The organism is Stenotrophomonas sp. I18B00994, from assembly GCF_014145825.1.
In the GTDB taxonomy this organism is placed as follows: Bacteria; Pseudomonadota; Gammaproteobacteria; order Xanthomonadales; family Xanthomonadaceae; genus Stenotrophomonas; species Stenotrophomonas maltophilia.
Map to the genome: position 1 here is coordinate 1 of NZ_JACIUW010000028.1, position 44,506 is coordinate 44,506.

The 44,506-nt window shown below is 66.5% G+C and carries 35 protein-coding genes and 1 pseudogene; 19 read left to right on the forward strand and 17 right to left on the reverse strand.

The genetic code is table 11. The features are described 5' to 3' along the window. Window positions 1-312: 312 nt before the first annotated feature. Complete coding sequence (gene fabV, locus H4O10_RS20335; protein WP_012479931.1) at window positions 313-1,572, forward strand: enoyl-ACP reductase FabV; 1,260 nt, start codon at window positions 313-315, stop codon at window positions 1,570-1,572. A 106-nt stretch (window positions 1,573-1,678) separates the two neighbouring features. Here the strand turns inward: fabV and H4O10_RS20340 are convergent, their stop codons facing one another. From H4O10_RS20340 to H4O10_RS20350, 3 genes are all read right to left on the reverse strand, one after another. Beyond that, window positions 1,679-3,748 (reverse strand): EAL domain-containing protein, encoded by a 2,070-nt coding sequence (locus H4O10_RS20340; protein ID WP_005413024.1) that lies wholly within the window; start codon window positions 3,746-3,748, stop codon window positions 1,679-1,681. 91 nt (window positions 3,749-3,839) lie between these two features. Continuing rightward, window positions 3,840-5,024 carry an NAD(P)/FAD-dependent oxidoreductase gene (locus H4O10_RS20345; protein WP_005409262.1) on the reverse strand — a complete coding sequence of 395 codons (1,185 nt, stop codon included), beginning with the start codon at window positions 5,022-5,024 and terminating at the stop codon, window positions 3,840-3,842. Then, on the reverse strand, window positions 5,021-5,569 hold the full coding sequence (locus H4O10_RS20350; protein ID WP_005409263.1) for a YaeQ family protein: 549 nt from the start codon (window positions 5,567-5,569) through the stop codon (window positions 5,021-5,023). Before H4O10_RS20350 ends, H4O10_RS20345 begins: the two co-directional genes overlap by 4 nt. 125 nt (window positions 5,570-5,694) lie before the next feature. Here H4O10_RS20350 and H4O10_RS20355 point away from each other — a divergent pair, with 125 nt between their 5' ends. Further along, on the forward strand, window positions 5,695-6,573 hold the full coding sequence (locus H4O10_RS20355; protein ID WP_049395146.1) for a pseudouridine synthase: 879 nt from the start codon (window positions 5,695-5,697) through the stop codon (window positions 6,571-6,573). A 6-nt stretch (window positions 6,574-6,579) separates the two neighbouring features. Here the strand turns inward: H4O10_RS20355 and H4O10_RS20360 are convergent, their stop codons facing one another. Beyond that, complete coding sequence (locus H4O10_RS20360) at window positions 6,580-7,068, reverse strand: YaiI/YqxD family protein (RefSeq protein ID WP_049395145.1); 489 nt, start codon at window positions 7,066-7,068, stop codon at window positions 6,580-6,582. Window positions 7,069-7,369: 301 nt separating this feature from the next. Here H4O10_RS20360 and H4O10_RS20365 point away from each other — a divergent pair, with 301 nt between their 5' ends. The 4 genes from H4O10_RS20365 (at window position 7,370) to H4O10_RS20380 (ending at window position 11,259) form a co-directional block, all read left to right on the forward strand. Beyond that, a complete protein-coding gene (locus H4O10_RS20365; protein ID WP_004153307.1) occupies window positions 7,370-7,579 on the forward strand; it encodes a cold-shock protein in 210 nt (69 codons plus the stop codon). A 183-nt stretch (window positions 7,580-7,762) separates the two neighbouring features. Then, window positions 7,763-8,452 (forward strand): glutathione S-transferase, encoded by a 690-nt coding sequence (locus H4O10_RS20370; RefSeq protein WP_033834915.1) that lies wholly within the window; start codon window positions 7,763-7,765, stop codon window positions 8,450-8,452. 32 nt (window positions 8,453-8,484) lie between these two features. After that, window positions 8,485-10,050: a YdiU family protein gene (locus H4O10_RS20375; RefSeq protein WP_182681063.1), complete on the forward strand. Its 1,566-nt coding sequence runs from the start codon at window positions 8,485-8,487 to the stop codon at window positions 10,048-10,050. A 672-nt stretch (window positions 10,051-10,722) separates the two neighbouring features. Further along, window positions 10,723-11,259: an adenine phosphoribosyltransferase gene (locus tag H4O10_RS20380; protein ID WP_032964924.1), complete on the forward strand. Its 537-nt coding sequence runs from the start codon at window positions 10,723-10,725 to the stop codon at window positions 11,257-11,259. A 175-nt stretch (window positions 11,260-11,434) separates the two neighbouring features. On the opposite strand, the gene dbpA is transcribed toward H4O10_RS20380, so the two are convergent. Together dbpA and H4O10_RS20390 are read right to left on the reverse strand one after the other, a co-directional pair. Next, on the reverse strand, window positions 11,435-12,811 hold the full coding sequence (gene dbpA, locus H4O10_RS20385; protein ID WP_049397767.1) for an ATP-dependent RNA helicase DbpA: 1,377 nt from the start codon (window positions 12,809-12,811) through the stop codon (window positions 11,435-11,437). Between the two features lie 152 nt (window positions 12,812-12,963). Next, on the reverse strand, window positions 12,964-14,043 hold the full coding sequence (locus H4O10_RS20390) for a YeiH family protein (RefSeq protein WP_049397766.1): 1,080 nt from the start codon (window positions 14,041-14,043) through the stop codon (window positions 12,964-12,966). A 102-nt stretch (window positions 14,044-14,145) separates the two neighbouring features. Between H4O10_RS20390 and H4O10_RS20395 the strand changes: the two genes are divergently transcribed. Together H4O10_RS20395 and H4O10_RS20400 are read left to right on the forward strand one after the other, a co-directional pair. After that, the gene (locus tag H4O10_RS20395) at window positions 14,146-15,021 is read left to right on the forward strand and encodes a LysR family transcriptional regulator (protein ID WP_049397765.1); all 876 of its coding nucleotides are present in this window, start codon (window positions 14,146-14,148) and stop codon (window positions 15,019-15,021) included. A gap of 284 nt (window positions 15,022-15,305) precedes the next feature. After that, window positions 15,306-17,183: an ATP-binding cassette domain-containing protein gene (locus H4O10_RS20400; RefSeq protein ID WP_049397764.1), complete on the forward strand. Its 1,878-nt coding sequence runs from the start codon at window positions 15,306-15,308 to the stop codon at window positions 17,181-17,183. A gap of 181 nt (window positions 17,184-17,364) precedes the next feature. Here the strand turns inward: H4O10_RS20400 and H4O10_RS20405 are convergent, their stop codons facing one another. Both H4O10_RS20405 and H4O10_RS20410 read right to left on the reverse strand, forming a co-directional pair. Beyond that, the gene (locus H4O10_RS20405; protein WP_012479939.1) at window positions 17,365-17,826 is read right to left on the reverse strand and encodes a cytochrome c; all 462 of its coding nucleotides are present in this window, start codon (window positions 17,824-17,826) and stop codon (window positions 17,365-17,367) included. Window positions 17,827-17,835: 9 nt separating this feature from the next. Continuing rightward, complete coding sequence (locus H4O10_RS20410; RefSeq protein ID WP_005413034.1) at window positions 17,836-18,225, reverse strand: c-type cytochrome; 390 nt, start codon at window positions 18,223-18,225, stop codon at window positions 17,836-17,838. A 205-nt stretch (window positions 18,226-18,430) separates the two neighbouring features. Between H4O10_RS20410 and H4O10_RS20415 the strand changes: the two genes are divergently transcribed. The 3 genes and pseudogenes from H4O10_RS20415 to H4O10_RS20425 all read left to right on the forward strand — a co-directional run bounded on the left by H4O10_RS20415 (window position 18,431) and on the right by H4O10_RS20425 (window position 26,183). Next, entirely contained in the window at window positions 18,431-19,582 is a 1,152-nt protein-coding gene (locus tag H4O10_RS20415; protein WP_005413036.1) for a MexH family multidrug efflux RND transporter periplasmic adaptor subunit, read from the forward strand. A 62-nt stretch (window positions 19,583-19,644) separates the two neighbouring features. Next, window positions 19,645-23,100: pseudogene (locus H4O10_RS20420) on the forward strand (efflux RND transporter permease subunit); the annotation flags it as partial. Further along, window positions 23,097-26,183 (forward strand): efflux RND transporter permease subunit, encoded by a 3,087-nt coding sequence (locus tag H4O10_RS20425; protein WP_076739221.1) that lies wholly within the window; start codon window positions 23,097-23,099, stop codon window positions 26,181-26,183. The pseudogene H4O10_RS20420 and the gene H4O10_RS20425, both read left to right, overlap by 4 nt. A gap of 140 nt (window positions 26,184-26,323) precedes the next feature. Here H4O10_RS20425 and H4O10_RS20430 read toward each other — a convergent pair whose 3' ends face one another. The 6 genes from H4O10_RS20430 to ykgO form a co-directional block, all read right to left on the reverse strand. Then, on the reverse strand, window positions 26,324-27,556 hold the full coding sequence (locus tag H4O10_RS20430) for a TraB/GumN family protein (RefSeq protein WP_010484557.1): 1,233 nt from the start codon (window positions 27,554-27,556) through the stop codon (window positions 26,324-26,326). Beyond that, entirely contained in the window at window positions 27,549-28,079 is a 531-nt protein-coding gene (locus H4O10_RS20435) for a GNAT family N-acetyltransferase (RefSeq protein ID WP_005409279.1), read from the reverse strand. Before H4O10_RS20435 ends, H4O10_RS20430 begins: the two co-directional genes overlap by 8 nt. A gap of 14 nt (window positions 28,080-28,093) precedes the next feature. Next, the gene (locus tag H4O10_RS20440; RefSeq protein ID WP_049397762.1) at window positions 28,094-28,981 is read right to left on the reverse strand and encodes a carbon-nitrogen hydrolase; all 888 of its coding nucleotides are present in this window, start codon (window positions 28,979-28,981) and stop codon (window positions 28,094-28,096) included. 161 nt (window positions 28,982-29,142) lie between these two features. Next, window positions 29,143-30,180, reverse strand: a complete 1,038-nt coding sequence (locus tag H4O10_RS20445) for an agmatine deiminase family protein (protein WP_049397761.1) — start codon at window positions 30,178-30,180, stop codon at window positions 29,143-29,145. 39 nt (window positions 30,181-30,219) lie between these two features. Beyond that, window positions 30,220-30,549, reverse strand: coding sequence for a hypothetical protein (locus H4O10_RS20450; RefSeq protein WP_005416228.1), 330 nt, complete (start codon window positions 30,547-30,549; stop codon window positions 30,220-30,222). 146 nt (window positions 30,550-30,695) lie between these two features. Beyond that, on the reverse strand, window positions 30,696-30,821 hold the full coding sequence (gene ykgO, locus H4O10_RS20455; protein WP_005409283.1) for a type B 50S ribosomal protein L36: 126 nt from the start codon (window positions 30,819-30,821) through the stop codon (window positions 30,696-30,698). Between the two features lie 197 nt (window positions 30,822-31,018). Between ykgO and cmk the strand changes: the two genes are divergently transcribed. From cmk to galU, 8 genes are all read left to right on the forward strand, one after another. Then, a complete protein-coding gene (gene cmk / locus H4O10_RS20460) occupies window positions 31,019-31,696 on the forward strand; it encodes a (d)CMP kinase (RefSeq protein ID WP_005409284.1) in 678 nt (225 codons plus the stop codon). 198 nt (window positions 31,697-31,894) lie between these two features. After that, window positions 31,895-33,580 carry a 30S ribosomal protein S1 gene (gene rpsA, locus H4O10_RS20465; RefSeq protein WP_005409285.1) on the forward strand — a complete coding sequence of 562 codons (1,686 nt, stop codon included), beginning with the start codon at window positions 31,895-31,897 and terminating at the stop codon, window positions 33,578-33,580. An 88-nt stretch (window positions 33,581-33,668) separates the two neighbouring features. Next, window positions 33,669-33,974, forward strand: coding sequence for an integration host factor subunit beta (locus H4O10_RS20470; protein ID WP_005409286.1), 306 nt, complete (start codon window positions 33,669-33,671; stop codon window positions 33,972-33,974). Between the two features lie 76 nt (window positions 33,975-34,050). Beyond that, window positions 34,051-34,335 (forward strand): LapA family protein, encoded by a 285-nt coding sequence (locus H4O10_RS20475; RefSeq protein WP_076739220.1) that lies wholly within the window; start codon window positions 34,051-34,053, stop codon window positions 34,333-34,335. A 6-nt stretch (window positions 34,336-34,341) separates the two neighbouring features. Next, window positions 34,342-35,520, forward strand: coding sequence for a lipopolysaccharide assembly protein LapB (gene lapB / locus H4O10_RS20480; protein WP_049428020.1), 1,179 nt, complete (start codon window positions 34,342-34,344; stop codon window positions 35,518-35,520). Window positions 35,521-35,523: 3 nt separating this feature from the next. Continuing rightward, the gene (locus H4O10_RS20485; RefSeq protein WP_182681064.1) at window positions 35,524-36,513 is read left to right on the forward strand and encodes a glycosyltransferase family 4 protein; all 990 of its coding nucleotides are present in this window, start codon (window positions 35,524-35,526) and stop codon (window positions 36,511-36,513) included. Window positions 36,514-36,516: 3 nt separating this feature from the next. Continuing rightward, window positions 36,517-38,430 (forward strand): nucleoside-diphosphate sugar epimerase/dehydratase, encoded by a 1,914-nt coding sequence (locus tag H4O10_RS20490; protein ID WP_005413043.1) that lies wholly within the window; start codon window positions 36,517-36,519, stop codon window positions 38,428-38,430. Next, window positions 38,427-39,305, forward strand: coding sequence for a UTP--glucose-1-phosphate uridylyltransferase GalU (gene galU / locus H4O10_RS20495; protein ID WP_005409291.1), 879 nt, complete (start codon window positions 38,427-38,429; stop codon window positions 39,303-39,305). The genes H4O10_RS20490 and galU overlap by 4 nt, the downstream gene beginning before the upstream one ends. Window positions 39,306-39,942: 637 nt before the next feature. Here the strand turns inward: galU and H4O10_RS20500 are convergent. From H4O10_RS20500 to H4O10_RS20510, 3 genes are all read right to left on the reverse strand, one after another. Further along, a complete protein-coding gene (locus H4O10_RS20500) occupies window positions 39,943-41,151 on the reverse strand; it encodes an acetyl-CoA C-acyltransferase (protein ID WP_019661304.1) in 1,209 nt (402 codons plus the stop codon). A gap of 99 nt (window positions 41,152-41,250) precedes the next feature. Beyond that, window positions 41,251-43,623: a 3-hydroxyacyl-CoA dehydrogenase/enoyl-CoA hydratase family protein gene (locus H4O10_RS20505; RefSeq protein ID WP_182681065.1), complete on the reverse strand. Its 2,373-nt coding sequence runs from the start codon at window positions 43,621-43,623 to the stop codon at window positions 41,251-41,253. A gap of 39 nt (window positions 43,624-43,662) precedes the next feature. Continuing rightward, the gene (locus H4O10_RS20510) at window positions 43,663-44,316 is read right to left on the reverse strand and encodes a TetR family transcriptional regulator (protein ID WP_005409294.1); all 654 of its coding nucleotides are present in this window, start codon (window positions 44,314-44,316) and stop codon (window positions 43,663-43,665) included. Between the last annotated feature and the right edge of the window lie 190 nt (window positions 44,317-44,506).

The window sequence follows — 44,506 nt, forward strand, 5'->3', positions numbered from 1 at the left end:
ATCTGGTTGAGGGGGCGTGAGCCGCATGGATGCGGCGACCGAGCTTACATGGACGTACTTGCAGCGTCCCCCTCAACCGGACCCACCCCGCCCACCCCCAGGAACCCAGCTTTTGACGTTGCTCTGGCTCTGGCCGTTGCTCAGGCCTCTGCGGGTGCAGGGTGCAACCCTGCAAAAGAAACACCACCCTACGCCAGCGTCGGTTGTGCATTCGGCCCCCGCGCACTACGATCCTGCGGTTCGCGCGCGCAGGCGCGCACCCGTATTCCTGCTGAGCGCCCCGTGCGCCGCATCTGCCAACCCGAGGTATCCATGGTCATCAAACCGCGCGTCCGCGGCTTCATCTGCGTCACCACCCACCCGACCGGCTGCGAGGCCGCGGTCAAGCAGCAGATCGACTACATCCGCGCGCGTCCGCCGATCCAGAACGGCCCCAAGCGCGTGCTGGTGATCGGCGCCTCCACCGGCTACGGCCTGGCTGCGCGCATCACCGCTGCCTTCGGCAGCGGCGCCGCGACCCTGGGCATCTTCTTCGAGCGCCCGGGTACCGAATCCAAGCCGGGCACCGCGGGCTGGTACAACTCGGCTGCGTTCCACAAGTACGCCGACGAAGCCGGCCTGTACGCCAAGAGCATCAACGGCGATGCCTTCTCCGATGAAGTGAAGGCGAAGACCATCGAAATGATCAAGGCCGATCTCGGCCAGGTCGATCAGGTCGTCTACAGCCTGGCGGCGCCGCGTCGCAAGCACCCCAAGACCGGTGAAGTCATCAGCTCCACGCTGAAGCCGATCGGCGAGCCGATCACCCTGCGCGGCCTGGATACCGACAAGGAAGTAATCACGGAAACCACCCTGCAGCCGGCTACCCCGGAAGAGATCGCTGGCACCGTCGCGGTGATGGGTGGCGAAGACTGGCAGATGTGGATCGACGCGCTGGCCGACGCCGGCGTGCTGGCCAACGGCTGCACCACCACGGCCTTCACCTACGTGGGCGAAGAGATCACCCAGGCGATTTACTGGAACGGCTCGATCGGCGCCGCCAAGAAGGACCTGGACACCAAGGTGCTGGGCCTGCGCGAGAAGCTGGCGAAAATCGGCGGCGACGCTCGCGTGTCGGTGCTGAAGGCCGTGGTCACCCAGGCCAGCTCGGCCATTCCGACCATGCCGCTCTACCTGTCGCTGCTGTTCAAGGTGATGAAGGAAAAGGGCACCCACGAAGGCTGCATCGAGCAGCTGGACGTGCTGTACGACATCCTCTACGGCGGCAAGGCCGACGGCGTGGCGATCGATCGCCTGCGCCACGATCTGGTCGATGGCGATGGCCATACCGTCGCGCTGGTCGACGAGGAAGGCCGCCTGCGTGCCGACTACAAGGAAATGGCGGCAGACGTGCAGGGCAAGGTGGTCGCGCTGTGGCCGCAGGTCACCAATGAGAACCTGTACGAGATCAGCGACCTGGCCGGCTACAAGGCCGACTTCCTGCGCCTGTTCGGTTTTGGCGTGGAGGGTGTCGACTACGAGGCCGACGTCAATCCGGACGTGAAGATCGATAATCTGGTCGACATGACCTGACCAATGAAAAGGCCGGCGAAAGCCGGCCTTCTCTTTTGGTGGGGCCGGCCGCTGGCCGGCAACCCTGGGGACCAAGGACGCCGGCCAGCGGCCGGCACTACCGCGGTCACCCGAACTCGAACCCCATCTCCGGCAGCGCCGGGCCGACGAAGTCGCCCTGCACGTAATCCACGCCGGCACTGAACAGCAGGGTCATCGAATTGGCGTCGCTGACGAACTCGGCGATGGTGCGGATGCCGGCCTCCTGCGCGCGTGCGGTGATCTGGCTGATGCGGTCGATGTTCTCGCGGGTGGCCGCCAGATCGCTGGTGAAACCGCGGTCCAGCTTGAGGAACTGCGGCTGGAAGTGGGCGAGCAGCTGGAACGAGTCCAATCCCGAACCGAACTGCTCCAGCCCGATGCGGCAGCCCAGTGGCGCCACTTCGGCAAGGAACTGCTGCGCACTGCGCAGGTGGGTGAACACCTTCGCTTCCGGCGCATGCAGCCACAGCCGTTCGCCGGGCACGCCCTGCGCCTGCAGCTCGCGCCGCAGGGTGGCGATCATCTCTGGGTCGTCGAACGATTCCGGCGTCACCTTCACCAGTACCTGGGTGGCGTGGCCCTGGCGTGCGCGCTGACCCAGTACGGCGATGGCCTGCGAAACCACCCAGCGGTTGATCTCCGCCAGCAGGCCGTACTCCTCGGCGATGCCCAGGAACGCGGTCGGACTCAGCAGTTCGCCGTTGTGCTCCAGGCGCAGGTAGGCCTCGTACAGCTCCAGCGGCTCGCCCTGCAGGTTCAGCACCGGCTGGTAGTGCAGCTGGAAGCCGTCGCCGGCCAGTGCTTCACGGATACGGGTGACCCAGCGCAGCACGCGTTCTTCCTCGACGCGGTCGGCCGCAGCCGGGTCGAAGATGCGGCAGGTATTGCCCAGTTCGGCGGCGGCATGCGTGCACTCGCTGGCGCGTGCGAGCACCTGGCCGATGCTGGCGATCTTCTCGCCCACCTGCACGCCACCGATGCTGACCGTCACCGTAGCCGAGCGCGCGCCGATGCTGAACACATGCGCTGCATACGCTTCGCGGATGCGCTCGGCCAGTGCCACGGTCTGCGCGTAGGGCCCGGCCTGCAGCACGGCGAAATTGTGTTCGCCGAAGCGGGCCAGCTGCGCGTCCTCGCCAACGACCTCGGCCAGCAGGCCGGCAAGGGCGCCGATCAGCGCGTCGGCCGAGGCCAGGCCGATGTCCGGCAGCAGGCGCGCGTAGTGGTCCGGCTCGATCAGCAGCAGGCCGAACTGGCCTTCGCTGCGCCCGGCCTGTGCCACTGCGCTTTCCAGCTGCAGCATGAAGGTCGGGCGGTTGAGCAGGCCCGTGACCTGATCGCGCTGGCGCAGGTCCTCGACCTCGCGGGCCAGCTCCGGATCGAACTCCATGCGGCGGCGAAGCACCACCTGCAGGCAGGATTCGCCTTCGTAGGTGGCGGCGGTGAATTCCATGGTTGCCGCGAACGTACTGCCATCCTCGTGGCGGGCATCGAGCTGGTACTGCGGCGGCGGCGCCTCGCCACGGCTCAGGCCCTTCAGCAGCTGCTTGAAGCCTTCCACATGCTGCGCGGCGACCATGTCCAGCAGCGAGATGCCTTCGATGTCGTCGAACTGCTCGTAGCCGAACATTTCCAGGTAGGCATCGTTGGCACGGATGTGCATCCCTTCGTGCACGTAGGCGATGGGATCGCGCGAAGAGGCGATCAGCGCATCGCAGCGGCGCTCGGTCTCGCGCATCTGCGCTTCGATGCGGCGCAGGCCGCGACGGGCCTGCAGGTCCACCCATTGGTCGCGGACCACGGCCAACAGATGCTCGGAGCGCTGGCGCAGGGCGAGGGCACGGATGCCGTGGCTGCTGGCCTGCACCAGCTCGTCCTCGTCGATGCGATCGGCCAGCAGCACCAGCGGAATGTCCTTGCCGCTGGCGGCGATGTGCTGGGCCACCAACGGCAGCGGGATGCCCTGCGAGGGGGACGCCAGCACCAGGTCGATGGCCTGGCTGGACAGCACCTGGGACAGCTCGGCCGCATCCTGTGGACGCCAAGGGCGCACCGCGATGCCGCTGTTGCGCAGCGTGCTGACAATGGCTTCGGCATTCTCGCCGCTGTCATCGACGATCAGCAGGCGGATGGTGATGTCGTTCGCGTTCTGCATGCACTGCTCCCCAATCTGCGAATCTAGATACACGATGCGCGGCGAACCGTCCATGCGCGCGCCCCTTGCACGCATCGAACGGCGATCTGGTTCACACCACGCCACCGGCCGCGTGGCCGCTGGCCCAAGCCCACTGGAAGTTGTAGCCGCCCAGCCAGCCGGTCACATCCAGCACCTCGCCGACGAAATGCAGGCCGGGTACGCGCTTGGATTCCATCGTCGAGGACGACACCTCAGCTGTATCCACGCCGCCCAGGGTGACTTCGGCGGTGCGATAGCCCTCGGTGCCGCTGGCCACCAGCGGGAACGCGCCCAGCAGCTGCGCGGCCTGGCGCAGCACCGGCTCGTCCAGCTGGCGCACGGGCCGGTCGGGCAGCCAGTGCTCGCACAGGCGCTGCGCCAGCCGCTTCGGCAGTACCTCGGCCAGCACCGTGCGCAGCTCGGCGGCCGGGCGCTCGCGCTTCATCTGGCGCAGCCACTCGCCGGCATCCTGGCCGGGCAGCAGGTCCAGCTCCAGCGCATCGCCGGGTTGCCAGAACGAGGAGATCTGCAGGATCGCCGGGCCGCTCACGCCGCGATGGGTCAGCAGCATGAAGTTCTGGAAGCTCTTGCCGTTGCAGCGCGCCTCGATCGGCAGGGCGACACCACTCAGGTCGGCCAGCCGTTCCTGGTGCTTGCCGCTGAGTGTCAGCGGCACCAGCCCGGCGCGGGTCGGCAGCACCTGATGGCCGAACTGGCGGGCAATCTCGTAGCCAAAGCCGGTGGCGCCCATGCTCGGAATCGACAGGCCGCCGGTGGCAACCACCAGCGAGGCGCAGTGGAAGAGGCCCTGCGTGGTGTGCACGCGGAACCCGTCGCTGCCGTGCTCGATGCGCTGCACGCTGCATTCGGTGCGGATCTGGGCACCGGCCGCCTGGCATTCGTCCACCAGCATCTTCACGATCTGCTTGGACGAGATGTCGCAGAACAGCTGGCCCAGCTCCTTTTCGTGATAGGCGATGCCGTGCTTGCTGACCAGCTCGATGAAGTGCCAGGGCGTGTAGCGCGCCAGCGCCGATTTGCAGAAGTGCGGGTTGGCCGACAGGAAGTTGGCCGGGGTGGTGCCGGTGTTGGTGAAGTTGCAGCGGCCACCGCCGGACATCAGGATCTTCTTGCCGACCTTGTTGGCATGGTCGATCACCTGCACCTGGCGGCCGCGCTGGCCAGCCGTGATCGCGGTCATCAGCCCGGCCGCGCCGGCGCCGATGACCACCACGTCGCAACGGATCGTGCTCATGCCTTGGCGCGCTTGCGCCAGTTCGGGACCACGTCGAGCTGCATCTGATCGTTGAGCAGCTGCACTTCACCGTCCTGGATCAGCACGCTCCAGCGCATCGCGCGCTGGATCTGCTGGCCCCACAGTTCGACGAAGGCACCATCGAGGTCAACCACCGACAGGTTGTCGAAGCGCGCCAGGCCCTTGCCCTGCTTGCCCCACCAGATCTCCGAGGCGTTGCCGCCGTAATTCACCACCTGCACCTGCCGGCTGCGGTTGCTGGCCTTGCGGATGCGGGATTCGTCGGGATGGCCCAGGTCGATCCATTGCAGGATGTCGCCGGTGTAGTCGTGTTCCCACAGGTCCGGCTCATCGTCGGTACTCAGGCCGCGGCCGAATTCCAGGCGGTCGCCGGCGTTCAGCGCGAAGGCGAGCAGGCGCACCATCAATCGTTCGTCGGTCTCGGACGGGTGCTGGGCCAGGGTCAGGTTGTGGGTCGCGTAGTAGCCGCGATCCATGTCGCTGATCTGCAGTTCGGCCTTGCGGATGGTGGCGGTAAGAGCCATGGGGGATCCGTGGACTAAAGACGTCAATGATAGAGGTTTGCTCCAAGGGTGTCCGTTGCCGGGCTGTCTGCGCAGTGTCAACGGTGGCACTCTTGGCGCTCTTTCCCGTGGCCGGAATGGACGCCATGACCCTGCCCAGCCACCTGCAGCTGCCACCCGGCCACTGGCCCAGCCTGCTCGATGGCCTGTGCGCGCGTTTCCCGCGCATCGGTCGCGCGCAATGGCAGGACCGCTTCGCCCGAGGCCGTGTGCAGGATGCGCAGGGCAGGGCACTGGCGCCGGACATGCCCTGGCAGGTGGGGCTGGAAATCCAGTACTTCCGCGAGGTTGCCGACGAGCCGGAGATTCCCTTCGCCGAGACCATCCTGCATCTGGATGCGCACCTGCTGGTGGCCGACAAGCCGCACTTCCTGCCGGTAACGCCGGCCGGTGGGTATGTGCGCGAAACCCTGCTGTCGCGCCTGGTCGCACGCACCGGCAACACCGAACTGGCGCCGTTGCACCGCCTGGACCGGCTGACCGCCGGCCTGGTGCTGTTCTCGACCCAGGCAGCCACGCGCGATGCCTATCAGCGGCTGTTCCGCGAGCGGCGCATCGAGAAGACCTATGAGGCGTTGGCACCGGCGCTGCCCGGGCTGGCGTTTCCGTTGCTGCGGGACAGTCGTCTGGTGCCGGGGGAGCCGTTCTTCCGCATGGCCGAAGTGCCGGGCGAGCCCAATGCGCGCAGCCTGATCGAGCCGATCGAGGCCGAAGGGCCGGTCTGGCGCTACCGGCTGAAGCCGGAAACCGGTCGCAAGCATCAGCTGCGCGTGCATATGGCGATGTTGGGCGCCCCCATCGAGGGCGATGACCTGTATCCGCAGCTGAGGCCGCGCCGGGATGACACGTTCGAGTCGCCCCTGCAGCTGCTGGCGCAGGGGCTGGCCTTCGATGACCCATTGAGCGGGGAGCCACGGCGGTTCAGCAGCCAGCGCCGCCTGTGCCGAATGGAGCAGGGCGGCTAGCGCGGGTCAGCGGGCCGGGCGCCGCGCCAGCCAGCGGTCCAGCTCGGCGGCGAACAGCTGCCGGTCGCGCTGGCCCAGCGGCGGCGGGCCGCCGGTCTGGACCCCGGCGCCGCGCAGTTCTTCCATGAAATTGCGCATCGACAGCCGCTCGGACATGTTGTTCGGCGTGTACAGCTGGCCGCGCGGGTTCAGCGCCACGGCCTTCTTCTCCAGCACCAGCGCGGCCAGCGGGATGTCCTGGGTGACGACCAGGTCTCCGGCAGCGACCCGTTCGACGATGGCGCTGTCGGCCACGTCCAGGCCCTGGGGCACCTGGATCGAACGCAGCCAGCGTGAGGGCGGGGTGCGGATCCACTGGTTGGCAACCAGGGTCAGTTCGATGCCAACGCGTTCAGCGGCACGGAACAGGATGTCGCGAATGACGGTGGGGCAGGCGTCCGCGTCCACCCAGATGCGGGGGAGGGCGGGTTCAGCTTGGGTTTCAGCTTCAGTCATTTACCCAGTGTAGGGTAGGAAAATCCTGAATGGGGACTCGGGGTTAGCCTCGATCGGCTGCCAGCCCTTGTCACGTCTAGCGGGCGGGGCCAGCCGATGAACGTCCGGGCTATCGCTTTTTGCAGAAAACACGCGTATCGTTCGTCCCACTGTGTTTGCTAGGGTCACCGTGAATCGTGGCCTGGTGCAGTTGATCTCACGATCCGCTCATCGATCCGCTTTACCAACGCCTGCAACTCAGTCTCGGCCCCGATACCCGGTGGCTGCGATTTTTTCAACATGTGTTTCAGGAGTTAGTCAAATGTCTGATCGTCAGACCGGCACCGTCAAGTGGTTCAACGACGCCAAGGGCTTCGGCTTCATCACCCCGGAAAGCGGCCCGGACCTGTTTGTGCACTTCCGTGCCATCCAGGGCACCGGCTTCAAGACCCTGCAGGAAGGCCAGAAGGTTACCTTCATCGCCGTCCAGGGCCAGAAGGGTATGCAGGCTGACCAGGTGCAGGCGGTCTAATCCGTCTGCTACCGTTTGGTAGCCAGAACGCCGGAAGCGAGAGCTTCCGGCGTTTTTTATTGCCTGCTGCTTTGTAGAGTCGAGATTGCTCGACTGTCTCTGGAAAGCAGTCGAGCACGCTCGACTCTACAAGGGGCATGCAGCTGGCGCGGTACGATGCAGGCCTCCCCAAGGATCATCCCCATGCGCATCGTCCACCACCTGGAAAACTCCCGTTCCCTGCGTGTGCTGTGGATGCTGGAGGAGCTGGGGCTGGACTACGAACTGCGCCGTTATCCCCGCGATCCGAAGACGCTGCTGGCACCGCCCGAACTGCGTAACGTGCATCCGCTGGGCAAGTCGCCGGTGCTGCAGGATGGCGAGCTGGTACTGGCCGAGTCCGGCGCGATCCTCGACTACCTCGCAGACCGCTACGACACCCAACGCCAGCTGTCGCCGTCACCTATGCCGGCCGATGGCGCCGAGCGCATCGCCTACCGCTACTGGCTGCACTACGCCGAAGGTTCGGCGATGCCGCCGCTGCTGCTGACCCTGGTGATGGGCCGCATCCGCAACGCGCCGATGCCGTTCTTTGCCCGCCCGATCGCGCGCAGCATCGCCGACAAGGCCGAGCGTGGCTTCATCGGCCCGCAGCGACGACTGCACCTGGACTGGATGGAGCGCCGCCTGTCCGAAAGCCCGTGGTTCGCGGGTGAGCGGTTCAGCGCAGCCGACATCCAGATGAGCTTCCCGATCCAGGCTGCGGCCGCACGGGGTGGTGGCCTCGACGACAAGCCGGCGCTGCGTGGCTTTCTCAAGCGTATCAGCGAGCGGCCGGCCTATCAGCGCGCCGAAGCCCACGGCGGTCATCTGCAGGCGCTCAGCGGCAATTGAGGCGGGCGGCGGTCGCCCCCATCTCCAATCCCATGGATACCGACAGCCCCCGTTTCGACAACCGACTGCTGCATGCCCTGCCGGGCGACCCCGAATCCGGCCCGCGCCGCCGCGAAGTGCTGGGCGCGGCCTGGTCGCCGGTGATGCCGACTCCAGTGGCGGCGCCCACGCTGCTGGCCTGGGCGCCGGACGTCGCCGCGATGCTTGGCTTCGATACCGCTGAAGTCGAAAGCGAAGGCTTCGCGCAGGTGTTCGGCGGCAATGCGCTGTACGCCGGCATGCAGCCGTGGGCGGCCAATTACGGTGGCCATCAGTTCGGCCACTGGGCGGGCCAGCTCGGCGACGGCCGCGCGATCTCGCTGGGCGAACTGGTCGCACCGGATGGCCGTCATTGGGAACTGCAGCTGAAGGGTGCCGGTCCCACGCCGTATTCGCGGGGTGCTGATGGCCGCGCAGTGCTGCGCTCATCCATCCGTGAATTCCTGTGCAGCGAAGCGATGCATCACCTGAGCGTACCGACCACGCGCGCGCTGTCGCTGGTCGGCACCGGCGAAGACGTGGTACGCGACATGTTCTACGACGGCCACCCGCGTGCCGAGCCCGGCGCCATCGTGTGCCGGGTATCGCCCTCGTTCCTGCGCTTTGGTTCATTCGAACTGCCAGCGTCACGCGGCGAAACTGCCTTGTTGCGGCAGCTGGTCGACGCGTGCATCGCCCGCGACTTTCCGGAGCTCGAAGGGCAGGGTGAGGCGCTGTACGGCGACTGGTTCGCGCAGATCGCGGTGCGCACTGCCGAGATGATCGCGCACTGGATGCGCGTCGGTTTCGTGCATGGCGTGATGAACACCGACAACCTGTCCGTGCTCGGCCTCACGCTCGACTACGGTCCTTATGGCTGGGTCGAGGACTTCGACCCGGACTGGACACCGAACACCACCGATGCCCAGGGGCGTCGCTACCGCTTCGGTACACAGCCGCAGGTGGCGTACTGGAACCTGAGCCGATTGGCACAGGCGTTGTCACCGTTGTTCGCCGATGTCGAACCGTCGCAGGCAGGATTGGCCGCGTACCAGTCCACCTTCGTCGCCTGCACCCGTCGCGATGCCGCAGCGAAACTCGGCCTGGCTGCGGCGGATGATGAAGACCTGCAGTTCTACCTGCGCTGGCAGCAGTTGATGCAGGACGGCGCAATGGACATGACCCTGGCCTGGCGCGCGCTGATGCGCGTTGATCCAGCGTCGCCCGATGTGGGTGTGCTGGACGCGGTGTACTACGACGAGGCACGCCAGCAGTCGGTGCAGGCACCGTTGCAGCAGTGGCTGCAGGATTACGCGGCGCGGCTGCGCGTGGATCCGCTGTCGGCCAGCGAGCGCACGGCGAAGATGGCCGCGGCCAATCCGCTGTACGTGCTGCGCAACTGGCTGGCGCAGGAGGCCATCGATCGCGCCGAACAGGGCGACCTCGGCGGTGTTCATGCGTTACAGGATGTGCTGCGCGATCCGTATACCGAGCGCGCCGGCCTGGAGCACTATGCCGGCAAGCGGCCGGCGTGGGCCGACAACCGCGCCGGCTGCTCGATGTTGTCCTGCAGTTCCTGAGGGTGGGTTTCGGCAGGGCTGCGCCCTGCACCCGCAGAGGCCAGGTCAACAGCCAGAGCAAAAGCTGGATTCCGTGGTTTGGCGGGGCGGTGTCGGAGTGCGGGGACGCCGCAAGTACGTCCGTGTAGGCTTGGCAGCCGCTTGCTCGTGTGCGCTTTCCTGCGCACACGGCAAGACCGGGGTTGGGCGTCCTGCCCAACCCGCCCGAGGCATGCCTCGGGCCCATGCGGCTGACACCCCGCACTCCGACACCGCCCCGCCTCCGACAGATTCCCGTTGCTGTGGGTAGGTGTCGACCTTGGTCGACACGGTCGATCCACGCCATGCGTGGATGCTTTTTGTTCAATTCTCGAAATATTCGATTTCGATGAAGATTCATCCACGCATGGCGTGGATCTACGACAGGTCGCAGGAAACTGTCGAAGGCGGGGTGGGTCCGGTTGCGGGGGCGTGAGCCGCATGGATGCGGCGACCGAGCTTACATGGACGTACTTGCAGCGGCCCCCGCCACCGGACCCACCCCGCCATCCCACAGGAAACCCGCTTCTGCCGTTGCCGTTGCCGTTGCTTGAAGCCTCTGCAGGTGCCGGGCGCAGCCCGGCCGAACACCCCCAACAGGCAGCCGGCGCCCGGAACAGGTACCCTATGCCGCCATCAGATAGCCAATGTGACATGACCGACGCCCTCGTCGCTCCGCAGTGGGCCTCCCGACTGCGCGACATCGCCGACTTCCCCAAGCCCGGCATCCTCTTCAAGGACATCATGCCGCTGCTCGCCCATAGCGAGGACTTCCGCGGTGCCATCACCGCGATGGCCGACCGTTGGCGCGACCAGAAGCTGGACGCGGTGATCGGTATCGAATCGCGTGGCTTCATCCTCGGCGCCGCGATGGCGCTGGAACTGGGCGTGGGCTTCGTGCCGGTGCGCAAGCCGGGCAAGCTGCCGGGCCAGGTGCTGCGCGAGGAATACACGCTGGAATACCGCAGTGACTGCATCGAAGTGCACGCCGATGCGCTGCCGGCCGGGGCCCGCGTGGCGATCATCGACGACGTGCTGGCCACCGGCGGCACGCTGGTCGCTGCGCTGTCGCTGGTGCGCCGCCTGGGCGTGAACGTGGTCGGTGCCGGTGTACTGGTCGAACTGGACGGCCTGGGTGGTCGCGCCCGCTGGGAATCGGATCTGCCGCTGCACACCGAACTGGTGTTCTGATCGAAGGGCAGGTGCCAACCAAGGTTGGCATCTACCAGAGCGAATGGCCGGGAACCGGTAGTTGCCAACCGTGGTTGGCAGCGCCTTTCGCGACTGACGCCGCGGAATGGGCCAACCAAGGTTGGCCACTACCAGGTCAGATCGTTGCCAACCGTGGTTGGCAACGCTGCTTCAATCACATCATCCGCACGCGGAAACGACGGCCCTTGATCTTGCCGGCTTCCAGCTTGGCCACGGCCTTGGTGGCCTGCTCACGCGCGATCGCCACGTAGGAGCGGGTCGGGAAGATCGCGATCTTGCCGATGAACTTGCTCGACAGGCCGGCATCACCGGTCAGTGCACCGAGAATGTCGCCTGGGCGCAGCTTGTCGGTCTTGCCACCGTCGATCCGCAGCGTGCGCATCGCGGCCTGCGGCAGTTCGGCCGGGCGCGAGGTTGCCAGCGGCGTCTTCTGCCAGTCCAGCGGCTGCCCCATCTGCGCTTCGATGGCTTCGGCACGGGTCTTCTCGCGACCGGCCACCAGGCTGATCGCCAGGCCGCTGGCACCGGCACGGCCGGTGCGGCCCACGCGGTGCTGGTAGCTCTCCACGTCGGTCGGCAGCTCGTAGTTGATCACCGCCGCCAGCTCTTCCACGTCCAGGCCGCGTGCGGCCACGTCGCTGGCCACCAGCACGTTGCAGCTGCGGTTGGCCAGCAGCAACAACACTTCCTCGCGGTCGCGCTGTTCCATGTCGCCATGCAGAGCCAGTGCGGAGAAGCCGAACTGCTGCAGCGAGTTGGCAACTTCGTCCACGTCCTTGCGGGTGTTGCAGAACACCACCGCCGATTCCGGGGTGTACTTCAGCAGCAGGCCGGCCAGCGCCTTCTGGCGGTGCGCCGGTTCCACCTCGCAGAACAGGTGGCGGATCGCCGGTGCCTGGTCGGCGCCTTCCACCGTTACTTCCACCGCGTCGCGCAGCAGGTCACGCGCCATGGCGCGGATGCTGTCGGGGAAGGTGGCCGAGAACAGCAGGCTCTGGCGGTCCTTGTGGGTGCGGCCGGCGATCTCGCGGATCGGCTCCTCGAAGCCCATGTCGAGCATGCGGTCGGCCTCGTCCAGCACCAGCGTGCGCACCGCGCCAAGATTCAGCGCGCGCTTGCGTGCCAGCTCCTGCACGCGGCCGGGCGTGCCGACCACCACGTGCGGGTCATGGCCTTCCAGCGAGGCCAGCTGCGGGCCCAGCGGCACGCCGCCGACCAGCAGCAACAGCTTCAGGTTCGGGATGCCGGTGGCCAGCTTGCGGATCTGCTTGCCGACCTGGTCGGCCAGTTCGCGGGTCGGGCACAGCACCAGCGCCTGCACGCGGATCAGGCTGGGGTCGATGGACTGCAGCAGGCCCAGGCCGAAGGCGGCGGTCTTGCCGCTGCCGGTGGGTGCCTGTGCGATTACATCGCGGCCATCCAGGATGGCCGGCAGGCTCTGCGCCTGCACGGGGGTGAGGGTGGTATAGCCGAGGGCATCCAGGCCGGGCTGCAGGGCCGGGCTCAGCGGCAGGGTCGAGAAGTCAGTCATGGCGCATTGTACCTGCCTGCACGGCCGGTCCCGCCTAATGGGGTGGGGACGGATCCCTTTCCGCAGGAAAGGGCTCTGACCCCGTCGGAGTCGTCATCCACGCACGGCGTGAATCTACTGGCAGGTGCCGACCCTGGTCGGCACGCTCCTGATCAGCCCAGCACCGCCAGCGCACCCTGGTGGATTGCCAGGCCGCCGAACAGCAGCCAGGCGAACAGGATCAGCGCCAGCAGCAGCGGCTTCAGGCCTGCCTGGCGCAGCGCCGAGACGTGGGTGGTCAGGCCCAGCGCCGCCATCGCCATCGCCAACAGCACCGTGTCCAGCTGCACCAGCCCGGCCTGCAGGCCGGCCGGCAGCAGATGCAGCGAGTTGAAACCGGCCACGGCCACGAAACCGAACGCGAACCACGGCACCACGATGCGCGCCTTGCTGCCATCGGCGCTGGCCTTGCCGCCACGGGCCAGCCACAGTGACAGCGCGATCAGGAACGGCGCCAGCAGCATCACTCGCACCATCTTGGTGATCACCGCCGTGTCAGCTGCCGCTTCGTTGACCGCACGGCCGGCCGCCACCACCTGTGCCACTTCGTGCACCGTCGCACCGGTGAACAGGCCGTACTGCCGCGCGTCCATTGCCAGCCAGCCGTGCGACTGCACCAGTGCATATAGCGCCGGGTACAGGAACATCGCCAGCGTGCCGAACACCACCACCGTCGAGACCGCGACGGTGACATGCGCAGCGCGGCCACGCACCACCGGCTCGGCGGCCATCACCGCTGCCGCACCGCAGATCGCACTGCCAGCGCCGATCAGCATGGCTGCCTCGCGCTCCATCTTGAACACGCGCACGCCCAGCCAGCAGGCCAGGCCGAAGGTGCTGGCAACCACCAGCACGTCCATCAGCACGCCAGTGACGCCGACATGGCCGATGTCCTGGAAGGTCAGGCGCAACCCGTACAGCACGATGCCGGCGCGCAGCAGCCAGTGCTTGGAAAAGCCGACACCGGCCGCGCTGCCCGGTGCCAGCCGCGGGTAGAAGGTGTTGCCGACCACGATGCCGGCGACGATCGCCACGGTCAGCGCGCTCAAGCCATGTGCCTGCAGCCACGGAAGCTCGGCCAGATACAGCGACGCCGCCGCGATCAGGCCCACCAGCAGCAGGCCGGGCAGTCGCGGCTGCCAGCGCTGGCGCAGGGCGGGCAGAGACCAGGGGGAGAGAGCGGGGGCATTCATGGCAGGGGCAGGGCTGGAGTGATGGGGCAAGCGTGCGCGTCTGTCGCTGACCTGTAAAACGAATAATATGGGTGAAACCTACCCATCAAGAAGGTAAGTGCCATGCGCCTGACCTTGCGCCAGCTGCAGGTTTTCGTCGCCATCGCCGACCATGGCAGCACCACCGCTGCCGGCCAGGCCATTGCGCTCTCGCAGTCGGCCAGCAGCGCCGCGCTGCAGGAGCTGGAGGCGCACTTCGGCACCCCGCTGTTCGACCGCATCGGCCGCCGCCTGGCGCTGAACGGGCATGGCCGCGCACTGCTGGAGCCGGCGCGCACCTTGCTGGTCAACGCCGCCGACCTGGAGCGTCAGCTGGCCGCCGGCGGCGACCCATCGCAGGGGGCACCGCTGCGGCTGGTGCTGGCCGCCAGTACCACCATCGGCAATTACCTGCTGCCGCCACGCATCGCCGAACTGCTGCGGCAGGCGCCGCAGGCCGAGGTCGACCTGCGCATCGACAACAGTGCCGGCGTGGTCGCTGCCGTGCAGCGCCTGGACGTGGACGCCGGTTTGATCGAAGGCCCGTGCCACGAACGCGGCCTGCAGGTGACTGCCTGGCAGCAGGACCCGCTGGTGATCGTGGCTGCCGCCGATGCCCCCGCCCGCTGGACGCTGGATGAACTTCGCGGCGCACGCTGGCTGCTGCGCGAGCCCGGCTCCGGCACCCGCGAAGCTGTCGAACAGGCGCTGCTGCCGCACCTGCGTGGCTTCGCCCAGACCCTGCAGCTGGGCAATACCGAAGCAATCAAGCAGGCCGCCATCGCCGGCCTCGGCCTGGCCTGTCTTTCGCGTCACGCGCTGGAAGAGCCATTGGCCCTGGGCCGCCTGCGCGTGCTCGAGACGCCGCTGCCTCCGTTGCGGCGCACCCTGTGGCTGGTACGGCATCCCGGCAAGCAGTGGCTGCCGGGGTTGCAGGCGTTGCTGGGGGACGTGGAGTAGCAGGGATCGGTCTTGCACTGCGCGAATTCCACGAAGGGGTCAGAGCCCGTTGCGCAGCAACGGGATCCGACCCCGACAGATCGACAGGCCTTGCAGCGCTCATCCACGCGTGGCCTGGATCTGCCGTGTCGACCAAGGTCGACACCCAACAGAGCAGAATGCCGCCCCGGCATCCCTCAGGAAACCGGCTTTTGACGTTGCCGTTGAAGTTGCCGGCCAGCGGCCGGCACTACCGCGGGTGCCGGGTGCAACCCGGCCGACGCCCCAACCCGTACAATATCCGGATGCCTCTGATTACTCTGCAGAACGTCGACTTCAGCGTCGGCGGCCCGTTGTTGCTGGAAAAGGCCGAACTGTCGATCGAGCCGGGCGAACGCATCGCCCTGATCGGCCGCAACGGCGCCGGCAAATCCACCCTGCTCAAGCTGCTGTCCGGCGACCACAAGCCCGATGACGGCGAAGTCCGCGTGCAGCAGGGCGTGCGCGTCACCCGCCTGGAGCAGGAAGTGCCGCACGGCGCGGCCGGCTCGGTGTTCGACGTCGTCGCCGACGGCCTTGGCGAGCTGGGCCAGTGGCTGGCCGAATTCCACCACCTCAGCCATGCCGAAGTCTTCGATGGCGAAGCCCTCGGCAACGTGCAGGCCAAGATCGATGCCGCCAACGGCTGGGGCCTGGACCAGCGCGTCAGCGAAACCCTGACCAAGCTCGACCTGGATGGCGAGGCCGAGTTCGGCCGCCTGTCCGGCGGCATGAAGCGCCGCGTGCTGCTCGCCCGCGCGCTGGTGTCCAGCCCGGACGTGCTGCTGCTGGACGAACCGACCAACCACCTGGACATCGAAGCCATCGACTGGCTCGAAGCGTTCCTGAAGGGCTGGAGCGGCAGCGTGGTGTTCGTCACCCATGACCGTCGCTTCCTGCGTGCCCTGGCCACCCGCATCGTCGAGATCGACCGCGGCCAGGTCACCAGCTGGCCAGGCGACTGGGCCAACTACGAGCGCCGCCGCGAGGAACGCCTCAATGCGCAGGCGCAGGAAAACGCCCGCTTCGACAAGCTGCTGGCGCAGGAAGAAGTCTGGATCCGGCAGGGCATCAAGGCCCGTCGCACCCGCGACGAAGGCCGCGTGCGCCGCCTGAAGGCGATGCGCGTGGAGCGTTCGCAGCGTCGCGACCTCAGCGGCAACGTCAAGATGGAAGCCGCACAGGGCGTCAGTTCCGGCAAGAAGGTCATCGATGTCAAGGACATTTCGTTCGCCTTCGGCGAGCGCACCATGGTCCGCGATTTCACCACCACCATCATGCGCGGCGACCGCATCGGTCTGATCGGTCCCAACGGCAGCGGCAAGACCACGCTGCTCAAGCTGCTGCTGGGCGAACTGCAGCCGGCCAAGGGCGAAGTCAACGCCGGCACCAACCTGCAGATCGCGTATTTCGACCAGTACCGCGCGGTGCTGCGCGAAGACTGGAGCGCGATCGAGAACGTCGCCGAAGGCCGCGATTTCCTCGAGTTCAACGGCAAGCGCAAGCATGTGCATGCCTATCTGCAGGACTTCATGTTCACCCCGGAACGCGCGCGTGCGCCGATTACCCGCCTGTCCGGTGGCGAGCGCAACCGCCTGCTGCTGGCCAAGCTGTTCGCGCAGCCGTCCAACCTGCTGGTGATGGACGAACCGACCAACGACCTGGACGTGGAAACCCTGGAGCTGCTGGAAGAGCTGCTGGGCGAATACACCGGCACCCTGCTGCTGGTCAGCCACGACCGTGACTTCATCGACAACGTGGTCACCTCCACGCTGGTGATGGAAGGCGATGGCGTGATCGGTGAGTACGTCGGCGGCTACAGCGACTGGCAGCGCTATGCGGCCAGCGTGGCGACGCCTGCCGCGGCTCCGGCAGCCAAACCGGCCGCCGCCGCACCGGCTGCAGCTGCGGCACCTGCCGCACCCAAGCGCAAGCTGGCCTACAAGGAAGCGCGCGAACTGGAGCAGCTGCCGAAGACCATCGAGAAGCTGGAAGGCGATGTCGAAGGCCTGACCTCGGCGATGAACGACCCGTCGTTCTACACCCGCAGCAGCGCCGAAGTGACCGCGCACACCCAGCAGCTGGCCAAGGTGCAGGCCGAGCTGGATGCCGCTTACGCGCGCTGGGAAGAGCTGGAAGGCTGAGTATCGGTCGGCGCCAGCAGTGCGCCGGTTGATCGAGTCGAGAATCAGTAGATCCACGCCATGCGTGGATGGTGGCATCAGTGCGGACCAAGGTCCGCACCCACCGAAGCCGGTTACACCTCCGTACGGACCAACGGTCCGCACCCACCAATCAACGATCCGCACCCACCGGGGCCTGCGGTCATTTGACCCCGTGCAGATCCCGCAGCTGGCTCGGCCGGCTGCCGAAATACGCCGCCAGATCGGCGATGTCCTGATCACTCAGGTCCTTCGCCTGTGGCGTCATCAACATGTGCTGGCGGTCACCGGCGCGGTAGGCCTGCAGCGCATGCGCCAGGTAGTCACCGTACTGCCCACCCAGCTTCGGATAGGTCGGATCGATCGGCGCATTGCCATCGGCCCCGTGGCAGTCGATGCAGCTCTGGTTGGTGGCCTTGCCCTTCACCTTGGCGCGGGCTTCACCGGCGGCCTCGCGACCTGCAGGCAGGCCAGCCGAAGAAGAAGAGCCGTGTTCGCCACTGGCATGGCCCGGGTCGGCGGCGGATGTCTCGCTGTTTTCCACCTGCGACTGTGAACAGGCCGCCAGCAGCAGGGCAACGGACAGGGCGATGGCGTGACGCAGCGGATGCGCGGCTTTCGACATGGGCGGGCCTTACTTGACGGTGGACAGGTAAACAGAGAGATCGGCGATCTCCTGTTCGCTGAAACTCATCGACTGCGCCTGCATCGTCGGATGCCGGCGCTTGCCCTGGCGGTACTCGGTCAGGGCCTGGGCCAGGTACTGCTGGGTCTGGCCGCCGATCTTCGGCACCCGGTAGCTGGGGTAGGCGTTCTTGTAGCCGGTGATGCCGTGGCACCCCTGGCAGGTGTAGGCCAGCACGCGGCCATTGTCGAAGTTGCCGGTGGGCGCGGCAGGCGCCGGCGCGGCGGCAGGAGCCGGGGCCGGAGCGGGTGTGGCAGGAGCAGGAGCGGGCTGTGCGGCGGCCCCAAGGGGCAGGAGGACGGCCAGAGCGAGACAAGCGGCGAGCGGCTGCGGGCGCATGGTGTCGTTTCCGGGGATTCGGGTCTGGTCGTTCCGGCGTGGGGTACGGAACGCCCCGAGTATAGCCTCAGGTTTCATCTAGCTGAAATGGGGTCGGGCCGACCAGCGGCGTGAAGACACCATGACCTTTGGGATATGGTGTTGCCGTGAAGTGGTGCATTACTTTGCTACCACACCTGTCCACGCATCCTCCAGGGACCTGACGATGTCGCACCCAACCTTCCCGTCCGGCCGTCGCAGCGGAATCTGCGCTGCCGCACTGCTGATCTCCACCTCCCTGTTGCTGGGCGGTTGCGCCGCAGGGCCCAATTCCGAAGCCAAGGCCGCCGAGACCAAGGAGGAGAAGAAGGTCGATGCGGTCCCGGTCGAAGTGGCCGTGGCCAGCCATCGCGCGGTCGCGGCCAGTTACACAGGCACCGCCGCGCTGGAACCACGCGCCGAGTCGCAGGTGGTGGCCAAGACCTCCGGTGTGGCGCTGGCGGTGCTGGTCGAGGAAGGCCAGCGGGTCACCGCCGGCCAGCCGCTGGTGCGCCTGGACCCGGACCGCGCACGCTTGGCCGTAGCCCAGAGCGAAGCGCAGATGCGCAAGCTGGAAAACAACTACCAGCGTGCACAGAAACTGGTTGGCCAGCAGATGGTCAGTGCTGCCGATGTCGACCAGCTGCGCTTTGATCTGGAAAACGTCCGTGCGCAGTACCGTCTGGCGACGCTGGAGCTGTCCTACACCACCGTCGTGGCGCCGATTTCCGGCGTGATCGCATCGCGCTCGATCAAGACCGGCAACTTCGTGCAGATCAACACGCCGATCTTCCGCATCGTCGACAACTCGCGCCTGGAAGCCACCCTCAACGTGCCCGAACGCGAGCTGGCCACGCTGCGTGCCGGCCAGCCGGTGACGTTGGCCGCCGATGCGCTGCCGGGCCAGAGCTTCACCGGCACCGTCGATCGCATCGCGCCGGTGGTGGATTCGGGCAGTGGCACGTTTCGCGTGGTCAGCGCCTTCGATGGCGCCGCGCACGCGCTGCAGCCCGGCATGTTCGGGCGCATCCGCATCGATTACGACCAGCGTGCCGATGCGCTCGTGGTGCCGCGCCTGGCGCTGCTCGACGACGGTGAGCCGGCGGTGTTCCGGGTGCGCGAAGGCAAGGTCGCACGCGTTCCGGTCAAGCTGGGTTACGCCGAGGGCCCGTGGGTGGAGATCCGTGATGGCCTGGCGGCCGGTGATCAGGTGGTCACCGCCGGCAAGGTCGCGCTGCGCGACGGTACCGCGGTGCAGGTGATCGCCGATCCGAAGGCAAAGGCGAAGACGGTCGCAGCGGCCGCCAAGCCGGCAGACAAGGCCGGGAGCAAGCAATGACCGCCCCGGGCCACGACCACGGTGCCTCGCCGGCGAGCGATGGCGCCGCCGCCGGCATGCGCGGCGGCCTGGTGGAATTCGCCACCCGCCGCCGCGTGACCATCGCCATGTGCACGGTCACCCTGCTGCTGTTCGGCCTGATCGCGCTGGGCAACCTCAAGGTCAACCTGTTGCCCGACCTGAGCTACCCGACGCTGACCGTGCGCACCGAGTACACCGGTTCGGCGCCGACCGAAATCGAAACCCTGATCACCCAGCCGGTCGAAGAGGCGGTCGGCGTGGTCAAGAACCTGCGCAAGCTGAAGTCGGTCTCGCGCACCGGCCAGAGCGACGTGGTGCTGGAGTTCGCCTGGGGCACCAACATGGACCAGGCCAGCCTGGAGGTGCGTGACAAGATGGAAGCGCTGAACCTGCCACTGGAGGCCAAGGCCCCGGTGCTGCTGCGCTTCAATCCGTCCACCGAGCCGATCATGCGCCTGGTGCTGTCGAACAAGGTGGCGCCGGCCAGCGATGCCGATGCGGTCCGCGAGCTGACCGGCCTGCGCCGCTATGCCGATGAAGACCTGAAGAAGAAGCTGGAGCCGGTTGCCGGCGTGGCAGCGGTCAAGGTCGGCGGTGGCCTGGAAGACGAGATCCAGGTCGACATCGACCAGCAGAAGCTGGCCCAGCTGAACCTGCCGATCGACACCGTCATCAAGCGCCTGAAGGACGAGAACATCAACATCTCCGGCGGTCGCCTGGAGGAGGGGTCGCAGCGCTTCCTGGTGCGCACCGTCAACCAGTTCGCCGACCTGGAGGAGATCCGCAACCTGCTGGTCACCACCCAGGGTTCGAATGGAAGTGCAGCCGACTCGGCATTGCAGCAGATGTTCAACATCGCCGCGTCGACCGGTTCGGCCGCGGCCATCGCAGCGGCCTCGGCGGCGCAGAGCGCATCGTCCGGTGGTGGCTCCAGCGTGGTCGCCAATGGCGTGCCGGTGCGCCTGAAGGACGTGGCCACCGTGCGCCAGGGTTACAAGGAACGCGAAGCGGTGATCCGCCTGGGCGGCAAGGAATCGGTTGAACTGGCCATCTACAAGGAAGGCGATGCCAACACCGTCTCCACCGCCGAAGCGCTGCGCAAGCGCCTGGAGCAGATCAAGGGCACGTTCCCGTCCGACGTCGAGATGACCACCATCGAGGACCAGTCGCGCTTCATCGAGCACGCCATCGCCGACGTCAAGAAGGATGCGGTGATCGGTGGCCTGCTGGCGATCCTGATCATCTTCCTGTTCCTGCGTGACGGCTGGAGCACGTTCGTGATCAGCCTGTCCTTGCCGGTCTCGATCATCGCCACGTTTTTCTTCATGGGCCAGCTCGGCCTCAGCTTGAACGTGATGTCGCTGGGCGGCCTGGCATTGGCCACCGGCCTGGTGGTGGACGACTCGATCGTGGTGCTGGAGAGCATTGCCAAGGCCCGCGAGCGTGGCCTGGGCGTCCTGCAGGCAGCGATCGTCGGTACCCGCGAAGTGAGCATGGCGGTGGTTGCCTCGACCCTGACCACCATCGCCGTGTTCCTGCCGCTGGTGTTCGTCGATGGCATCGCCGGCCAGCTGTTCCGCGACCAGGCATTGACCGTGGCGATCGCCATCGCGATCTCGCTGCTGGTATCGATGACGCTGATTCCGATGCTGAGCTCGCTGAAGGGCCGGCCGCCGCTGGCATTCCCGGAAGAGGCGCCGAACGAACCGTGGCAGCCGCAGAACCGCTGGCAGAAGCCGGTGGCGCTGGGCCGTCGTGGTGCCGTCGCAACCGCGCGCTGGAGCTTCTATGCGCTGGCCTGGCTGGTCGTACGTGCGTGGCGGGGCGTCGTGGCAGTGGTCGGCCCGGTGATGCGCAAGGCCAGCGACCTGGCAATGAAGCCCTACGCCGGTGCCGAGCGCGGCTATCTGCGCCTGTTGCCGAGCGCGCTGGCCCATCCGGGCAAGGTGCTCGGCGTGGCCACGATCATCTTCGTGGCGACCATGGCGCTGGTGCCGATGCTCGGTGCCGACCTGATCCCGCAGCTGGCGCAGGACCGTTTCGAGATGACGGTGAAGCTGCCGGCCGGCACACCGCTCAAGCAGACCGATGCGCTGGTGCGTGAGCTGCAGCTGGCCCACGGCAACGGCGAGGGCGTGGCCTCGCTGTACGGTGTCAGTGGCAGCGGCACCCGCCTGGATGCCAGCCCGACCGAGAGCGGCGAGAACATCGGCAAGCTGACCGTGGTGATGGAAGGCGGTGGCAATGCACGCACTGAAGCCGAGATCACCGAGCGCCTGCGTGACAGCATGGGCCAGCATCCGGGGGCACAGGTCGACTTCGCGCGGCCGGCGTTGTTCAGCTTCTCCACGCCGCTGGAAATCGAGCTGCGCGGGCAGGACATGGCGACGTTGGAAGTGGCTGGCCAGCGCCTGGCGGCGATGCTGCGTGGCAATGCGCACTACGCCGACGTGAAGTCCACGGTGGAAGAGGGCTTCCCGGAAATCCAGATCCGCTTCGACCAGGAACGTGCCGGTGCGCTGGGCCTGACCACCCGCCAGATCGCCGACGTGGTGGTGAAGAAGGTGCGCGGCGACGTGGCCACCCGCTACAGCTTCCGCGACCGCAAGATCGACGTGCTGGTGCGTGCCCAGGAAGGCGACCGCGCCAGCGTGGAGAGCATCCGCCGGTTGATCGTCAATCCGGGCAGCACCCGGCCGGTCACGCTGGATGCGGTGGCCGACGTGGTTGCCACCACCGGCCCCAGCGAGATCCATCGCGCCGACCAGACCCGCGTTGCGGTGGTCTCGGCCAACCTGCGCGACATCGACCTCGGCGCGGCCATGCGCGAAGTGCAGCAGATGGTGGCCGAACAGCCGCTGGGCGCGGGTGTCGGCCTGCACATCGGTGGCCAGGGCGAGGAACTGGCGCAGGCGGCGAAGTCGCTGATCTTCGCCTTCGGCCTGGCGATCTTCCTGGTCTACCTGGTGATGGCCTCGCAGTTCGAATCGCTGCTGCATCCGTTCGTGATCCTGTTCACCATCCCGCTGGCGCTGGTCGGCGCGATCCTGGCACTGATGCTGACCGGCAAGCCCATCTCGGTGGTGGTGTTCATCGGCCTGATCCTGCTGGTCGGCCTGGTCACCAAGAACGCGATCATCCTGATCGACAAGGTCAACCAGCTGCGCGAGGCCGGCGTGGCCAAGCACGAGGCCCTGGTGGAAGGTGCACGCTCGCGCCTGCGGCCGATCATCATGACCACGCTGTGCACGCTGTTCGGCTTCCTGCCGCTGGCGGTGGCGATGGGCGAGGGCGCCGAAGTACGCGCGCCGATGGCGATCACCGTGATCGGTGGCCTGCTGGTGTCGACCCTGCTGACCCTGCTGGTGATCCCGGTGGTCTACGACCTGATGGACCGCCGTGGTGACGCCTACTACCGCGAGCGTGGCCGCAAGCACGCCGGCGAGATCGAGTCGGGCGCGGCAGGCAGCGCGGCGGGTGCGGAGGAGCCGGCATGAGTGTTGCCGAGTTCTCCATCCGCCGCCCGGTCACCACCATCATGTGCTTCGTGTCACTGGTGGTGATCGGCCTGATCGCCTCGTTCCGGTTGCCGCTGGAAGCGTTGCCGGACATTTCCGCGCCCTTCCTGTTCGTGCAGATTCCGTACACCGGTTCAACCCCGGAGGAAGTGGAGCGGACCATCATCCGCCCGGTGGAGGAATCGCTGGCGACGATGACCGGCATCAAGCGCATGCGCTCGTCGGCCACCTCCGAGGCGGCGCTGATCTTCATCGAGTTCAGCGACTGGGACCGCGACATCGCCATCGCCGCCTCCGATGCACGCGAACGCATCGATGCAATCCGCAGCGATCTGCCCGACGACCTGCAGCGCTACAACGTGTTCAAGTGGTCCAGCAGCGACCAGCCGGTGCTGAAGGTGCGCCTGGCCAGCACCAGCGACCTGACCACCGCTTACGACATGCTCGACCGCGAGTTCAAGCGGCGCATCGAGCGTATCCCCGGCGTGGCCCGCGTCGACATTACCGGCGCGCCGCCGAACGAGGTGGAGATCGCCATTGATCCGAACCGGCTCAACGCGCATGGGCTGAGCATCAACGAGCTGAGTGACCGCCTGCGCACGCTGAACTTCTCGATCTCGGCCGGGCAGATCGACGACAACGGCCAGCGCGTGCGCGTGCAGCCGGTGGGCGAGATCACCGACCTGCAGGAAATGCGCGACCTGGTGATCAACGCCAAGGGCCTGCGCCTGGGCGACATCGCCGACGTGCGCCTGAAGCCGGCGCGGATGAACTACGGGCGCCGCCTGGACGGCAACCCGGCGGTCGGGCTGGATATCTTCAAGGAGCGCAGTGCCAACCTGGTGGAGGTGTCGCGCGCGGCGCTGGCCGAGGTTGAAGCGATCCGTGCCGAAGCGTCGATGCGCGACGTGCAGATCAAGGTGATCGACAACCAGGGCAAGGCGGTGACCTCCTCGCTGCTGGAACTGGCCGAGGCCGGTGCGGTCGGCCTGATCCTGTCGATCACGGTGCTGTTCTTCTTCCTGCGCCATTGGCCGTCCACGCTGATGGTGACCCTGGCCATTCCGATCTGCTTCACCATCACCCTGGGTTTCATGTACTTCGTCGGGGTGACGCTGAACATCCTGACCATGATGGGCCTGCTGTTGGCGGTGGGCATGCTGGTCGACAACGCCGTGGTGGTGGTGGAGAGCATCTACCAGGAGCGCGAGCGCATGCCGGGACAGCCGCGCCTGGCCTCGATCATCGGCACCCGCAACGTGGCCATCGCGCTCAGCGCTGGCACCTTGTGCCATTGCATCGTGTTCGTGCCGAACCTGTTTGGCGAGACCAACAACATCAGCATCTTCATGGCGCAGATCGCGATCACCATCTCGGTCTCGCTGCTGGCCTCGTGGCTGGTCGCGGTCAGCCTGATCCCGATGCTGTCCGCGCGCATGGCCACGCCCAAGCTGGTGCACTCGCAGACCGGCCTGATCGCGCGGCTGCAGCGCCGCTACGCCAGGCTGCTGGACTGGTCACTGCACCATCGCGGCTGGAGCCTGCTCGGCATCGTGCTGGTGGTGCTGGTCAGCCTGGTGCCGATGAAGCTGACCAAGGTCGACATGTTCGGTGGGGATGGCGGCAAGGACATCTTCATCGGCTACATGTGGAAGGGCGCCTACACCTATCGGCAGATGTCCGAGGAAGTGGCGCGCGTGGAGAACTGGATCGACGCCAACCGCGAGCGCCTGCACGTCAAGCAGGTGTACTCCTGGTACAGCGAGCAGGAAGGCAGCTCGACCGTGGTCACCCTGGACGAGAAGTACGCCAAGGACATCAAGGCGCTGCAGGAAGAGCTGCGCAAGGGCCTGCCGAAGTCGGCCCGCACCGACTACTTCGTTGGCAACCAGGGCGGTGATGGCGGCGGTGGCGGCAACCAGGGCGTGCAGGTGCAGCTGGTGGGCGACTCCAGTTCGATGCTGCAGGAGATCGGCCAGGAAGTGGTGCCGCTGCTGGCCCAGCGTGCCGAGCTGCGCGACGTGCGCATCGACAACGGCGAGAAGGGCGGCGAGCTGAAGGTGCGCGTCGACCGCGAGCGTGCCGCCGCATTCGGCTTCAATGCCGAGCAGGTCGCCAGCTTCGTCGGCCTGGCCCTGCGCGGTGCGCCGATGCGCGAGTTCCGCCGCGGCGACAATGAAGTGCCGGTATGGGTGCGCTTCGCTGGCGCCGAGCAGAGCAGCCCGGAAGACCTGGCCGGCTTCAGCGTGCGCACCGGCGACGGTCGCAGCGTGCCACTGCTGAGCCTGGTCACCGTTGACGTCGGTTCATCGGCGACCCAGATCGGTCGTACCAACCGCCAGACCACGCTCACCATCAAGGCCAACCTGGCCGAGAAGGTCACCGCGCCCGATGGCCGCAAGGCGATGGAATCGGTGCTCAAGCCGATGAACTTCCCGGCCGGCTATGGCTTCACCTTCGATGGCGGCGACTACGGCAACGACGACGAAGCGATGCAGCAGATGGTGTTCAACCTGCTGATCGCGCTGGTGATGATCTACGTGGTGATGGCGGCGGTGTTCGAGTCGCTGCTGTTCCCGGCGGCGATCATGAGCGGCGTGCTGTTCTCGATCTTCGGTGTGTTCTGGCTGTTCTGGATCACCGGCACCTCGTTCGGGATCATGTCCTTCATCGGCATCCTGGTGCTGATGGGCGTGGTGGTGAACAACGGCATCGTGATGATCGAGCACATCAACAACCTGCGGCGCGGCGGCATGGGACGCACGCAGGCGCTGGTGGAGGGCTCACGCGAGCGATTGCGCCCGATCATGATGACGATGGGCACGGCGATCCTGGCGATGGTGCCGATCTCGCTGACCAACACGCAGATGTTCGGCAACGGCCCGGAGTACGCGCCGATGGCGCGCGCGATTGCCGGCGGCCTGGCGTTCTCCACGGTGGTCAGCCTGCTGTTCCTGCCGACCATCTATGCGGTGCTGGATGACCTTCGCAGTGCCGTGACGCGGCTGGTCCGCCGCGCACGCGGCCTGGAGATGGTAGAGCCGGGCGCTGCCCGGCTCTAATACACGTCAACGTGTTGTGGTGTGGGGGAGGCCGGTCGTAGTGGGGCGGCCTCCCCCTTTTTTTGCCGGGCATGGCGTGGCAACCAAGGTTGGCACCTACCAGAGCGCAGTCGAGCTTGGCTCGACGCTACACGGAACAATCAACCCGCCACCTTGCCCCACACCTTGAACGTGGTCAGCCACAGGCCGAGCATGCTGCCGATGTTGGTCAGCATGAACGTCAGCACCACGCGCGTGACCCGATTGCGGTACCAGCCCTTCAGGCTCTGCGCGTCGTCGCGCAGCTTCAGGAAGTCTTCGTACGCCGGCTTGCGCAGGCGCGCTTCCACCAGCGCCGAGAATGCGCCGGTCGGGATGCTCAGGCGGAACGGCTTGAACGGGGCCACCGCGATCGCGGTGAGGATGCTCAGCGGGTGACCGCCTGCCAGCAGGCAGCCCAGGCCCGCCAGGCCGCCGGTATACATCGCCCAGGTCGCCAGCAGTTCGGTCCCCACGCCGAGGCCGCCGCGGTAGAAGCCCACGCCGATGCCGGTCGCCACGATGGCCAGGATGCCCAGCGTGAACCACGGAATGTTGCGCTTCTTCGGCACCGCCTCCAGCTCGGCGCGCAGCGGTGCCGGTGCCTCGGTGTCGGTTTCCAGGTAACGCGCCAGGCCTGCCAGGTGACCCGCACCGACAACCGCCAGCACTTCACGCTGCTGCGGGTTGTGTTCCTCGCGCAGGCGCGTGGCCATGTAGCGGTCGCGCTCGCCGATGATGGTCTCGTACAGTGCCGGGCTCTCGCTGGCGAACTCGCCGAAGCTCGATTCCAGCATGTCGCCCTGCTTGAGCTTCTCGATCTCATTCTCGCCCACCTCCTCGGACGAGAACAGACCGGCGCCGAGACCGGCAACCAGCTTCAGCTTGCCGAAGAAACCCAACCGCTGTGAGGCGCGGCGGAAGGTCAGGCCGACCTCGCGGTCGATCAGGTGCACCGGCAGGTCGCGTTCGCGCGCCAGTTCCACCGCGCGCTTCAGTTCCGCGCCCGGCTCGATGTCGAGCTGTTCGGCCAGGCGGCGCTGATAGGCGGACAGTGCCAGGTTGGCGGCGAACAGGGCGACGCGGCCCTTGCGGATCACCTCGACCAGGTCGAGCTTGGCCAGCGTGTCCGGGTCGCTCAGCGCCTGCAGGCGCTGCGGGTCCAGTTCAACGGCCACCGCGTCGAAGCGACCGCTGTCGATGGCTTTCTCCACCGCCTCGACGCTGGCGCGTGAGACATGGGCGGTGCCCAGCAGGGTGTAGCGCACGCCGTCGCGTTCAACAACGCGTACCGGCTGGCCGGCGAACAGGTCGTCGCCGGTCTCGGGAAGGGTTTCGGTCATGGGTTCATTCATTGGAAGGTGCAGTGTCGGCGCCATCGCCGAGCGCGCGCTGCATCTGCACGGTATCCAGCCAGCGGCCATGCTTGCGGCCGAGGCCACGGAACACGCCGACCAGCTCGAAGCCGAAGCGTTCGTGCAGCTTGATTGAAGCGGTATTGGTCGGTTCGCCGATCACCGCCACCATCTGCCGGTAGCCACGCGCCACGCAGGCGTCGATCAACGCCTGCAGCAGGCCGGTGCCGACGCCCTTGCCCTGGAACGCGGCATCGACGTAGACCGAGTTTTCCACGGTCCACTGGTAGGCAACGCGGGTGCGGTAGGTGTTGGCGTAGGCATAGCCGGCCACCTGGCCGTCAATCTCGGCGACCAGGTAGGGGAAGCCGCGGTCGATGATGTCGCGCATGCGGCGCAGCATCTCGGACGCGTCCGGGATGTCGTACTCGTAAGTGTTGACGAAGTCGGTCACTTCCACCGCGTAGATCGCGGTGATCGCGGCGATGTCGGCCGGACCGGCATCACGGATGAGGACGGCCATGCGCGGACTCCGGCTCAGTCGATGTAGCGCTTGAGCAGGTCGCCGTAGGCATCGATGCGGCGGTCGCGCAGGAACGGCCAGATGCGGCGCACATGCTCGCTGCGCTGCAGGTCGACATCGCACAGCAGAACCGTGGCATCGGTGCCGGCTTCGGCCAGGAACTCGCCCTGCGGGCCCAGCACGTGGCTGTTGCCCCAGAACTGGATGCCGGAGGCGCCCAGCGGCGAGGCCTCGTGGCCGACGCGGTTGCAGCTCAGCACCGGCAGGCCGTTGGCCACGGCGTGGCCGCGGTGGCTCAGCACCCAGGCGTCGCGCTGGCGGGTCTTCTCGTCCTGCACGTCGTCCGGGTCCCAGCCGATTGCGGTCGGGTAGAGCAGCAGTTCGGCACCGGCCAGCGCCATCAGGCGCGCCGCTTCCGGGTACCACTGGTCCCAGCACACCAGCACGCCAAGGCGACCCACCGAGGTATCGATCGGCTTGAAGCCGATGTCGCCCGGGGTGAAGTAGAACTTCTCGTAGAAGCCCGGGTCGTCCGGAATATGCATCTTGCGGTACTTGCCGAGCAGCGTGCCGTCCTTCTCGAACACCACGGCGGTGTTGTGGTACAGGCCGGCGGCGCGGCGCTCGAACAGCGAGCCGACCAGCACCACGCCATGCTGCTTCGCCAGCGCGCCCAGGCGCTCGGTGCTGGGGCCCGGAATCGGCTCGGCCAGGTCGAATTCGTCCACCGATTCGTGCTGGCAGAAGTACGGACCGTTATGCAGTTCCTGCAGCAGCACCAGCTTGGCACCCTGCGCAGCCGCCTCGGCCACGCGTGCTTCGATCACCGCCAGGTTGGCGGCGGCATCACCGTGGTTGCGCTCCTGGATCAGGGCGACGGTAAGGGGGCTGCGCGAGTTCATGCGGGGCGTTCCTGCGGGGGAAAACCAGCATGTTAGCGCGGATGGACGGCGACGGCGTGTCGCGCGCTGAATGGCTGCGATCGGTAGTGCCGGCCGCGGGCCGGCAATCCCGTGGATCCATCAGGCAGTGCGGGGTTGCCGGCCAGCGGCCGGCACTACCGTCATGCCTTCAACAGCCCTTCCGGCAGCTGCATGGTGATGCAGTGCAGGCTGCCGTTCTGCCAGATCAGCGAGCGGCAGGGCACCTGCACGATCTCGCGGCCCGGGTGCGCCTGGGCCAGCACATCGCGGGCCAGGTCGTCGGCCGGGTCGCCATAGGCAGGCATCAGCACCGCACCATTGACGATCAGGTAGTTGGCGTACGACGCAGCCAGGCGGCGGCCTTCGTCGATCACCGGCTGTGCCCACGGCAGCGGGAACAAGCGGTACGGCTGCCCATCCTTGGTGCGCAGTGCGGCCAGCTCGTTGCCCATCGCCTGCAGTTCGGCGAAGTGCGAGTCGCTCTCGTCGTCACAGGCCTGGTAGACGATGCTGTCGGCCGAGGCGAAGCGGGCGAGGGTGTCGATGTGCGCGTCGGTGTCGTCGCCTTCCAGGTAGCCGTGGTCCAGCCACAGCACGCGGTCCTGCTGCAGCCAGTCGGCCAGGTCGGCGCTCAGGCTGGCGCGGTCGCGGTCCGGATGGCGCTCGTGCAGGCACTTCCAGGTGGTCAGCAGGGTGCCTTCGCCATCGGTCTCGATGCCGCCGCCTTCCAGCGCGAACGGGATGCTGCGCACCGGCGCGTCGTTGAACACGCCGGCGTGGTCCAGCACGCCCACCAGCTGGTCATCCAGGGTGGCGTCGAACTTGCCGCCCCAGCCGGTGAAGCGGAAATCCAGCAGCTGGAAACCGCCGTCGGCACGGCGCAGGGTGATCGGGCCGGAGTCGCGCAGCCAGGTATCGTCGTAGGCGGCCGTGGTGAAGTGGACCTTGTCCATGTCGATGCGGTTGGAGCGCAGCCGCATTTCGGCATAGGTCTCCACATCGTCGTCGGCCACGCAGATCAGCACCGGCTGGAAGCGGGTGATGGCCGCGACCAGGGCGATGTAGGTCTCTTCCACCTGGCCCAGGCGGTCGGCCCAGTCGGTGTCGGCGGTGGGCCAGGCAATCAGGACGCCGCTCTGGGCTTCCCACTCGGCAGGAAAACGAAGGGTCTGGTTCATGGTCTCGCTACACAGGCCCGCCCACGGCGGGTAAAGGGATCAACGGATCGGCGGTTTCGGGCCGATTTCGTTCGGGTCCGCCTGGTTGGCCACCACGTCGATCACCTTCTGCTTCTCGAAGTAGACGGTGAACTGCGGGTACACCCAGCGGTTGATGGTCGGCCATTGCCGCTTCTGCCCGCCACGCGGCTGCAGCTGTTCGCTCGGCGCGCCGAACTGCGCCTGTACCTGCTGCATGCTCTGGCCGCGCACGGGCAGGGCACCGGCCGGCTTCTCGCGGGCGCGGTCGACAAGCAGGGTATCGGCCAGCGCCGGTGTGGCGGCGGCCAGGGTGGCCATCACGGCCAGGGCGGACAGGTAACGCTTCATCTCGATCTACTCCCCAGTGGTCAAGAAAGGCGATTACAGCAAAATCAGCAGGAAAAAGCCGCATAAACAAAAAACCGCCCGAAGGCGGTTTCTTGCATCGGGTCGGCCCCGCGTAGGGCCAGCCGCAGCCGTGAAGGCTGTTGGGCTTAGCGCTGACGCGCCTTGAAACGCGGGTTCGACTTGCAGATGACGAAGATCTTGCCGCGACGACGGACGACCTTGCAGTCGCGGTGACGGGCCTTCGCCGACTTCAGGGAGGACAGGACTTTCATGGCATACCTCGGCGTAAACAGTAGTTGTTCGGGTGGAGCGTGGCCGCGATATGCGAAAGACAATCGGCAGTTGACGCTCGTTCAAGCCCGCCATTCTACCGGGCTTTTCCTCGTGGTTTCAAGTGGTTGCACAAAAGATCCCGCTGGGGGTGTCTGGCAGGGGCTAGAATGACCCCTTCACACGCTCTGGGAACCCCATGAATCCACTCGCTCCCGTCCTGACCATCGACGGCCCTTCCGGGGCCGGCAAGGGTACCATCAGCCGCATCATCGCGCGCCGGATGGGCTGGCATTACCTGGATTCGGGGGCGCTGTACCGCGCGGTGGGCGTGGCCGCGAGCTGGGCCGACATCGACACCTCTGACGCCTCGGCGCTGGTGCGCTGCACCTTCGACACCCATGTTCAGTTTGTTGAACAGGGCGAGTCGATGCGGGTCATGGTCAACGGCACCGATGCCACCGACGAGCTGCGCCTGGAGACCACCGGCGCGCTGGCCTCGGCCATTGCCGCAATTCCTGAGGTCCGGGCCGCCCTGAAGGAGCGCCAGCGCGCATTCAGGGAGCTGCCCGGCCTGGTCGCCGATGGCCGCGACATGGGTACGGTGATCTTCAAGGACGCCCCCTACAAGGTCTTCCTGACCGCCAGTGCCGAGGAGCGCGCCGAGCGCCGGCATAAGCAGTTGAAAGACAAGGGGGTTTCTGTTAACTTTGATGACCTCCTGCGCGAGATCATGGCCCGCGACGCCCGTGATGCCCAGCGTACCGTGGCGCCCCTGAAGCCGGCAGACGATGCTGTCCTCATCGACACCACAGGCATCGGCATCGATGATGTCGTTGCCCGAGTGATGGATCTGCTTCCGGTTCCGGCTGCCTGATCCGTTCGCGCGGGAGCACTGCCAGCTGCATCGGTGGTGGTCGCGCAAAGCAGTGCTGTACCAGCTCCGTCGCGCAATGATGCGTGGCGGTTTTCCTACTACACACGACCTGCGTTTCCGGGGTCGACCAACAGGCGGGCGGTCGCCATTCCCCTGAAGGGGACGCCACCGACCCATGTGTCCAACAGAGTAAATCTAATGACCGAATCATTTGCCGAACTGTTTGAAGCCAGCCAGGCCAACCTGGCCAAGCTGAAGCCGGGCGCCATCGTCAGCGGTACCGTTGTTGAAGTCCGCGGCGACGTCGTGGTGATCAACGCTGGCCTGAAGTCCGAAGGCATCGTGCCGATCGAACAGTTCCGTAACGACGCTGGCGAAATCGACGTCGCCGAAGGCGACATCGTCAAGGTCGCCCTCGACTCGATCGAGAACGGCTTCGGCGAAACCGTCCTGTCGCGCGAGAAGGCCAAGCGCGCGATGGTGTGGGACGAGCTGGAAGAAGCGTTGGAAAAGAACGAAACCATCACCGGCCGCATCAGCGGCAAGGTCAAGGGTGGTTTCACCGTGGACATCAAGGATGTCCGCGCCTTCCTGCCGGGTTCCCTGGTCGATGTGCGCCCGGTGCGCGATCCGGCCTACCTGGAAGGCAAGGAACTCGAGTTCAAGCTCATCAAGCTGGACCGCAAGCGTAACAACGTCGTGGTCTCGCGCCGCGCTGTCGTCGAAAGCGAGCACTCGGAAGAGCGCGAGCAGCTGATGGACAAGCTGCAGGAAGGCGCGATCCTGAAGGGTGTCGTCAAGAACCTGACCGATTACGGCGCGTTCGTGGACCTGGGCGGCATCGACGGCCTGCTGCACATCACCGACATGGCGTGGAAGCGCGTGCGTCACCCGTCGGAAGTCGTGAACGTCGGCGACGAGCTGGACGTCCGCGTGCTGAAGTTCGACCGCGAGCGCAACCGCGTTTCGCTGGGCCTGAAGCAGCTGGGCGAGGATCCGTGGGACAACATCGGCCGTCGTTACCCGGCCAACAGCCGCGTCTTCGGCAAGGTCTCCAACGTCACCGATTACGGTGCGTTCGTTGAGATCGAGCCGGGCGTCGAAGGCCTGGTGCACGTCTCCGAGATGGATTGGACCAACAAGAACGTCAACCCGTCCAAGGTTGTGCAGGTTGGTGACGAAGTCGAAGTGATGGTGCTGGACGTCGATGAAGAGCGTCGCCGTATCTCGCTGGGCATGAAGCAGGTTGCCGCCAATCCGTGGGAAACCTTCGCTGCCACCCACAAGAAGGGTGACAAGGTGTCGGGCCAGATCAAGTCGATCACCGACTTCGGCATCTTCATCGGCCTGGACGGCGGCATCGACGGCCTGGTCCACCTGTCCGACATCAGCTGGAACACCACCGGCGAAGACGTCGTTCGCAACTTCAAGAAGGGCGATACCCTGGACGCCGTCGTCCTGGCTGTCGATCCGGAGCGCGAGCGCATCTCCCTGGGCGTGAAGCAGCTGGAGCAGGATCCGTTCGGGCAGTACATGGCTGCCAATCCGAAGGGCTCCAAGGTCGAAGGCGTGGTGAAGGAAGTCGACGCCAAGGGCGCGATCATCGAGCTGGCTGACGGCATCGAGGGTTACGTTTCGGCTCGCGACATCGCCAACGAGCGCGTTGACGACGCCACCCAGCACCTGAAGGTCGGCGACAAGATCGAAGCCAAGTTCGTGGGCATGGACCGCAAGGGCCGCACCCTGCAGCTGTCGATCAAGGCCAAGGACGACGCGGAAATGCGCGAAGTGCTGGAGGAATACCAGTCCTCTTCGGCTTCCAGCGGCACCACCCAGCTGGGCGCGCTGCTGCGTGCACAGCTGAACGGCAACAAGTCCGAGTAATCGGCCTTACGCTGTTTGTTGTTTCCTGGACGGCCCGGGCTTCTGCCCGGGCCGTTTCAGGCTGAGATGCCCCTGATGTGAGCCGGTAATGACCAAATCCGAACTGATCGAAATTCTTGCGCGCCGCCAGGCGCACCTGAAGGCCGATGATGTCGATCTGGCGGTGAAGTCGTTGCTGGAAATGATGGGCGGATCGCTGTCCGCCGGGGATCGCATCGAAATCCGTGGTTTTGGCAGCTTCTCGCTGCACTATCGTCCGCCGCGCCTGGGTCGCAACCCGAAGACCGGCGAATCGGTTGCCCTGCCGGGCAAGCACGTCCCCCATTTCAAGCCGGGCAAGGAACTGCGCGAGCGGGTCAGCAGTGTGCTGCCGCTGGACGCCGATCCGGCCTGAGCCTCCGTCGCGCCACCGCGTGCGAATCCAGCCGCGGGTCGGATAAGCTACGGACTCCTGCCACTGGAGCTGTCGCATGAAGGTCTTTCGTCTGCTGGTCCTGCTGGCGGTCCTGATCCTTGGGCTGATCATTGGTGCGGTCAACATGACCGCGATGTCGATCAACCTGCTGTTTACCCAGTTGAATACCTCTGTCGGCGTGGCGCTGATCGCGGCCCTGCTGATCGGTGTCATCGTCGGTGCCGGCCTGGTACTGGTGAGCGTGGTCATTCCGCTCTACGGTCAGCTGCGCCGTGCCAACAAGTCCGTGGCGGCAACGCCGGCCGCGGGTGTTTCCCCCCAATCTTTTGATGGACGCTGATCGAAGATGGATTTCGTCACCGAGTGGCTGTGGTTTTTCCTGTTCGTTCCGCTGGCCGCACTGGCCGGGTGGGTGATCGGCCGGCGTGGTGGCCAGCGCCACGGTGACAACCAGGTCAGCCGCCTGTCCAGCACCTACTTCCGTGGTCTGAACTACCTGCTCAACGAGCAGCCGGACAAGGCCATCGAACTGTTCCTGCACATCGCCGAGCTGGACAAGGAAACCTTCGAGACCCAGGTCGCGCTGGGCCACCTGTTCCGCCGCCGCGGTGAAGTCGACCGCGCCATCCGCCTGCACCAGGGGCTGGTCAACCGCCACGACCTGAGCGACGCGCAGCGCGTGCAGGCCCTGCTGGCGCTGGGCGAGGACTACATGAAGTCCGGCCTGCTGGACCGCGCAGAGACCGTGTTCACCGAGCTGGCACAGCTCGACCAGCGCGCCCCGCAGGCGCTCAAGCACCTGATCGGCATCTATCAGGCCGAGCGTGACTGGGAAAAGGCGATCGACAACGCCACCCGCTTCGAAGACGTCACCGGCGAGCCGATGGGCAAGCTGATCGGGCAGTTCGAATGCGAACTGGCTGAACGCTTCCGCGGTGCCGGCAAGCTGGAAGAGGCGAGGGCGGCGATCGCCCGCGCCTACCAGGCCGACGCCATGTCGGTGCGCGCCGGCATCATCGAAGGTCGCCTCGAGACGGATGCGGGCAACGCTGAAGCCGCGGTGCGTGCATTCGAACGTGCCGCGCGCAACGACCCCGAGTACCTGCCCGAGCTGCTGCCGGCGTTGATGGAAAACTATCGCAAGGTCGGCGACCTGGGCGGCGCACGTGCGTTCCTGTCGGAAATGACCGAGCACTACCGTGGCATCGCCCCGGTGCTGGCCCTGACCCGTCTGATGGAAGAGCAGGAGGGCGTGGCTCCGGCCCGAGCCTACCTTGGCCGCCAGCTCAAGGATCGTCCGTCGGTGCGTGGCGAATCGGCGCTGATCGACCTGACCCTGGCCGAGGGCGCCGATTCCACAGCGACCCTGCATGACCTCAAGCACATCACCGACCAGCTGCTGGTGCGCAATCCCGCTTATCGCTGCACCCGTTGCGGGTTCGGTGCACGTACCCACCATTGGCAGTGCCCGAGCTGCAAGGAATGGGGCACGGTCAAGCCACTGCTGAACTACGCGGTGCTCTGATCCATGCCGTGGCTCGTGATGGGCGCGCTGCTGGGGCTGGCCCTGCTGAGTGCGGGGTTGACCTGGGCGGCACGGGGTTATGCCCTGCGCCAGCAACTGCTGGACCAGCCCGGCGAGCGTCGCAGCCATAGCGTGGCAACGCCGCGCGGTGGTGGCATCGCCATCGTCATCAGCCTGCTGGTCACCGCCGGTGCAGCGATGTGGGTCTGGCCTGAATCGACACCGAGCCTGCTGGTGGCCAGCCTGGGCCTGGTGCTGGTGGCGGGCATCGGCTGGTGGGACGACCACCGGCCGTTGCCGGCCATGCGCCGCCTGCTGGTGCACTTCATTGCCGCCGCGCTGCTGGCCGCCCTGGTCAAGGTGCATGGTGGAAGCTGGTTGCTGGCCGGGCTGGTGCTGGTATTCACCGCCTCGTTGATCAACATCTGGAACTTCATGGATGGCATCAACGGTATTGCCGCCAGCCAGGCCATTGTTGTTGCGCTGGGCCTGGCGCCGGTGCTGCCCTGGCCGTATTCGCTGGCCGCGGTGGCGCTGGGCCTGGCCTGCCTGGGCTTCCTGCCGTTCAATTTCCCGCGGGCCCGGATCTTCATGGGTGATGTCGGAAGTGGCGCGCTGGGCTATGCAGTCGCCGTCGTCCTGGCCATCGCTGCGGTGCGTACCGATATCAACTGGATCCTGCTGCTGGTGCCGGCTTCGGCGTTCCTCGTGGACGCGTGCTTCACACTGGCGGCGCGCATCATCTCCGGACAACGCTGGATGGAACCCCATACCCAGCACGTCTACCAGCGGGCGGTGCAGGCAGGAGCCAGCCACGCCCAGGTGACAGGGATGTACTTTGCTTTGGGCCTGTTCAGTATTACAGTGCTTAATGTCTGCTCCAATTTGCAGCCGAGGTGGGAGGCTGTCCTGGCGGTCGCGTGGTTTCTCGCGCTGAGCGTCCTCTGGATCCTCCTGCGCAATGGATTGCGTCACCGACAAGGAAATACCTGACTTATGGCTTCACCCTGGCGGGACAGAATCCTCGGCCTGATGCCGCGTTCGGCCATCGTCTGCCACGACCTGTTCATGGTCTGGGCATGCTGGCAGCTGCTCCACGCCGGGCGGTACTCGATCCTCCCCAACGCGCCTTCGCTTCCGCTCTGGAATGTCGACACCACCCTGGTGCTGCTGCTGCAGGGCCTGGTGTTCTGGCGCGTGGGCCTGTATCGCGGGCTGTGGCGTTTCGCCAGCGTCAGCGACCTGCTGAACATCTTCAAGGCCAGCTTCATCGGCCTGGTCGGCATCGTGCTGGTGCTGATGTGGAAGCGTTTCGACGGCGTGCCGATGTCGGTGCTGGTGATCTATCCGTTCGCGCTGTCGGCGCTGCTGGGCGCGCCGCGCCTGCTGTACCGGGCCTGGAAGGATTACCAGGCACTGCAGTCGGATTCGAGCGCGCGCCGCGTGCTGATCCTCGGTGCGGGGCAAGCCGCCGAGACGCTGGTCCGCGATCTGCGCCGCTCCGGCAACTTCGAACCGGTCGGCCTGCTGGACGACGCACCGCACCTGCGCGGCGCCAAGCTGCAGGGCCTGCCGATCCTGGGCAGCCTCGATGATGCCCCGGCGGTGGTCCGCGAGACTGCGGCCAAGTTGCTGGTGATCGCCATGCCCTCGCTGGATGCCGCAGGCATGCAGCGGGTGGTCGCCATCTGCGAAAGCACCGGCGTGCCGTTCCGCACCGTGCCCAAGCTGAGCGACATCCTGCAGGGGCAGTCGCTGCCCGGCCAACTGAAGGAAGTGGCGATCGAGGATCTGCTCGGCCGCAAGCCGATCACCCCGGACTGGAACCTGATCCGGGGCTGGTTGGGCGGTCGCACCGTGATGGTGACCGGTGCCGGTGGCTCGATCGGCTCGGAGCTGTGCCGCCAGTGCGCGCGCCACGGTGCCGGCCGCATCATCCTGCTGGAGATCAGCGAACTGCTGCTGCTGACCATCGAGGGTGAGCTGCGTCGCAGCTTCCCCGATATCGAGATCGAAGCGGTGCTGGGCGACTGTGGCGATCCTGCGGTGATCCGCCATGCGCTGTCGCTGCATCCGGTCGACACCGCGTTTCATGCCGCAGCGTACAAGCATGTACCGGTGCTGGAACGGCAGCTGCGCGAAGCTGTGCGCAACAACATCCTGGCGACCGAGAACGTGGCCCGCGCCTGCCTGGAAGCGCGCGTCGAGCATTTCGTGTTCATCTCCACCGACAAGGCGGTCGATCCGGTCAACGCGCTGGGTGCCAGCAAGCGCTATGCCGAGATGATCTGCCAGAGCCTGGACCAGAAGTCCACGCACACCCGTTTCGTTACCGTGCGCTTCGGCAACGTGCTGGCCTCGGCCGGCAGCGTGGTGCCGCTGTTCCGCGAGCAGATCCTGCGCGGTGGTCCGGTCACGGTCACCGATCCGGAAGTCACCCGCTACTTCATGACCATCCCCGAGGCCTGCCAGTTGATCCTGCAGGCCGCAGCCTCGGCCTCGCACGGTGCGATCTACACGCTCGACATGGGCGAGCCGGTGCCGATCCGGCTGCTGGCCGAGCAGATGATCCGTCTGGCGGGCAAGCAGCCGTACAAGGATGTGCAGATCATCTATACCGGCCTGCGTCCGGGTGAGAAGCTGCACGAGACGCTGTTCTATTCGGACGAGGACTACCGCGCAACCGCGCATCCGAAGGTCCTTGAGGCCGGCGTGCGCATGTTCTCGCGCGATCTGGTGCTGGGCAACGTCCCGCGCCTGCGCGAGGCGGTGTGCAGCTACGACACCGAAACCATCAAGGAAGTCCTGTTCGCGACGATGCCCGAGTTCTCGCCAATCGAACAGGATGCTTACATTTCATCCGCTAAAGTCGTGCCCTTTCCCGCACGCGAGGCCAACAGGCACCAATGAGCAAGCGAATTCGCAAAGCAGTTTTCCCCGTAGCGGGTTTGGGGACGCGTTTTTTGCCAGCAACCAAGACCGTGCCGAAGGAGATGCTGCCGATCATTGACCGGCCGCTGATCCAGTACGCCGTGGATGAAGCAATCGAGGCCGGCTGTGACACGCTTGTGTTCATCACCAACCGCTACAAGCACGCGGTCGCCGACTACTTCGACAAGGCCTACGAGCTGGAGCAGAAGCTCGAGCGCGCCGGCAAGCAGGAGCAGCTGGAGCTGATCCGTCACGTGCTGCCCAATGGCGTGCGCGCGATCTTCGTGACCCAGGCCGAGGCGCTGGGCCTGGGCCATGCGGTGCTGTGTGCCAAGGCCGTGATCGGTGACGAGCCGTTCGCGGTGCTGCTGCCGGACGACCTGATCTGGAACCGCGGCGACAGCGCGCTGAAGCAGATGGCCGATCTCAACGAAGCCAGCGGCGCCAGCGTCATTGCCGTTGAAGATGTGCCGCACGACAAGACCGCCAGTTACGGCATCGTCGCGACCGAGGCCTTCGATGGCCGCAAGGGCCGTATTTCGCAGATCGTGGAGAAGCCGAAGCCGGAGGACGCGCCGAGCGACCTGGCCGTGGTCGGCCGCTACGTGCTGAGCCCGAAGATCTTCGAGCTGCTGGAGCAGACCGGCAGCGGTGCCGGCGGCGAGATCCAGCTGACCGATGCGATCGCGCAGCTGCTGAAGACCGAAGAGGTGGATGCCTACCGTTTCGAGGGCACTCGTTTCGACTGCGGTACGCACCTGGGGCTGGTGGAAGCGACGATCCGCTTCGCGCTGGACAACCCGAAGCTGGCAGGGCCGGCGCGGGAGAAGCTGACGGCGATGTTGGCGGAATAAGGTTTATCAAGCGCTCCGTTCGCGGCGCCTTGATTGATACGTGGTGGGCGGTACGGGTGGGCCTTTGCAGGACACGCCGTAAACCCATCCATGGGGGCTCGATGGCGCCATCCATGGCGCCAACGGTCCTGCAAAGGCCCACCCGTACCGCCTGTCAGATTTCCTGCGGGCGCGGACGGGAAGGGCGGAATCAAGGGCAAGAGCAAAAGCAAAAAAGGCAGCCTATGGCTGCCTTTTTTGATTGTTGGGGTCAGATCCCTTTGCGCAGCAAAGGGCTCTGACCCCAGCTTTTGACCTTGCTTTTGCTAAACCCTCCGCCGCGCGGAATGTTGGGTGGCGCGGGTGGGTGAGGCTGACCGGGACTGTCAGCGGCATGGGCCAGGCGCATGCGCCTGGCGGGTTGGGCAGGGCGCCCAACCCCGGCCTTGCTGCGTGCGCAGGATTGCGCACGCTAGCAAGCCGCTGCCAAGCCCCCATGGGTGAGGGCGCTTTGCTTGCGAAGCACTGCTTCGCAAGCGCCCGAACGCACAGCCGCCAGCGGCTGGGCCGGTCTGGGGGTTCACGGCGTGTCCCGGGCAGCCTCACCCCACCCGGGCCCCACAGCCAACCGACACTCCAGCCGGCAACGCCTTGATCCTTACAGCGCCTCGAAAATACCCGCCGCGCCCATGCCGGTGCCGATGCACATCGTCACCATGCCGTACTTCTGCTGGCGACGACGCAGGCCGTGCAGCAGGGTGGCGGTACGGATCGCGCCGGTCGCGCCCAGCGGGTGGCCCAGGGCGATCGCGCCGCCCAGCGGGTTGACCTTGGCCGGGTCCAGGCCGCAGTCGCGGATCACCGCCAGCGACTGCGCGGCGAAGGCTTCGTTGAGCTCGATCCAATCCAGCTGGTCCTGGGTCAGGCCGGCCTGCTTCAGTGCCTTCGGAATCGCAGCGATCGGGCCGATGCCCATCACTTCCGGGCGCACGCCGGCCACCGAGAAACTGACGAAACGGGCCAGCGGGGTCAGGCCGTAGTCCTTGATCGCCTGTTCCGAGGCCAGCAGCACGGCACCGGCGCCATCGCTCATCTGCGACGAGTTGCCGGCGGTGACGGTGCCGCCGAACTGGCCGTTGCGGAACACCGGGCGCAGCTTGGCCAGGCCTTCAGCCGAGGAATCCGGGCGCGGGCCTTCGTCGGTGTCGGCGATCTTGTTGCGGGTGATGATGCGCTGGCCGTCGGCCAGGTCCGGCAGGTGCGAGACGATCTCGTACGGGCTGATCTCGTCCTTGAACTCGCCGTTCTGGATCGCGGCCATGGCCTTCTGGTGCGAGGCGAGGGCGAAGGCGTCCTGGTCTTCGCGCGAGACCTTCCACTCTTCGGCGACCTTCTCGGCAGTGATGCCCATGCCGTAGGCGATGGCCACGTGGTCGTTGTCGAACACGCTCGGCGCCATGGCGATCTTGTTGCCCATCATCGGCACCATCGACATCGATTCGGTGCCGCCGGCCAGCATCAGGTCGGCATTGCCCAGGCGGATCGCGTCGGCGGCCTGCGCCACGGCCTGCAGGCCGGAGGAGCAGAAGCGGTTCACGGTCTGTGCGGCGATGGTGTTGGGCAGGCCGGCCAGCAGCACGCCGATGCGCGCCACGTTCATGCCCTGCTCGGCTTCCGGCATGGCGCAGCCGATGATCGCGTCATCGATGCGGTTGACGTCCACGCCCGGGGCCTGGGCGACGACGCTGCGCAGCACGTGCGCAAGCATGTCGTCGGGGCGGGTGTTGCGGAACATGCCCTTGGGCGCCTTGCCGACCGGGGTGCGGGTGGCGGCGACGATGTAGGCGTCCTGGATTTGCTTGGTCATTGCAGTGATCTCTCGAATTTTTTAGCCGGGGTGCCGACCAACGGTCGGCACCCACCAGAGGCAGAGGAGTGCCAACCAGGGGTCGGCACCCGCCATCAATCAGTTACGCAGCGGCTTGCCGGTCTTCAGCATGTGCGCGATGCGGGCCTGGGTCTTTTCCTGCTGGGCCAGTTCGACGAAGTGCTTGCGCTCCAGGGTCAGCAGCCACTCTTCGTCCACCAGGGTGCCGCGGTCGACCTTGCCACCGCACAGCACGGTGGCGATGCGTTCGGCGATCTCGTAGTCGTACGGGCTGATGAAACGGCCTTCCAGCATGTTGACCAGCATCATCTTGAAGGTGGCGATGCCCACGTCACCGGCCACCTGGATGCGGCGTGCCGGCAGCGGCGGACGGTAGCCCGCTTCGGCCAGTGCACGGGCTTCGGCCTTGGCGATGTGCAGGGCCTCGTAGCTGTTGAACACCACCTTGTCGGTACTGCGCAGCAGGCCCAGTTCCTTGGCGTTGACCGCCGAGTTGGACACCTTGGCCATCGCCACGGTCTCGAAGGTCTTCTTCAGTTCGGCGAACACGTCACCGCCCGGGCCCGCGGCCTGAGAGGCACGCACGGCCAGTTCCTTCAGGCCGCCACCGGCCGGCAGCAGGCCGACACCGGCCTCGACCACGCCGATGTAGCTTTCCAGGAAGGCCACGGTCTTGGCGCTGTGCATCTGGAACTCGCAGCCGCCGCCCAGGGCCAGGCCACGCACCGCTGCCACCACCGGCACCAGCGAGTACTTGATGCGCTGGCTGGTGCGCTGGAAGTTGGCGACCATTTCCTCGAACTGGTCGACCTTGCCGGCCTGCAGCAGGCCCAGTGCACCGGCCAGGTCGGCACCGGCGGAGAAGGGCTCCTTCTGCTGCCAGATCACCAAGCCCTGGAAGTCCTTCTCGGCGCGGCTCACGCATTCCTGCAGGCCGTCCAGCACCTGGTCGGACACGGTGTTCATCTTGGTCTTGAAGCTGACCACGGCAATGCCATCACCGTCGTGCCACATGCGCAGGCCGTCGTTCTCGAACACGGTCTCGCCCGGCGCGAACTTCTCGCCCAGCAGCGGATCCGGGAAGCGCTGGCGCTGGTACACCGGCAGCGACGAGCGCGGCAGCTTGGCGTTGCGCGACGGGCTGTAGCTGCCCTCGGCGGCGTGCACGCCGTCGCGGCCGTCGAAGACCCAATCCGGCAGCGGGGCATTGCTCATGCTCTTGCCGGCGACGATGTCATCGGCGATCCACTGCGCCACCTGCTTCCAGCCGGCGGCCTGCCAGGTTTCGAACGGGCCCAGCGACCAGCCGTAGCCCCAGCGGATGGCCAGGTCGACATCGCGCGCGGTCTCGGCAATGTCGGCCAGGTGGTAGGCGCTGTAGTGGAACAGGTCGCGGAAGGTCGCCCACAGGAACTGCGCCTGCGGGTGCTGGCTCTCGCGCAGCTTGGCGAACTTCTCGGCCGGGTTCTTGATCTTCAGGATCTCGACCACGTCCGGTGCGGCAGTGCGGTCGGCCGGGCGGTAGTCCTGCTTCTCCAGGTCCAGCACGACGATGTCCTTGCCGACCTTGCGGAAGATGCCGGCGCCGGTCTTCTGGCCCAACGCGCCCTTGGAAATCAGCGCGTCCAGCCACTTCGGCGACTTGAAGAATTCATGCCACGGGTCATTCGGCAGGGTGTCGCCCATGGTCTTGATGACGTGGGCCATGGTGTCCAGGCCGACCACGTCGGAGGTGCGGTAGGTGGCCGACTTCGGGCGACCGACCAGCGGGCCGGTCAGGCCGTCCACTTCATCGAAGCCCAGGCCGAACTGCTGGGTGTGGTGGATGGTGGACAGGATCGAGAACACGCCGATGCGGTTGCCGATGAAGTTCGGGGTGTCCTTGGCGTACACCACGCCCTTGCCCAGGGTGGTGACCAGGAATGCTTCCAGTCCTTCCAGCACGGCGGCATCGGTGGTGGTGGCCGGGATCAACTCGGCCAGGTGCATGTAGCGCGGCGGGTTGAAGAAGTGCACGCCGCAGAAGCGGTGGCGCAGCTGCTCGGGCAGCACGTCGGCCAGCTTGTTGATGCCCAGGCCCGAGGTATTGGAGGCCAGCACCGCGTGGTCGGCCACGAACGGGGCGATCTTCTTGTACAGGTCCTGCTTCCAGTCCATGCGCTCGGCGATGGCCTCGATGATCAGGTCGCAGTCCTTCAGCTGCTCCAGGCCGGACTCGTAGTTGGCCGGGGTGATGGCTTCGGCCAGCGACTTGCTGGCCAGCGGCGCCGGGCTCAGCTTGCCCAGGTTGGCGATCGCCTTCAGCACGATGCCGTCGGCCGGACCTTCCTTGGCAGGCAGGTCGAACAGCACGGTGTCGACGCCAGCGTTGGTGAGGTGGGCGGCGATCTGGGCACCCATGACGCCGGCACCCAGCACGGCGGCGCGGCGGACTAGCAGGGAATTGGACATGGTGTAGGGCCTTTGTTGGTCAGCAGTTACTGGGTGGAATCAAAGGGAAGCGGGCAGGGCGCTGGCGCGTGCGGCGGCGCGGAACCCGGCTTCGGCGAAATGGATCAGTTCGTGGGCGGCATGGGCACGATGCGCCGCTTCGGTGACACCGGCGGGACGCTTGATCAGCCCGAAGTCGGCCATCGCATAGGTCAGCGAGCCGGCCAGGAAGTCGAGGCGCCAGTACAGCTCCTCCTTGCTCAGGTCCGGCACGCACTCGCCGATGGCCTTGCCGAACGCACGCAGCACGTGGCCGTAGTGGTCGGACAGGAACTTGCGCAGGTTGTCGTTCTTCTCGGCGTAGGCGCGGGCGATCACGCGCACGAAGGCGCCGCCGTTCTGGCGGTCCTGGGCCAGCGCCAGGGCCGGCTCGACGAAGGCAGCCAGCACCGGGCGCAGTTCACCCGGGTGCTCGGCGCGGGCGCGCTCGAGCTGCGACAGGCGGGCACCGGTCATCTCGTCCATGCGGCGGCGGAACACCTCGTTGACCAGGTTTTCCTTGGAGCCGAAGTGGTAGTTGACCGCGGCGATGTTGACGTCGGCCTGGCTGGTCACCTGGCGCAGCGAGGTGCCAGCGAAGCCGTGCTGGGCGAACAGCTCCTCGGCCGCGCCGAGGATCCGGTCCTTGGTCGAGAAGTGGGCGGGCTTGGCCATCGGTGGGCGGACCTTAATCAAACGATTGTTTGATACTAGGACCAGACGGTACCGTATGGCATTTTGCAGTGCAGCAAAATCGGCCGATCCGGTCAGATTTCACTCAGGTGGGTGAATGGGGTAGTGCCGGCCGCTGGCCGGCAGCCCCGAGGTTGAATGGCGCCCAATGCCGGCCAGCAGATCGGAAGAG

Coding starts and splice junctions, on each gene's coding strand:
- fabV (WP_012479931.1), top strand. CDS start 313: ATGGTCATCAAACCGCGCGTCCGCGGCTTCATCTGCGTCACCACCCAC.
- H4O10_RS20340 (WP_005413024.1), bottom strand. CDS start 3,748: ATGCAGAACGCGAACGACATCACCATCCGCCTGCTGATCGTCGATGAC.
- H4O10_RS20345 (WP_005409262.1), bottom strand. CDS start 5,024: ATGAGCACGATCCGTTGCGACGTGGTGGTCATCGGCGCCGGCGCGGCC.
- H4O10_RS20350 (WP_005409263.1), bottom strand. CDS start 5,569: ATGGCTCTTACCGCCACCATCCGCAAGGCCGAACTGCAGATCAGCGAC.
- H4O10_RS20355 (WP_049395146.1), top strand. CDS start 5,695: ATGACCCTGCCCAGCCACCTGCAGCTGCCACCCGGCCACTGGCCCAGC.
- H4O10_RS20360 (WP_049395145.1), bottom strand. CDS start 7,068: ATGACTGAAGCTGAAACCCAAGCTGAACCCGCCCTCCCCCGCATCTGG.
- H4O10_RS20365 (WP_004153307.1), top strand. CDS start 7,370: ATGTCTGATCGTCAGACCGGCACCGTCAAGTGGTTCAACGACGCCAAG.
- H4O10_RS20370 (WP_033834915.1), top strand. CDS start 7,763: ATGCGCATCGTCCACCACCTGGAAAACTCCCGTTCCCTGCGTGTGCTG.
- H4O10_RS20375 (WP_182681063.1), top strand. CDS start 8,485: ATGGATACCGACAGCCCCCGTTTCGACAACCGACTGCTGCATGCCCTG.
- H4O10_RS20380 (WP_032964924.1), top strand. CDS start 10,723: ATGACCGACGCCCTCGTCGCTCCGCAGTGGGCCTCCCGACTGCGCGAC.
- dbpA (WP_049397767.1), bottom strand. CDS start 12,811: ATGACTGACTTCTCGACCCTGCCGCTGAGCCCGGCCCTGCAGCCCGGC.
- H4O10_RS20390 (WP_049397766.1), bottom strand. CDS start 14,043: ATGAATGCCCCCGCTCTCTCCCCCTGGTCTCTGCCCGCCCTGCGCCAG.
- H4O10_RS20395 (WP_049397765.1), top strand. CDS start 14,146: ATGCGCCTGACCTTGCGCCAGCTGCAGGTTTTCGTCGCCATCGCCGAC.
- H4O10_RS20400 (WP_049397764.1), top strand. CDS start 15,306: ATGCCTCTGATTACTCTGCAGAACGTCGACTTCAGCGTCGGCGGCCCG.
- H4O10_RS20405 (WP_012479939.1), bottom strand. CDS start 17,826: ATGTCGAAAGCCGCGCATCCGCTGCGTCACGCCATCGCCCTGTCCGTT.
- H4O10_RS20410 (WP_005413034.1), bottom strand. CDS start 18,225: ATGCGCCCGCAGCCGCTCGCCGCTTGTCTCGCTCTGGCCGTCCTCCTG.
- H4O10_RS20415 (WP_005413036.1), top strand. CDS start 18,431: ATGTCGCACCCAACCTTCCCGTCCGGCCGTCGCAGCGGAATCTGCGCT.
- H4O10_RS20425 (WP_076739221.1), top strand. CDS start 23,097: ATGAGTGTTGCCGAGTTCTCCATCCGCCGCCCGGTCACCACCATCATG.
- H4O10_RS20430 (WP_010484557.1), bottom strand. CDS start 27,556: ATGAATGAACCCATGACCGAAACCCTTCCCGAGACCGGCGACGACCTG.
- H4O10_RS20435 (WP_005409279.1), bottom strand. CDS start 28,079: ATGGCCGTCCTCATCCGTGATGCCGGTCCGGCCGACATCGCCGCGATC.
- H4O10_RS20440 (WP_049397762.1), bottom strand. CDS start 28,981: ATGAACTCGCGCAGCCCCCTTACCGTCGCCCTGATCCAGGAGCGCAAC.
- H4O10_RS20445 (WP_049397761.1), bottom strand. CDS start 30,180: ATGAACCAGACCCTTCGTTTTCCTGCCGAGTGGGAAGCCCAGAGCGGC.
- H4O10_RS20450 (WP_005416228.1), bottom strand. CDS start 30,549: ATGAAGCGTTACCTGTCCGCCCTGGCCGTGATGGCCACCCTGGCCGCC.
- ykgO (WP_005409283.1), bottom strand. CDS start 30,821: ATGAAAGTCCTGTCCTCCCTGAAGTCGGCGAAGGCCCGTCACCGCGAC.
- cmk (WP_005409284.1), top strand. CDS start 31,019: ATGAATCCACTCGCTCCCGTCCTGACCATCGACGGCCCTTCCGGGGCC.
- rpsA (WP_005409285.1), top strand. CDS start 31,895: ATGACCGAATCATTTGCCGAACTGTTTGAAGCCAGCCAGGCCAACCTG.
- H4O10_RS20470 (WP_005409286.1), top strand. CDS start 33,669: ATGACCAAATCCGAACTGATCGAAATTCTTGCGCGCCGCCAGGCGCAC.
- H4O10_RS20475 (WP_076739220.1), top strand. CDS start 34,051: ATGAAGGTCTTTCGTCTGCTGGTCCTGCTGGCGGTCCTGATCCTTGGG.
- lapB (WP_049428020.1), top strand. CDS start 34,342: ATGGATTTCGTCACCGAGTGGCTGTGGTTTTTCCTGTTCGTTCCGCTG.
- H4O10_RS20485 (WP_182681064.1), top strand. CDS start 35,524: ATGCCGTGGCTCGTGATGGGCGCGCTGCTGGGGCTGGCCCTGCTGAGT.
- H4O10_RS20490 (WP_005413043.1), top strand. CDS start 36,517: ATGGCTTCACCCTGGCGGGACAGAATCCTCGGCCTGATGCCGCGTTCG.
- galU (WP_005409291.1), top strand. CDS start 38,427: ATGAGCAAGCGAATTCGCAAAGCAGTTTTCCCCGTAGCGGGTTTGGGG.
- H4O10_RS20500 (WP_019661304.1), bottom strand. CDS start 41,151: ATGACCAAGCAAATCCAGGACGCCTACATCGTCGCCGCCACCCGCACC.
- H4O10_RS20505 (WP_182681065.1), bottom strand. CDS start 43,623: ATGTCCAATTCCCTGCTAGTCCGCCGCGCCGCCGTGCTGGGTGCCGGC.
- H4O10_RS20510 (WP_005409294.1), bottom strand. CDS start 44,316: ATGGCCAAGCCCGCCCACTTCTCGACCAAGGACCGGATCCTCGGCGCG.